This window comes from Pararhodonellum marinum, assembly GCF_015354735.1.
Taxonomy (GTDB): domain Bacteria; phylum Bacteroidota; class Bacteroidia; order Cytophagales; family Cyclobacteriaceae; genus Pararhodonellum; species Pararhodonellum marinum.
Genome location: NZ_JACEFJ010000009.1, coordinates 173015 through 230685, shown reverse-complemented (window position 1 = coordinate 230685; position 57671 = coordinate 173015). Strand labels below are relative to the sequence as shown.

43 protein-coding genes (2 of these 43 running past the window's edge) are annotated in these 57671 nt (G+C 42.9%); 21 read left to right on the top strand and 22 right to left on the bottom strand.

Annotated features, from left to right (window positions below):
- On the top strand, positions 1–899 hold the 3' portion of the coding sequence (locus H1A14_RS16650) for an endonuclease/exonuclease/phosphatase family protein (protein WP_194777410.1). It extends 148 nt beyond the left edge of the window; 899 of the gene's 1047 nt are visible here — the last part of the coding sequence; its start codon lies off the left edge, out of view; the stop codon is at positions 897–899.
- A gap of 1 nt (position 900) precedes the next feature.
- Here the strand turns inward: H1A14_RS16650 and H1A14_RS16645 are convergent, their stop codons facing one another.
- The 4 genes from H1A14_RS16645 to H1A14_RS16630 are packed head-to-tail and all read right to left on the bottom strand — an operon-like array spanning position 901 to position 3857.
- Entirely contained in the window at positions 901–1884 is a 984-nt protein-coding gene (locus H1A14_RS16645; protein WP_194777409.1) for an MlaD family protein, read from the bottom strand.
- Entirely contained in the window at positions 1881–2642 is a 762-nt protein-coding gene (locus H1A14_RS16640) for an ABC transporter ATP-binding protein (RefSeq protein WP_194777408.1), read from the bottom strand. The genes H1A14_RS16645 and H1A14_RS16640 overlap by 4 nt, the downstream gene beginning before the upstream one ends.
- Positions 2635–3432, bottom strand: a complete 798-nt coding sequence (locus tag H1A14_RS16635) for an MlaE family ABC transporter permease (RefSeq protein WP_194777407.1) — start codon at positions 3430–3432, stop codon at positions 2635–2637. The genes H1A14_RS16640 and H1A14_RS16635 overlap by 8 nt, the downstream gene beginning before the upstream one ends.
- 47 nt (positions 3433–3479) lie before the next feature.
- Positions 3480–3857 carry a response regulator gene (locus tag H1A14_RS16630; RefSeq protein ID WP_194777406.1) on the bottom strand — a complete coding sequence of 126 codons (378 nt, stop codon included), beginning with the start codon at positions 3855–3857 and terminating at the stop codon, positions 3480–3482.
- Positions 3858–4198: 341 nt separating this feature from the next.
- On the opposite strand from H1A14_RS16630, the gene H1A14_RS16625 reads away from it, so the two are divergent.
- The 4 genes from H1A14_RS16625 to H1A14_RS16610 all read left to right on the top strand — a co-directional run bounded on the left by H1A14_RS16625 (position 4199) and on the right by H1A14_RS16610 (position 9825).
- Positions 4199–5575 (top strand): TIGR00341 family protein, encoded by a 1377-nt coding sequence (locus H1A14_RS16625; protein WP_194777405.1) that lies wholly within the window; start codon positions 4199–4201, stop codon positions 5573–5575.
- A 10-nt stretch (positions 5576–5585) separates the two neighbouring features.
- On the top strand, positions 5586–6038 hold the full coding sequence (locus H1A14_RS16620) for a YciI family protein (protein ID WP_194777404.1): 453 nt from the start codon (positions 5586–5588) through the stop codon (positions 6036–6038).
- A 112-nt stretch (positions 6039–6150) separates the two neighbouring features.
- Positions 6151–8289: a glycoside hydrolase family 97 protein gene (locus H1A14_RS16615; protein ID WP_194777403.1), complete on the top strand. Its 2139-nt coding sequence runs from the start codon at positions 6151–6153 to the stop codon at positions 8287–8289.
- A 33-nt stretch (positions 8290–8322) separates the two neighbouring features.
- The gene (locus tag H1A14_RS16610) at positions 8323–9825 is read left to right on the top strand and encodes a glycoside hydrolase family 32 protein (protein ID WP_194777402.1); all 1503 of its coding nucleotides are present in this window, start codon (positions 8323–8325) and stop codon (positions 9823–9825) included.
- A 3-nt stretch (positions 9826–9828) separates the two neighbouring features.
- Here H1A14_RS16610 and H1A14_RS16605 read toward each other — a convergent pair whose 3' ends face one another.
- The 3 genes from H1A14_RS16605 to H1A14_RS16595 form a co-directional block, all read right to left on the bottom strand.
- Complete coding sequence (locus tag H1A14_RS16605; RefSeq protein ID WP_194777401.1) at positions 9829–12690, bottom strand: PD-(D/E)XK nuclease family protein; 2862 nt, start codon at positions 12688–12690, stop codon at positions 9829–9831.
- Between the two features lie 105 nt (positions 12691–12795).
- On the bottom strand, positions 12796–13428 hold the full coding sequence (locus tag H1A14_RS16600) for an ATP-binding protein (protein WP_194777400.1): 633 nt from the start codon (positions 13426–13428) through the stop codon (positions 12796–12798).
- Between the two features lie 61 nt (positions 13429–13489).
- Positions 13490–16717 carry a UvrD-helicase domain-containing protein gene (locus H1A14_RS16595; protein WP_194777399.1) on the bottom strand — a complete coding sequence of 1076 codons (3228 nt, stop codon included), beginning with the start codon at positions 16715–16717 and terminating at the stop codon, positions 13490–13492.
- A 178-nt stretch (positions 16718–16895) separates the two neighbouring features.
- Here H1A14_RS16595 and H1A14_RS16590 point away from each other — a divergent pair, with 178 nt between their 5' ends.
- Positions 16896–18614 carry a S8 family serine peptidase gene (locus H1A14_RS16590; RefSeq protein WP_228527823.1) on the top strand — a complete coding sequence of 573 codons (1719 nt, stop codon included), beginning with the start codon at positions 16896–16898 and terminating at the stop codon, positions 18612–18614.
- A gap of 220 nt (positions 18615–18834) precedes the next feature.
- Here the strand turns inward: H1A14_RS16590 and H1A14_RS16585 are convergent, their stop codons facing one another.
- Positions 18835–21783, bottom strand: a complete 2949-nt coding sequence (locus H1A14_RS16585; RefSeq protein WP_194777398.1) for an FAD-binding and (Fe-S)-binding domain-containing protein — start codon at positions 21781–21783, stop codon at positions 18835–18837.
- 196 nt (positions 21784–21979) lie between these two features.
- On the opposite strand from H1A14_RS16585, the gene H1A14_RS16580 reads away from it, so the two are divergent.
- Entirely contained in the window at positions 21980–22738 is a 759-nt protein-coding gene (locus tag H1A14_RS16580; RefSeq protein WP_194777397.1) for a YdcF family protein, read from the top strand.
- Positions 22739–22796: 58 nt separating this feature from the next.
- Here the strand turns inward: H1A14_RS16580 and H1A14_RS16575 are convergent, their stop codons facing one another.
- The 3 genes from H1A14_RS16575 to H1A14_RS16565 all read right to left on the bottom strand — a co-directional run bounded on the left by H1A14_RS16575 (position 22797) and on the right by H1A14_RS16565 (position 25122).
- Entirely contained in the window at positions 22797–23261 is a 465-nt protein-coding gene (locus H1A14_RS16575; RefSeq protein WP_194777396.1) for a CBS domain-containing protein, read from the bottom strand.
- Positions 23262–23381: 120 nt separating this feature from the next.
- Complete coding sequence (locus H1A14_RS16570; RefSeq protein ID WP_194777395.1) at positions 23382–24140, bottom strand: copper homeostasis protein CutC; 759 nt, start codon at positions 24138–24140, stop codon at positions 23382–23384.
- Between the two features lies 1 nt (position 24141).
- Positions 24142–25122 (bottom strand): isoaspartyl peptidase/L-asparaginase family protein, encoded by a 981-nt coding sequence (locus H1A14_RS16565; protein WP_194777426.1) that lies wholly within the window; start codon positions 25120–25122, stop codon positions 24142–24144.
- A gap of 149 nt (positions 25123–25271) precedes the next feature.
- On the opposite strand from H1A14_RS16565, the gene H1A14_RS16560 reads away from it, so the two are divergent.
- On the top strand, positions 25272–26033 hold the full coding sequence (locus H1A14_RS16560; protein ID WP_194777394.1) for a creatininase family protein: 762 nt from the start codon (positions 25272–25274) through the stop codon (positions 26031–26033).
- Between the two features lie 24 nt (positions 26034–26057).
- Here H1A14_RS16560 and H1A14_RS16555 read toward each other — a convergent pair whose 3' ends face one another.
- The 4 genes from H1A14_RS16555 to H1A14_RS16540 form a co-directional block, all read right to left on the bottom strand.
- Positions 26058–29624: a VCBS repeat-containing protein gene (locus tag H1A14_RS16555; protein WP_194777393.1), complete on the bottom strand. Its 3567-nt coding sequence runs from the start codon at positions 29622–29624 to the stop codon at positions 26058–26060.
- 149 nt (positions 29625–29773) lie between these two features.
- The gene (locus H1A14_RS16550; RefSeq protein WP_194777392.1) at positions 29774–31510 is read right to left on the bottom strand and encodes a RagB/SusD family nutrient uptake outer membrane protein; all 1737 of its coding nucleotides are present in this window, start codon (positions 31508–31510) and stop codon (positions 29774–29776) included.
- Positions 31511–31530: 20 nt separating this feature from the next.
- Entirely contained in the window at positions 31531–34743 is a 3213-nt protein-coding gene (locus tag H1A14_RS16545) for a SusC/RagA family TonB-linked outer membrane protein (RefSeq protein ID WP_194777391.1), read from the bottom strand.
- A gap of 692 nt (positions 34744–35435) precedes the next feature.
- Entirely contained in the window at positions 35436–37250 is a 1815-nt protein-coding gene (locus H1A14_RS16540) for a tetratricopeptide repeat protein (RefSeq protein ID WP_194777390.1), read from the bottom strand.
- An 80-nt stretch (positions 37251–37330) separates the two neighbouring features.
- On the opposite strand from H1A14_RS16540, the gene H1A14_RS16535 reads away from it, so the two are divergent.
- Positions 37331–37549, top strand: coding sequence for a PspC domain-containing protein (locus H1A14_RS16535; RefSeq protein WP_194777389.1), 219 nt, complete (start codon positions 37331–37333; stop codon positions 37547–37549).
- On the opposite strand, the gene H1A14_RS16530 is transcribed toward H1A14_RS16535, so the two are convergent.
- Both H1A14_RS16530 and H1A14_RS16525 read right to left on the bottom strand, forming a co-directional pair.
- Positions 37546–38553, bottom strand: a complete 1008-nt coding sequence (locus H1A14_RS16530; protein WP_194777388.1) for a glycosyltransferase family 2 protein — start codon at positions 38551–38553, stop codon at positions 37546–37548. The genes H1A14_RS16535 and H1A14_RS16530 overlap by 4 nt on opposite strands.
- A complete protein-coding gene (locus H1A14_RS16525) occupies positions 38553–38885 on the bottom strand; it encodes a YbaB/EbfC family nucleoid-associated protein (protein ID WP_194777387.1) in 333 nt (110 codons plus the stop codon). The genes H1A14_RS16530 and H1A14_RS16525 overlap by 1 nt, the downstream gene beginning before the upstream one ends.
- Positions 38886–39247: 362 nt before the next feature.
- On the opposite strand from H1A14_RS16525, the gene H1A14_RS16520 reads away from it, so the two are divergent.
- Complete coding sequence (locus tag H1A14_RS16520; RefSeq protein ID WP_194777386.1) at positions 39248–39529, top strand: hypothetical protein; 282 nt, start codon at positions 39248–39250, stop codon at positions 39527–39529.
- A gap of 232 nt (positions 39530–39761) precedes the next feature.
- Here the strand turns inward: H1A14_RS16520 and hisS are convergent, their stop codons facing one another.
- A complete protein-coding gene (hisS, locus tag H1A14_RS16515; protein ID WP_194777385.1) occupies positions 39762–41129 on the bottom strand; it encodes a histidine--tRNA ligase in 1368 nt (455 codons plus the stop codon).
- 209 nt (positions 41130–41338) lie between these two features.
- Between hisS and H1A14_RS16510 the strand changes: the two genes are divergently transcribed.
- Entirely contained in the window at positions 41339–41482 is a 144-nt protein-coding gene (locus tag H1A14_RS16510) for a hypothetical protein (protein WP_194777384.1), read from the top strand.
- A gap of 56 nt (positions 41483–41538) precedes the next feature.
- Here H1A14_RS16510 and H1A14_RS16505 read toward each other — a convergent pair whose 3' ends face one another.
- Positions 41539–42039 carry a metallophosphoesterase family protein gene (locus H1A14_RS16505; protein ID WP_194777383.1) on the bottom strand — a complete coding sequence of 167 codons (501 nt, stop codon included), beginning with the start codon at positions 42037–42039 and terminating at the stop codon, positions 41539–41541.
- Positions 42040–42310: 271 nt separating this feature from the next.
- Here H1A14_RS16505 and H1A14_RS16500 point away from each other — a divergent pair, with 271 nt between their 5' ends.
- Both H1A14_RS16500 and H1A14_RS16495 read left to right on the top strand, forming a co-directional pair.
- A complete protein-coding gene (locus H1A14_RS16500; protein ID WP_194777382.1) occupies positions 42311–43291 on the top strand; it encodes a pyruvate dehydrogenase complex E1 component subunit beta in 981 nt (326 codons plus the stop codon).
- 196 nt (positions 43292–43487) lie between these two features.
- Positions 43488–44015, top strand: a complete 528-nt coding sequence (locus tag H1A14_RS16495) for a hypothetical protein (protein ID WP_194777381.1) — start codon at positions 43488–43490, stop codon at positions 44013–44015.
- A 59-nt stretch (positions 44016–44074) separates the two neighbouring features.
- On the opposite strand, the gene H1A14_RS16490 is transcribed toward H1A14_RS16495, so the two are convergent.
- Together H1A14_RS16490 and H1A14_RS16485 are read right to left on the bottom strand one after the other, a co-directional pair.
- Positions 44075–44329, bottom strand: a complete 255-nt coding sequence (locus H1A14_RS16490) for a hypothetical protein (RefSeq protein ID WP_194777380.1) — start codon at positions 44327–44329, stop codon at positions 44075–44077.
- Between the two features lie 131 nt (positions 44330–44460).
- Positions 44461–46974 (bottom strand): TonB-dependent receptor domain-containing protein, encoded by a 2514-nt coding sequence (locus H1A14_RS16485; protein WP_194777379.1) that lies wholly within the window; start codon positions 46972–46974, stop codon positions 44461–44463.
- Between the two features lie 286 nt (positions 46975–47260).
- On the opposite strand from H1A14_RS16485, the gene H1A14_RS16480 reads away from it, so the two are divergent.
- The 4 genes from H1A14_RS16480 to H1A14_RS16465 all read left to right on the top strand — a co-directional run bounded on the left by H1A14_RS16480 (position 47261) and on the right by H1A14_RS16465 (position 50432).
- Positions 47261–48334, top strand: coding sequence for a sensor histidine kinase (locus tag H1A14_RS16480; protein ID WP_194777378.1), 1074 nt, complete (start codon positions 47261–47263; stop codon positions 48332–48334).
- Positions 48331–49065, top strand: a complete 735-nt coding sequence (locus H1A14_RS16475; RefSeq protein ID WP_194777377.1) for a LytR/AlgR family response regulator transcription factor — start codon at positions 48331–48333, stop codon at positions 49063–49065. The genes H1A14_RS16480 and H1A14_RS16475 overlap by 4 nt, the downstream gene beginning before the upstream one ends.
- 42 nt (positions 49066–49107) lie before the next feature.
- Positions 49108–49584 (top strand): nucleoside deaminase, encoded by a 477-nt coding sequence (locus H1A14_RS16470; RefSeq protein ID WP_194777376.1) that lies wholly within the window; start codon positions 49108–49110, stop codon positions 49582–49584.
- A 212-nt stretch (positions 49585–49796) separates the two neighbouring features.
- On the top strand, positions 49797–50432 hold the full coding sequence (locus H1A14_RS16465; protein WP_194777375.1) for a porin family protein: 636 nt from the start codon (positions 49797–49799) through the stop codon (positions 50430–50432).
- Positions 50433–50477: 45 nt separating this feature from the next.
- On the opposite strand, the gene ffh is transcribed toward H1A14_RS16465, so the two are convergent.
- Positions 50478–51815 (bottom strand): signal recognition particle protein, encoded by a 1338-nt coding sequence (gene ffh, locus H1A14_RS16460; protein ID WP_194777374.1) that lies wholly within the window; start codon positions 51813–51815, stop codon positions 50478–50480.
- A gap of 184 nt (positions 51816–51999) precedes the next feature.
- On the opposite strand from ffh, the gene H1A14_RS16455 reads away from it, so the two are divergent.
- The 4 genes from H1A14_RS16455 to H1A14_RS16440 form a co-directional block, all read left to right on the top strand.
- Entirely contained in the window at positions 52000–54444 is a 2445-nt protein-coding gene (locus H1A14_RS16455) for a YfhO family protein (protein ID WP_194777373.1), read from the top strand.
- Positions 54419–55135, top strand: coding sequence for a class I SAM-dependent methyltransferase (locus H1A14_RS16450; RefSeq protein WP_194777372.1), 717 nt, complete (start codon positions 54419–54421; stop codon positions 55133–55135). The genes H1A14_RS16455 and H1A14_RS16450 overlap by 26 nt, the downstream gene beginning before the upstream one ends.
- A gap of 11 nt (positions 55136–55146) precedes the next feature.
- Positions 55147–56187, top strand: coding sequence for a glycosyltransferase family 4 protein (locus H1A14_RS16445; protein WP_228527822.1), 1041 nt, complete (start codon positions 55147–55149; stop codon positions 56185–56187).
- Positions 56188–56293: 106 nt separating this feature from the next.
- Positions 56294–57671, top strand: the 5' portion of a protein-coding gene (locus H1A14_RS16440) for an oligosaccharide flippase family protein (protein ID WP_194777371.1). It continues 110 nt past the right edge of the window; the window shows 1378 of its 1488 coding nt (coding positions 1–1378); the start codon lies at positions 56294–56296; its stop codon lies beyond the right edge, outside the window.

Below are 57671 nucleotides of genomic sequence, written 5' to 3'. Positions count from 1 at the left end.
TGACATTCTTTTATAAAAGGTGGGAAACATTGGATTACATCGCTATGGGGGCCTTATTGATTCTGACAGGGTATTTGTGTTATCAGATTTTCCCGTTTTCGCCATTTAGTCAAAAAATGGTTCAAGAATCAAAAGGAAGCACTAACGCCGTTTTACATATTCTCGTGGCCAATGTCTACCAACCCAATGATGCCTTTGACAAAACCATCAACCTGATCCAAAAAGAGCAACCTGATTTGTTTGTCTTGGTCGAAACTGATCAAAAATGGGCTGACGCCATATCCGTTCTGAAGCATGACTATCCCCATCACATGGAAAAACCTCTAGACAATACTTATGGGATGTTGCTCTATTCAAAATTGCCTTTGCTCAAACAGGAAATCAATTATTTGATTGATGAGGAAATTCCTTCCTTTGAGGTGGATGTGCCATTGGAAGATGGACAAAAAGTACGCATCTATGCCATACACCCCACACCACCTGTTCCAGGCGAAAGTTTGGAGAGCACTGAAAGAGATGCAGAGATATTGATGGTGGGCCAAAAAGCCAAGGAATACGACAAGCCCTGTGTGGTAGTAGGTGACCTGAATGATGTAGGTTGGTCCTACACCAGTGAATTGTTTTTGAAAACGAGTGGATTGTTGGATCCAAGGAGGGGAAGAGGGATGTATAGTACATTCCATGCCAAATATCCCCTACTTCGATGGCCCTTGGACCACATTTTTGTGAGCAAACATTTTACTTTGGAATCCCTGAAAGTACACGGCCCAGTAAATTCAGACCACTTCCCGATCAGTGCCAAGCTGTGTTTAAATCCTACCAATGACAATGCACCCAAAACTGCTACATTGGACGAAAAAACAGAAGCCAAACAAAAGGTAAAAAACGGAAAAGTTTGAGTTAATTGTTTTCAGCTTCTTTTGCCTCCTGCTTTGCTTTTCTTTTGAAACCTCTCCTAAATGGCCAAGTGTATTCCAGCGCTTCCAAGCCACGGTTCAGGTTTGCAGCAGAGCTGTCTGCGTTGATCATGGTACTTTTTAAGGTTTCAGCAAATTCCTTGTCATTAAGTAAAAGGCCGATTGTATTGTCCTCATCATTCATCCTTTCGGTGAGGACAGTTAGGTTTTCAGTCATGGTCTTGGCATTATCTGCTGTGGACTGAAGGTCTGCAATAGAAGCTTTCATGCTTTGAAAAACTACTGTATCATTGGATAGGTCATGGAACAGCGTACCCTCTTTGTTGAGATTGGTGGTCATGCTGTTGATTTCATTGAGCAGGCGGTTGCTATTGACCGAAGCCCGCTCCAGATTAACCAGTATGGCACGGAAATTATCAGCCAACGTCGAATCAGTCATCACTGCTCCTACGATACCTTCTCCTCCGGCAATTTTTCCGGTCAGGACTTTAAGGTCACTGGTAATGGAAACCAGGTTTTCGTTATTGACCTGTAGCGTCTCCATCATCTGATCGGTATCAAGGGGCATCACTGCTTCCAGCCGGTCCCCGTTTTCAACGGGTCTGCTTTGAGAGGTGCCGCCATAAATCACGATGATCTTGTTGCCAATCAATCCATCCGAACTGATGGTCGCTTTGGAATCTTTCCGGATATAATCCCGGGAGGCAGTTTCCACATTCATTTCTATTTCTACCTGAGATTCCCCGTAGAAATGGATTTTCCTGACTGTACCAATTTTGACCCCGGAAAACCAAACGTTGTTTCCGGTTTGCAATCCTGCAACATCATCAAAAACCGCGTTTAGTCTAATGCTTTTCACAAACTTTTTCTGTTGGCCACCCAATGTCAGGATCCCTGCCACCAAGATGCCAATGCCGATCAAAACAAATATGCCGACCATTACGGCACTCTTATTTTCTTTTTTCATTTCCGAATGAAATTATAGTCATAAAATGATTTAACGCGTTCGTCTTCAGCGAGCTCAAAAACTTCTTCAAAGCTTCCTACCGCATCAAACTTTCCCTCCAATAGCAAGGCCATTCTGTCCCCGGTACTTTTCGCACAAGTCAGGTCATGGGTGATGACGATGGATGAGGTGTTGAATTCTTCCTTTACCTGATTGATGAGGTTATTGATGTCCCCACAGGTAATAGGGTCCAAGCCTGCTGTAGGCTCATCATACAGCATGATCTGAGGTTCCAGAATAAGGGTTCTCGCTATCCCAATCCGCTTTTTCTGCCCACCTGAAAGTTCAGAGGGCATTTGGTTGATCGTCTGAGGAAGACCCACAGAATCCAATAAACCTTCGATTCGCTTTGTAATTTCCCCTTTTGTAAGATTTTTGACATTCCTAACCAAGGGGAATTCCATATTTTCCCTTACAGTCATGCTGTCATACAAGGCACTGTTTTGAAATGAAAAACCAATTTCAAGTCTTAATTTATTCAATTCTCTGTAATTGAGCTTGATGATCTCATTTCCCAGCACTTTTAAAGATCCTGCATCTTGCTGCAGCAATCCAGCCAATATTTTGATCAAAACAGACTTTCCTGAGCCTGATTTACCCAAGACCACCAGATTTTCCCCTTTGTAGAGATCAAGATCCACACCCATCAGGACGTCCAAATCACCAAATGATTTGTACAATCCCCTTATTTCTACAACTTTTTCTTTTGTATCAAGCATTCCTGATGGCATTTACGATTTGTAAACTCAATAACTCCTCGATAAAAATCAAGAACATGGACATCACCACCGAAGCATTGGCTGCCTTTCCTACCCCTTCGGTACCTTTGGTGGAATTATACCCCTTATAACAGCCCACTATACCGATGGTAAAACCAAAGACCAAGGACTTCAGGATGGATGAAAAGACATCAAGAAACGAAATTGCTTCAAATACTTGCACAAAGAAAGTGGGCATGCTGACCAATTCATTTTGATTCACATTGATGAAAGAACCCATAAGGGCCAAGAAATCTGTATACATCACCAAAATGGGCAACATAAAGGTAGTCGCCAATACACGGGTCACCACCAGAAATTTAAAAGGGTTGGTAGCAGAGACTTCCATGGCATCGATCTGCTCAGTTACTTTCATAGAACCAATTTCCGCTCCTATACTGGAACCCACCTTTCCGGCTGCAATCAAGGCAGTTACCAAGGGGCCCATCGCCCTGACCACCGCAATGGATATCAAGGCTGGCAACCAGGATGCGGCCCCAAACTCTGAAAGGGAAGGGCGGGATTGGTTGGTAAAAACTATCCCCACAATAAATCCTGTCAAAGAGATCAAAGGAAGAGATTTATAACCAATCTCGTAACACTGCCTTATGACCTCTCTGAATTCATATGGAGGTACAAAAACTTCTTTGAAGAACCTGGCAACGAAAGCATAAGCATTGGCCAAACCCATAAAAAATTTATCCACTTTGGGTGTGATTACTGATTTTTTCTGATTTGAAACCTGAGCCATGTAAAGGAAATATGTATTTTTTGATTTAAATTTATAAAGCTTTTACCTCAAACCAAACCCAACATTTGATCAATGTCTGATTTTTGAATGGGTTTCAGCAAAAAACCGGTGATCAAGGGATAATCTTTACTTTTTTCTAAGTCTTTAGGGTCTATAGAGGAGGTCAACACTTTTACCTCCATTTCAATTCCTTTTTCCTGCATCTTCTCTACAAATTCCCAGCCTTTCATTTGCGGCATATTTACATCCAAAAGCAAAATGTCAGCCTCATGATCTTCTAGCCAACCAAGTGCGAGTAGGGGATTGTCAAAAAAAACCAGTTCTAATTCAGGGTCTATTCGGCCAATCACTTTACGGTTAATCATGTGTTGGACTTTGTCATCATCTACTAAAAGGATTTTATTTACTTTTCTGGCCTCACTCATAAAAATAAAATAGGTGTAAGTTTGATCAAAATTAATTAAAATAGTTGGAACTGCTTAAGAATAACGTAAGAGGTTTTATTTAGGTCAGCCTAAATAGTTTAGGTCAACCATATTTAGGTATGCCTAATTCTCTTTTAAATCACTATTTATCAATAACTTGACCAATTCTTTCTAATTGAATTTTTAGGGATCCAATTTTCTTGTAATTCAAAATTTCCCCAAAAATATTTTATTTAATATATGAATAATTACGCACAATCTGAAACACATGCTTTGCTATTTGTGCATTCCTTTCCTGATATAAAGTAATTTTTGTTAAACTTGTACCTTGCATAATTACCATGGAAAAAGCTAAGAAATCCGTCCGCTTGAGGAATAGAATCTTCCAGTTTCTCTTGTTTTTCAAGGAGAGGTTTGATCTTCATGAAGGAAAAGAAGATGAGTTGGAAACCATCGATTACATCAAAAAAAATGTTGAGTTTAAAGGTGCCAATCTTTGGATCCTGATCTTCGCCATATTTGTGGCATCAGTGGGTCTCAATGTCAATTCCACTGCAGTAATCATAGGCGCTATGTTAATTTCTCCTCTGATGGGTCCTATCATGGGGATCGGTATGGCTGCCGGCATCAATGATTTTGAGTTGCTTAAAACTTCCCTGAAAAACCTAGGGATCGCAGTCCTTATCAGTATATTGACCAGTACCATTTATTTTTCGTTTACTCCACTGAATGATGCCCAATCAGAGCTCCTTGCCAGAACAGAACCCAGTATCTGGGATGTGCTGATTGCCCTTTTTGGAGGATTGGCAGGTATCGTTGCCGGCTCCAGAAAAGAAAAGAGCAATGCCATCCCCGGTGTGGCCATCGCTACTGCCTTGATGCCGCCTTTGTGTACCGCCGGCTATGGTTTGGCCACCGGCAACCTTTATTATTTCTTCGGGGCTTTTTACCTGTTTTTTATCAACTCGGTATTCATCAGCCTTTCCACCTACCTAATAGTTCGCTTCATGAATTACCCCAAAAAGGAATTTATGGATCGGAAAAGAGAAAAAACGGTCCGGAATTATATTACTATCTTTACTTTATTGACCATCATTCCCAGTGTTTATTTGGCCTACAACATTGTAACGCGCACTTTTTGGGAAAAAAGTGCCAACGAGTTCCTAAAAACTGAAATGGACTTCCCCAGGACTCAGGTGATTGCCAGCAACTTGAATTATGATGCAGACAGCAGCGGCATAGAGGTTTCCCTGATCGGTGAACGGATCGATGAGGAGCAGATTGCCATCTTACAGCGGAAATTAGATGCCTTTAAGCTCAAAAAGACGCATTTAAAAATCAAGCAAAGCGGGGATACCGGAACTGATATGAATGTCCTGCGCTCCGATATCCTCAAAGATCTTTATGAAAGAAATGAGGTCCTTATCCAAAATAAAGACAGAAGGATCGCCTTACTGGAAAGGGAAATTGCTGAATACGATCAAACCAGTAGACAGGTAATGAATATCGCCAGAGAAGCCAAGATAAACCATAAAAACCTTGAGTCATTCTCGATCAACCGCACCATTGTGGCACAGCTCTCCGATCAAAAACAGGACACCCTGCTGATGGCTTATGCTAAGTTTAAAGTTCGGCCCAATAGGGAAGAAACACAACGCCTTACCCAATGGCTGAAATTACGTACCAATTCAGATTCTGTAGCAGTAATCATCAATTAACCCCCAAACCATGAAAGCCTTCCTCCTACTTCTCCTAACCATGATTGTGTCCTTTGCTACAATAGCTCAGGATAACCAATACGATCCTGAGCTCGCCAAAAAACTTGAGGCTGATGAATACGGCATGCGGAAATTTGTGGTCGCTTTCCTGTACAGAGGCCCCAAGGTAGCTGACTACAGCCCTGAAGAAAGATTGGAGTACCAACAAGGCCATATGGCCAATATCCAAAGGCTTGCAGAAATGGGCAAACTTGTCCTTGCAGGACCTTTTTTTGGAAATGAGGACCTGAGAGGTCTTTTCCTGTTTGATGTGCCAAGCCTGGAAGAAGCCGAAGCATTGACTGAAACAGATCCCTCAATCCAAGCTGGCATTCTAAGGATGGAGCTCAAAGAATGGTATGGATCAGCCGCCTTAATGATGTTGCCGGAGTGGCATAAAAAGATTCAGAAGACAGATTTTTAGTCAAAACCAATCAATGAATACCCAACAATTCCAAGGCCACTTTCAAAAGGTGGCCTGTTTTCTTTCATTTTGTGTTAAATTGCTTTTTCTATTTCAACTACACGATTCTCCCATGAAAAAAGCCCTATTCCTATTTCTGTTCCTGCCAGTCTGGAATTTTGCCATTCATTCCCAGACCCTTGACTCTCCCAATGGGGAACTCAGCCTGAATTTTGAAGTCAAACAAGGTAAACCCTACTACGAACTCCAATACAAAAACAAAGCGGTCATCCTGCCCAGTGGGCTAGGCCTGGAACTCAAATCCGGTTCATCGTTATTGGAGGGTTTTTCCATATCGGAAGTGGATTATAATCAAGTTGACGAAACCTGGGAACCGGTATGGGGAGAGGAAAAAGAAATCCGGAACCAATATAAAGAAATGCTGGTCACGCTGGAGCAAAAAGAGGAGGATCGAACCTTGAAGATCAGGTTCAGAATTTTTGACGACGGATTGGGTTTCCGCTATGAATTCCCTTCCCAACCCAACCTTGCCCATTTTGTACTGAAGGAAGAAAGAACCCAATTTGCAATGGCAGGTGACCATACCGCATTCTGGATTCCCGGAGATTACAAGACACAGGAATACGATTTTGTGGAATCCAAGCTATCTGAAATCCGTGGATTGATGGAAAAAGCCGTTACTGAAAACCTGTCCCAGTTTTCCTTTTCCAATACAGGGGTACAGACATCTTTGATGATGAAATCAGAAGATGGACTTTATATCAACCTACATGAAGCTGCTTTGGTGAATTATGCCGCCATGCACCTCAACCTGGATGATGAAAACTTCGTGTTTGAATCCTGGCTTACTCCGGATGCCATGGGGGACAAAGGTTATTTGCAGTCTCCGGGACATACTCCATGGAGGACCATCATTGTCAGCGATGATGCCAGAGACATCTTGGCATCCAGGATCACCCTTAACCTCAATGAACCCAATAAAATCGAAGACACCTCATGGATCCGGCCCATCAAGTATGTTGGCGTTTGGTGGGAAATGATCACCGGCAAGAGCTCCTGGGCTTACACAGATGAACTTCCTGCAGTGGATCTGGACCATACAGACTACACTAAAGTAAACCCAAATGGACGGCATGGTGCCAATACAGACAATGTCAAACGTTACATTGACTTCGCATCGGAACATGGTTTTGACGGGGTTTTGGTGGAAGGCTGGAACATAGGCTGGGAAGACTGGTTTGGCAATTCCAAAGACTATGTATTTGACTTTGTCACCCCCTACCCTGATTTTGACCTGGAAGGGATCAGGGATTATGCCAAAAGCAAGGGTGTGGAAATGATCATGCACCATGAAACCTCCGCTTCGGTCAGGAACTATGAGCGGCATATGTACAAAGCTTATCAGTTTATGAAAGACAATGGATACCACTCGGTCAAAAGCGGCTATGTGGGTGATATACTGCCAAGGGGAGAAAACCATTACAGCCAATGGATCGTCAACCACTTCCAGTATGCCATCGAAAAGGCAGCAGAGTATCAAATCATGGTCAATGCCCACGAAGCCGTAAGGCCTACCGGCATCAGCCGTACCTACCCCAACCTAATTGCCAATGAATCCGCAAGAGGCACGGAGTATCAAGCCTTCGGGGGCAACAAACCCAACCACGTCACAGTTTTGCCCTTTAACCGCCTGATCGGAGGCCCCATGGACTACACGCCCGGGATTTTTGAAATGGACATCAGCAAGCTGAACCCGGACAACAATTCCTGGGTCAACAGTACCCTGGCCAATCAATTGGCTTTGTATGTGACCATGTACAGCCCCTTGCAAATGGCTGCTGATCTTCCTGAACATTATGAAAAATTCATGGATGCCTTCCAGTTTATCAAGGATGTGGCCGTGGACTGGGAAAAAAGTGTATACCTGGAAGCTGAACCCGGTCAGTTCCTGACCATCGCACGCAAAGAAAAAGATGGTCCCAACTGGTTCATTGGCAATGTAAATGGCGTAAATCCCCGAACTTCTGAAATCTCTTTTGAATTTTTGGACCCTAACAAAAATTATGTGGCCTCCATTTATTCGGATGCCAAGGATGCCCACTTCAAGGACAATCCTCAAGCCTATGAAATCAGGAAGGCAGTGGTTACCTCCAAGTCCAAACTCAAACAACTCAGTGCTCCGGGAGGCGGCTTTGCCATCAGCATCATGGAGGGGACCAAGGAAAATTTGAAAGGCCTGAAAAAACTTTAATGCATATTCAACCACACCTTTGACATCCTGAAAATGAAAAAAGCTACTATTCTGTTTCTTCCCGTTTTACTGCTCTTGATTTTTGCCTGTAGCGAAACACAACCGGTGGATCCTGTAAGCTCACCGCTTTATGGGGAGAAGTTCCGCCCACAATTTCACTTTAGCCCGCCTGCCAACTGGATGAATGACCCAAATGGGATGGTGTATTTAGATGGGGAATATCATTTGTTTTACCAATACTACCCCGACAGTACCGTTTGGGGTCCTATGCATTGGGGCCATGCGGTATCGAGAGACCTTGTCCATTGGGAAAATTTACCCATTGCCCTTTATCCGGATAAGAACGGCTGGATATTTTCGGGTTCGGCGGTGATAGATCACCGCAATTCAAGTGGTTTGGGTTCAGATACAAATCCTGCCATGATCGCCATATTTACCTATCATGACCCTGTTGGCGAAAAAGAAGGAAGGAATGATTTCCAGACACAAGGCATTGCCTACAGTCTGGACAAAGGAAGGTCTTGGACTGTATACGAAGAAAACCCTGTATTGGACAACCCTGGCATCAAGGATTTTCGGGATCCAAAAGTGATGTGGTATGATGATGGAAACGGAAATGGAAAATGGATCATGTCTCTAGCGGTTCTGGACAAGATTGACTTTTATTCTTCCCAAAATCTTTTGGACTGGACCTTTGAAAGTGATTTCAATCCGGATTGGGCTGCTTACGGAGGAGTATGGGAATGTCCTGATCTTTTTCCTTTGACAGCGGAAGACGGCACTGAAAAGTGGATCCTGTTTGTCAGTATCGAACCCGGAGGACCACAGGGTGGTTCTGCCACGCAGTATTTTGTCGGAAATTTCGATGGTAAAACCTTCACTTCTGAAAGCACCGAAACCTTATGGCTTGATTACGGTGCAGACAACTACGCCGGCGTCACATGGGCAAATGTCCCCGAATCCGATGGCAGAAGACTTTTTATCGGCTGGATGAGCAATTGGCAATATGCACAGATCGTCCCAACTGATCCCTGGCGTTCGGCCATGACCCTTCCAAGAACACTAGATCTGGTTAAAGTTGATGACGGTTATCTGGTCGCATCTCGGCCTATCCGGGAAATTGAAGAGTTACGAATGGAATCAAATACACTTTCGGAATCCTCGAAGGAATTTCAAAATGAGTTGATCGAGGCCATTCTATATCCAGATCAACAAAATTTCAAAATCCGTATTTCCAATGACAATGGCGAAACTGTCAGTATTGAAAAATCAGGGGAAGAATTGACATTTGACAGAAGGCAATCGGGCAGGATCGATTTCAGTCCTGAATTCCCTGCTGATCATCATGCACCATTAAATGGGATTGAGGTTGAAAGTGTAAGAATATTTATAGACCGGTCTTCTATCGAAATATTTGTCAATGAAGGTGAACTGGTCATGACGGAATTGGTTTTTCCAAATTCCCCATTCACCAAAATAAGTTTAGAAGGTTTCGGTGAAAGCAATACGCTGCATTACCTGAAAAGTATTTGGTAACCCTCACCTTCCACAAATTTCTTTGTAAGCACAATACTTACATTTATCCCAATTCTCAGTCTGGGTGAAGGGTATTTCAGGGTCAAACATATCCTCCAATAAAACTTTCAATCCATTTTCATACAAAAGGGCATATGCTCTGTAGTCTTCAATTTCAACAGCTTTTCCTTTTAGTTCTCTTTGTTGGAGATAGGGATTAAAATCCTCTTGAAATATTTCTTTGAAATTAAACAGTGCCGGTTTAAGCGGTTTGTGGTTTTCTGGATGTGTGGATTGATACAACAATCCATAATACATGGTCTGCATGGCTGCTTTATTCCTCTTTTTGTCTTCACGATCAAAAAGTGATTCGATGTTGGTAAAAATTTTTTTATCACCGCCGGATTTGTAATCAATCAGCCTGATGGTACCCTGCTGTTCGTCTACTCTATCAATATATCCTTCCAAACCGACTTTAATGGTTTCTTCCCCAGCCTTAATTTGCAATTTCGACTGATAGGCTTTTTCCATGGATAGGATTTGAAAGGGGGCCGCTTCCTCATCTATTTCCAATAACCTTCGGATATATTTCTGAAGCACATCCCTGACGATGGCCATTTGACCGCTGAGCTTGGTATCGGCATTTTCATCCAAATGATAAAATTTCCTCACTCCTTTTTCTATGGCCGGAAAAACCCAGCTTTTCTTTAAATCATGAAAATCGCCCTTTTCCAAAAATGAACGTCTTTTTCTTTCCTGAAATCCCTGATAAAGAAACTCCATGCTGTAATGGGCTAGGTTACCGAATACAGAGGCATCTATTTCCTCCTTTACTTCCTCTTTTTCTTTGATCCCAGCCAGGTACCTGAGGTAAAATTTAAATCGACAATCCAGAAAAACACTTAGTGCGGAAGGTGAAAACTTAGCCCTGGATTGACCATCCGGACCTACCACATACTTTTGAAGCAATTGGAGTACTTCTTCATCTTTTTTAATGACAATCGAATCAGTCCCTTTGAGGTCCACAGGCACATAGACGACTTCCTCTTTTATTTTTAATCCCATTTCAACATCCATTTGCTGGATGTATCTGCTTTTTTCGCCGGCTTTCCCTTGGTCAGCAGCAGTGGTATAAATCATATGTACTTCTTCTGCACTTTGAAATAGGCGATAGAAGGTATAGGCATATATGGCATCATTCTGTTCCTGTACAGGCAAGCCAAAAGCCCTACGGATGTTGTATGGAATCAAGGAATTGAGGTTACCAGCAGGAGGAAAACTGCTTTCGTTCATGTTACAGATGATGACTCGACGAAAATCCAGATTTCTGGATTCCAATACCCCCATGATCTGCAATCCCTGCAAAGGTTCCCCTTCAAAGGGCAATTTCACTTCTCTAAAAACCTGACGAAACAAACGGATAAAAAATTCCCTGTCTAGGGTGAGCCCCTCCTGTTTTTCGAAATTTTCCCTTAGCCTGTTCAATTGCTTGAAGCATTGATAAAGGTATGATCGCTGCAGAGGTTCATCCCCCAATCGTTGGGCCAATTCCTCCATCAAAGTAGAGAGATAAGGAAACAGCTGTTCGCTACTCAGCGGCTGGAAAATCAATTCAAAAAAAGCTCCGCCCTCATGCAACTTTTTTTGTGGGATGTAGATTTGATTTTGTTCTTTCATCTCCTTCATGAGATCCGCTACAAAAGTTGGATTGACCGATTGGAGGTAGATGGATGAAAGCAGGTTTTTAAGGGGCTGATGGTAAAAAACCGGCCATCCATCCTCCCCCGGTTTAATGTACCGTTGCATTTCCAGCACTGCCTCCAAAAAGGCATAAACAGGCGTATTTTTGACTGGGTAGCCCATGGTGACATTGACCTTATCAAGATTATCAGGCAAGGTGTGTAATACCGGAAACAGCAACTGTTCATCCGGCAAAATGATGACCGTCTGCTCCCAGTTCTCCTCTGAAGGAATTTTTTCTAATAAAGACCCCACTAAATTGGCCTGATTGGTTTTAAGGGGAGTGGCATAGGTATGGATGGATACATTCCGGGTTGCGATTTGATCGGGGATTTCTTTGGGAAAAGTGGGTCCAAAAATAGGGTCTCTTTGGTATTCCCTAAAAAACAAACCTGCCTCCTGATTCCTGTCTTCCAAATAATAGGCGTCTATATCCCAATAAATGCTGGCATTGAATTCCGAAATGAAATACTTGATCAGTTTTTCTTCAGCTGTGGTAAAAGCATTGAAGCCTATGAATGCATATTGCTTTTCGGGTGGGGCAATCTCATCCAACTTCTCGGCGACATTCCTGTACAACATCCCCGAGTAGGCCATCCCGGAAACATTCAGAGAAGCTTTGAAAGCATCATACAAAGGATAAAGCACCTGCCAGAATTTGAGGAATTTGTCCTGATGTCCCCTTCCCTGATTTTTGAATGAATCCCAAAACTGCCGGATTAGAGCGATTTGTTGCTCGGTTAAAAAACTTAAGTCGGATTCGATTTCTTTGATTTCATACAGATACAGATAGAGTTTTTTTGCCTCAGCCATGAACTGATCCACATCGTTAAAATCCTTTAGGATCATTTCCCCCCAGAAATAAAAGCGATCAAAAGTTTCGGATTCGGGAAGAAGGGTTTGAAAGACTTTATACAGCTCAAATATCAAGCTGAGCTCATCGTTGGGTCTTTGTCCGGCGTATTGGTAAAAAATATCCTCAATGGTTTTGATTTCAGGCATCCAAGTAGGCTTATCAATCAAAGTCCCCAAGTGCTTGGTGAAAAAAAGCCCTGCCCGCCTGTTTGGAAGGACCACAACCAGGTTTTGTAATTCCGGATAGGTTTTGATGATTTCCTGGGCGGTATTTCTTAAAAAACTGTGCATTTCCTCAAATTTTCTCAATAAACAAAACAAAGCTTTTTATGGCAGGTAAAAAAGTGATTGACAGAGGATGTCTGAATAAAATTTTTATTATTGGGATAATTCTAGTTAATACAGAAAACCAAAAAGCCAAAGAGGGATTTTTGAACTTTGACCGGATTTGATATCATCTGCTGCTATATATGATGAAGGAATGCCTTTGATTTGTTGCGCTGTTTTTCCGGCACCTCCAATTTCAAATAAATATTGATCATCCAACAAAAAATCCCCGTATTTGGGAAAGGTGACTTCATGTTTGACTTTAGTTTGGGAAAAGAAAAATGTTTCTCTCAAATTACCTTTGTCAGGAAGCCCGCTTGACATAGCAAAACTTAAATTCGGATTATTTAGATATATTTTTTCAGGTTTTTGTAAAAAACTAACCCCTTTGTTATCCTGTTTCAATAAATTTAATACCTCGGCTTTTTCCAACAAATCCAAAATTTTTAGAATCTGATTGCTGGAGGCTCCCAATTTCTCAGATAACTTGCTGATATTCGGAATAAAAGGTACAGATTGGCTGATGATATACAATAGCTTGTGCATATTCCGAACAGTCAATAAGGTGGTTTTACCAGTTCCCCTTGGCCCCAGAATCAGGATTAATTTCAAGTTCCAGTCTATTTCATCAACAAGAAACCGATTGAAGGTCGCTTTTTGGTCTTTGACTTTTCTTTTTGAAATCTCTATTAATCGATCCATATTGTTTTTTATAAACAGCATTTTTACTATTTGCCTATTATAAACAACAGTACTGAAAAGCTTATACCACCTCTACAACTCTCCCATCTTCCAAATAGCACAAATAACCTTTCGTATTCTTTTGACTCAAGGATGCCACCAAGTCCATATATTCCCTGACCTGTAATTGGTGCCCTTTGAATGCAGCCCCGGTCTTGAAATCTACAACAATTGCTTCATGGTCTTTGAGAATGATTCTGTCCGGCCGCTTTTGGGAGCCATCGGGTAGTAGAATGCCCTGCTCGGCCATCAGCTGCCCCTCCCCTTCAAACCACGCTGCAAAGACCGGGTTGGCAAACAGTTGGTCCAATTGCTTGCTCACTTCAATTTTCTCCGCTTCATCCAATCTTCCTTCAAAATAAAAAGCATCTAAATTCATGCTGATATCAGTTTGGGTTCGGGATTTTTCCAAGAGCTCATGCACCAACAAACCAAAATCCCGCTTTTGCCTCTGATCCAATCCTTCTTTGGAAAAGTCAACAGCATATTGTTTGACCTCAAGCAACTCGGTCCAGTTCTGATAGGTCCAGCGAAGTGGTGGAGTTTCATAAGCTGCTACTGGCATTTTCCCTACTTTTGGCCAATCCCCAAAGTCGAATGTTTTCGATTCTGTATCATAATATTCTGAAAGGGAGAGTTCTCCAGGTGCATCCATGGAAGTACTGAGTAACTGTTGCAGGTGAATTTCCAAATAGTTCAAAGAGGTCTCCTTTTTGAATTCCTGTTTGAAGGGGGAAAGGCCCCAAATCACCTCTTCAGCTCTAGTAAAGGCCACATAAATCATGTTCAAACTGTCCAAATAAGCCAAGATGGCCTCTTCTCCATAAGTATCCTTAAAATCCGACTTGGAAAGCCTTGAATTTAAGTTCAAAGGAATGATGACATTCAGCCCTTTTTCCCTATCCTCAAAAGGGGACCAGATTACATTGCTTTTATTGGTGTCAAAAATGGTCCATTTCAGAAAGGGCATCAGAACTGCCTTGAACTGCAAACCTTTGGATTTATGGATGGTAAGGATCCGCATGGCATCGTGCCCTTCGGGGATTTTGACCGTACGTTTGGTTTGATTTTCCTCCCACCAGGTCAAAAAACCAGGCAGGTCAGCCCGGTTGTTCGCCGTAAATTCAAAAACCGCCTCTTTGAAACCGGACAAATAAGCCTTTTCCATACCTGATTCCTGCAGATCAAGTTGGTTTATCAATTCCTCCAAAGCTTCCATCAAAGGCAATTGCAACAACGCTTTTTCTTTTTCCTGAAAGGCTTTAATTTTTTCAATCAAATGGACAGGGGATTGATCCAAGGCAAATAGCTCATGACCTATAGGTTCATTCCGCAACACAGACCGATAATACCACATGGTCTTGAACTGCACCTTGTCTTCAGGATCATTCAGGTATTTAAGCCCCGCAACTAGTGCTTTGACCGAGGCGGATTTTTGAAGGTACATGGATTCATCGGATAGTACATCAAAGCGGTATTCCAAATCAGGATTTTCTGAGCTAAACGCCATCAAAGCATCTGCTATGGCCTCCCCCTCCGATTTTCGTCTCACCAAAAAAGCAATGTCTTTCAAACCATAGCCTTTGTCCTGCAATTCCATCACCATGTGGGGCAATCTATTTATGACCTGTTCATCAAACTTGCCTTCTTCTTCCTCACTTTCCTTCACATCGATAAAATCAAACCTGACTTTGCCTTTGTAATCAGCATTCGCTTTATAGGGAGAAACATGTTGAAATACATCCTGATAGGCTTTTGAAATGATACTTGCATCTTCTACCTGACAAGATTGTTTCACTACATTTTCGAAGGATTGGGGCAACTTCTTGAATAGAGCATTGTTGAAAGCGATGATATTCGGCAAACTCCTATAATTGGTGTCCAGATTTCTTTTGTCAATATACTCGTTGCCTATTTCGCTTTCCACCTGCTCCAAAAGCAATTTCATCTCCCCTCCCCGCCAACGGTAAATGGATTGCTTGACATCGCCTACAAGGAGGTTGGTATGGCCTTGGGAAAGCGAATTTTCCAATAAAGGCTTGAAACTTGCCCACTGAAAGCCTGAGGTATCCTGAAATTCATCAATTAGGTAATTTTTATATTGGTTTCCCACTTTTTCATAGATGAATGGTGCATCATTTTCCCGGGTGATCTCTTTGAGAAATTCATTGGCATCCGAGATAAGCAACATATTTTCCTCATCCTTGACCTGAATGAGTTCCTCCAATAAATTCCTGAATATCCCATAAACAAAGATATTTTTAGACATCGCTTCGAGGGTGTTCCATTTGAAGAGCAAGGGTTCAAATTGACCAAGAATATTACCCAGGCCCTGATGATAGGCAGATGCAATGGCATCAATTTGCTTGCAGCTTTTGGAAAACCAGCCTACTTCAGAATAGGGTAAATTGACCTGTGTTGGACTCAACTCTGCAACAGGTTGTTTTTGATTCCCCAGTTTATCGAATTTAAGCGCAAAAGACCTGGATCCTCCTGAAAAATCCGTCCATTGCAATCCATTGGCTTCCCGGATTCGGTTGGCTTCCTCTTTCAGTTGCAAAGTGATGGACACAAGCTCTTTTTTCTTATCCCTGAGGTAGGATTGAAGCTGATTGAGATTTTCTTTCTCCTTCAAAAACTCCTTGATTTCCAACCCATATTTTTTAAAATTTTCCTGAAAAATTTGACTGCCAAGCATTTTAATGTTTCTTCGGATGTCCCAAGACCTACCGTTTTGGATCTCCTCGGCTGCATAATCCACCAGCCATTTATGCAGAAATTTATCCTCCATCACATTGCCGACCACTCTGTCTACCACTCTGTCCAACACATCATCCTGATCCATTTCCACCTCAAACTTGGCATTGAGGTCCATTTCACGGGCAAAAGCCCTGACCACTTTCTGAAAAAAACTATCTATGGTACTGACTGAAAACCGGCCATAATCATGAAGAATGGCAGTAAGGGAATGGGCAGCACGGACTTTCAGTTGCTCCTCACTGATATCCAAAGCCTTGAGGATTTCAGTATCCATTTTTTCATTGGGTCTGACCTCTGTTTTTAGGCGCTTTAATTCCTTTAGTATCCGCTCCTTCATCTCCTGAGTGGCTTTATTGGTAAATGTCACCGCCAAAATAGATCTGAAACTTTCCGGGGATATCAATGCCAGCTTGAGGTACTCTGTGGTCAAGGTGTATGTCTTACCCGATCCTGCAGAGGATTTGTAAATGATAAAAGGTCTGTTTTTCATGTTCAAAAATCAATTTAGACAAATCAATGTGATTTCAACGGGATTATAAAGGAATTGACAGTAGTTGGCAGGATAATTTCACTTAAAAAAGAAAACCAAAAAGTACTTTGGTACAAAATTAGATTCAGCTACCGGATTCCTTTCAAATAAAACAAGCGTGAATATTTAGTTTTACAAAATGGAAAAGCTATTTTTGAAAGGCCGATTTTTCTATCCCAACGAATTTATATCTATGTATTCCCTTCCAATTCAAATTTCATCTTCACGAAAGTCTGTAATCAGAGCCTTCGCATTAATTTTTATCTTGGGTGTTTCTGCCTGCAGCGCCCTTAAGCCTGTATCTGAACCCTTAAGCATCCCCAACAACTTGCCTTCCAAAAATGCTGAGTTGAGCACACAAGAAGCCCAAAATTGGTGGCACCTGGATTTGATCAAGGATACTATTCCGGGCATGAGTATCAACAGGGCTTATAGCGAGATCATCCGCAAAAAGAAAGGTGATCCCGTCATCGTCGCCGTATTAGATGCCGGTATTGACCTTACCCATGAGGACTTGAAAGGGGTTTTATGGACCAATCCTGGAGAAATTGCAGGAAATGGACAAGATAATGACAACAATGGCTATGTGGATGATGTCCATGGATACAATTTCCTTGGAGATGCATACAATGAGCAATTGGAAATGACCCGGATTTTGAATTTAAAATTAGGTGATGCTGCCCTTCGTAGTCAAGCCAAAGCAAAGTTTGAAACAGAATATGCAGAAGCCACGCAAGGAAAACAGCAATCACAACAATTGATCAATATGGTCGATCAGGCAGATCAGGCGATACAGAAGGTTCTTGGTAAAGAAGTCTATGACGAAGATGACCTGGATAACCTTCAATCGGATGACCCTGCCATCCAACAACATGTAGGGTTTTTGATGCAGATGTTGGGTTTTGCAGAAAGCATAGAGGAACTCAAAGACATTTTTTCCCAAAGCCTGACTTATTTTGACGAAAAAGTCAACTATCACCTCAATCTGGAATTTGATGGCAGAGAAGTCGTGGGTGATGATCCTTATGATTTTGAGGACCGAGGCTATGGCAATGGAAACCCTCAAATTTTGGTACCGGATGAAAGCCATGGAACCCATGTGGCCGGCATCATTGCAGCCGACCGCAAAAATAAACTTGGAATCAAAGGGGTGGCCAACAATGTAGCCATCATGAGTGTCAGGGCCGTTCCCAATGGGGATGAATATGACAAGGACATCGCCTTGGGGATTCGATATGCTGTGGACAATGGAGCCAAAATCATCAATGCCAGTTTTGGAAAGGGATTTTCTCCCAATGCCGAGTGGGTATATGAAGCCTTACAATACGCGGCTTCCAAAGATGTACTGGTAGTTCTTTCCGCAGGCAATGAAGGTATGGACTTGGACTTACCTGAAAATGCAAATTACCCCAACGACCATCAATATAACAATGGAGAAGAATTTGTAGACAATGTCCTCACAGTGGGTGCCATCACTGAGCAATACGGTCCAAATCTCCTTGCCCCTTTTTCGAATTTCGGTGCCAAAAACGTGGATATATTTGCCCCTGGATCTCAAATTTACTCCACCATGCCCGAAAACGAATATGAACTCCAAAGCGGCACGTCCATGGCTGCTCCTGCAGTATCAGGATTGGCCGCATTGATCAGGTCTTATTACCCTGAACTTACTGCAGCTCAAGTCAAAAAAATCATCATGGAATCGGGTTTGCACACCTCCATAAAAGTAACTGTCGGGAATGAGATGGGAGGAGAAAACCGCACTTTGTCGGAAATTTCCAGAAGCGGGAAAATCGCGAATGTTTACAATGCCTTGATCCTGGCTAGAAAAGTGGCCAAAGGAGAGGTTGACCTCTGAAGTTTCAAATGAGGTCGAAGATTAAATGCCACAAAGTCTCTAAGGCACTAAGGGATCTGGTTATTAAGTTATCCGGCTATCTTGACGGTCCGGGAGCCCAAAAAAGTTAACCCATAAAAATTAGTGCCCATTCATGCATTCGTGGCAAAAAAAACTCAAAAGTCAGGTTATTCAGCTGCTCAACCACAGTAGGTAGAAAACCTTCGAGGTCCCGAAGACCTCAAAGGTTGAGGGCTTCAAAGAGAATCTCGACTGGGTGCTTGGCTTTTTTTCCGGTACCGTCGGCGATTTGATGGCGACAGGAAGTGCCTGGTGCTGCTATCTGTGTGGCCGCATCTGAATCCCTTACCGCCGGAAACAAGACCATCTCACCAATTTGCATACTCAGGGCATAATGTTCAGCTTCATAACCGAATGAACCGGCCATACCACAACAGCCGGATGGAATGACCTCCACCTGATAATTTCTGGGAAGTTCCAGTAGCTTCTTGGTCCAGCTGAGTGAAGAAAGTGCTTTTTGATGACAATGGCCATGCAGTTTGATGGTCCGTTTGGCATTGGTAAAACTATTTGCTGAAATGTTGCCGGATGCAATTTCTCTACCGATAAACTCATCGATCAGGAGGGTATGAAACTTCAATTTTTTGGCTCCTTCTACAAATTCCTTTCTGACTAATCTAGGATATTCATCCCTGAAGCTCAATATCGCAGATGGCTCTATGCCCACCAAAGGAACATCCCCATCCACCAGATCCTGGAAAGCAACCACATTGGCTTCGGCATGCTTTCTAGCTTTTTCCAGCAAGCCTTTTGAAAGGGCTGACCGTCCGCTTTCTTCATGAGCGATTACTTTGATGTCATAGCCCAACTTTTTGAGCAATTTGATCGCAGGGATGCCGATATGGGTATCGTTGTGATTGGTGAATTCATCGATAAATAAATAAAAAGACTTGATTGCGGGGGATTTACCCGGTAGGGAAGCATAATTCCTTTTGTACCATTTCCTTAAACTTAATTTACTGACCTGAGGTAGGTTTCTTTTTGGGGCAACGCCCAAAACCGATTTCATCAGGCCGCCTGTTAGGCCATTTGATAGGGAAAAATTAGCTAATCCGGGCATAATAGAAGCCAAACCATTCAATTCATTGATATGGGCAAAAGCTTTTGAACGCAAAGGGATACCATGGGTTTTTTGATATTGGTAAAGGAATTCCGCTTTCATGGAAGCCATGTCCACATTGGATGGGCATTCGGAAGTGCAGCCTTTACAGGAAAGACAAAGGTCAAGCGCTTCTTTGATTTCAGGATGGTCAAAGGGATTGGACTGTTTGTCCAAGGTCAAAAATTCTCTGAGGGTATTGGCCCTGCCTCTTGTTGTTTCCTTTTCATTTCTTGTCGCCTGATAGCTGGGGCACATGGTTCCACCAGAACCCGGCAACTTCCTACAATCCCCGGAGCCATTGCATTTTTCAGCCAAACGGAGAAATCCTCCAACATGGCTGAAATCCATCAGCGTATGCTGCTCGGGAGTAACCATGTCAGGGGTATAGCGAAGCGAAGTATTCATTGGAGCGGTATCCACTATCTTCCCGGGATTAAAAATATTGTCCGGATCCCAGGTGTATTTAATCCTTCTAAAAAGCTGATAATTTTCCTCCCCAACCATCAATGGGATAAAAGGAGCCCTAACTCGACCGTCCCCATGTTCCCCGCTCAAAGACCCACGGTATTTTTTGACCAGTTTGGCTACATCAAGTGAAATATTGTAGAACTCCTCTTGATCAGCTTTCTTTTTGAGGTCCAGTATGGGTCTGAGGTGAATTTCTCCCGCACCCGCATGGGCATAGTGGACAGGTTCCTGCCCATAGGCAACCATCATTTGGTCAAATTCCTCAATGTAATCTGCCAAATCATCAATGTCAACGGCTGTATCTTCAATGCAGGCCACCGCTTTCCTGTCCCCCGGTATGTTGGCCAGCAAACCTAAACCTGCGCTTCTGAGGGCCCAGGCAGACTTGGTCAGATCTGGACCGATAACCGGATAGGCATAGCCTAAATCTGCCGCTTGAAGGTCTTCGATGAGTTTTTCCCCTTTGGCCCTTGCCTCCTCTTCTGTCTTGCCTGTAAATTCGATCATCAGCAAAGCCATAGGGTCTCCTTCTACGAAATACCGATTTTTACCGTATTCCAAGCTTTCCTTAGTACAATCCAAGATGATTTTATCCATCAGTTCCACCGCAGTGGCAGGATGTTTCATGGCCACTTGGGCCGCTTTCATGCTCTGGTTTATACTGGTAAAATGTGCTGCCACCACTATTTCGACAGGCTCAGGCAATGGATCGAGCTTGATTTTTACCTCTGTCGTAAATGCCAGCGTACCTTCCGAACCTGCCAGCAGTTGGCAAAAGTTGAAGGCCTCTCCACCTTCGGTAAATAGATTCGAGTCCAAAAGTGCATCTACAGCATATCCGGTATTCCTTCGGTGAATGGATTTTTTTGGGAAATGGTCTCTTATATTTTTTTGAATACCGGGCTGGGATAGGGTTTCCCTGACCTGCCTGTAGAGGGATCCTTCCAAGCCATCCATGACACATTTTTTCTCAAACTCAGTTATGGAAATCGGACCGAAAACCGCCTGACTTCCATCACTCAGCATCGTCTTTAGCTCCATTACTTTGTCCCGGGTGGTCCCATAGACGATGGAAGTGGTACCTGAAGAATTGTTACCCACCATACCACCGATCATGGCCCTGTTGGCGGTAGAGGTGATGGGGCTGAAAAATAGCCCGTGTGGTTTCAAAAAGCGGTTGAGCTCATCCCTGACCACCCCCGGCTGCACCCTTACCCATTTTTCTACGGCATTGAATTCCAATATTTCAGTGAAATGTTTGGAAACGTCCACTACAATCCCGTTGCCTACACATTGCCCTGCAAGGGAGGTACCTGCAGTTCGAGGGATCAATGAAGTTTTATGGGCCTTGGCAAATTGGATCAGCTTTTGAATGTCTGCTTCGGATTTGGGAAAAGCAACTGCCAAAGGGATTTCTCTGTAGACAGATGCATCGGTGGCGTAAAGGGTTTTGGTAAGGGTATCATACTTAAGCTCACCTTCCAAACGGGTGGCCAAATCCTCCAACATGGGGGACAAGTTTGGGTAATCTGATGTCATAGCTCAAAAATAAGGAATTGGCCAATAGCAAAAGAAAAATGATCAGAAAATAACCTTCAGAATAATATAAAATTGGCTGTTTTTTTACCTAAACTTCTAAAACCATTTCCCTCAGGAGATCAAAAAAATCAAAGCCATTTTTGGACCGCTAATTTCTGGAATTTTACAATTCTTGATTATCTTTCGGTAAAAAAACATGTTCTTTTATCTCTCCCAGCTTTTGGGTTTTCTAGTTATGCCATTTACCATTGCCATCCTTTTGACTTTGGTAGGTGTGATATGGAAAAACAGGAAGGTTCTTTGGTTGGGAATTATTCTCCTGCTGTTTTTTTCCAATCCGTTTATCGCCAATGAAAGCATGAGAATCTGGGAACCGGATTTTGTGGACTTTGATGACCTTCCGGATTATGAAATCGGAATCGTTCTCACAGGAGTGACCAACCTAAATAAAACCAGCCCAGACAGGACCTTTTTTAACAAAGGGGCGGACCGGGCTACCCATGCCCTTCAATTGTATAAGCTTGGTAAAATAAAAAAAATCCTCATTACAGGTGGGCAGGGATTCAACCCAACCAATGAGCAGACCGAAGCCCAACTGTTGGCTGATTTTATGGTCATGGCGGGAGTACCTATTGAAAATATTTTGATAGAAAATGAGGCGGTGAATACAAGAGAAAATGCTTCCTTTTCCAAAGATTTTTTAAAAAAAGAAAAGTTTGACCTAGATCAAACTTTTCTCTTGATCACCTCTGCATTTCACATGAAAAGAGCCAAAGCCTGCTTTGACAAAGTCGGTTTGAAAACCGATACTTTTCCGGTGGATTATTATGCCCATGACACTAAATTTGATCTTCCCTCACTATTATACCCTAATCCAAATGCCTTGTCTTTGTGGCACAAATTGGTTAAGGAATGGATGGGAATCCTGATTTACTTGACAGCAGGATATATCTAACAGGTATTATCCACTAAATTGTAAACTTGCTGAAACGAGAAAATCAAGCGCCATTATTTCAATGCCAGTTGGTGTCTTTTAGTTTTGGAAAAGCCCTTATGATATCGCTAAGGCTGATTTGCCCCACCAGTCTATCATCCCTCATCACAGGAAATCTCCGGATTTTAAGTTCCAGAAATTTGCCGGCCGCATCAAATAGGGTGACATCAGGTGAAAGGGTAATGACATCTTTGGTCATGTGTTCACTGACCTTTCCTGGGAACGCAGGCGTATTGGTGTATTTTCCTTTGATGATTTCCTTGAGGCAGTCAACTTCAGAAATGATACCGACCAATTTGTTGTTTCTATCCACAACGGGAGCACCTGATATTTTCTTTTGGGTGAGGACATGAAGGACGTGATCAATGGTGTCGTCCGGGAAGAAAGTGATCAAATTGGTACTCATGTGATCACTCACCAATATGGCTGGATCTACTTTGTGTTTGGGTTCAACAACTCTGACCCCTTGGAAACTTTTTACCATGGTTATTTTTGATTATTTGAGCCCAATAATATAATAAATATTAACGTCAACTCAAAACCTTAAATGCAAGCTAATGCATCTCATATTCAAAAATCAGCCTACAAACCACGATTAACCATATTAAATTCTTTCGTTTTTTTGATCCATTACAGCTCTGAAAGCAGCTACTTTGTCGGGGTCAATGGTGAGAATCTGCTTGTAGCTGTTGGGATCTGTGGAAAGTTTAAGGTCTTTGGGATAAAACCTATTCTTGGAGGGCCTAAACATTTTGCAGCTGGCATGTAATTCCTTAAGGTAGCCTGTGGACTCAAAATAAGGAACATGCTCAGGGGAAGTACCTCCTCCCGGCAAGATGACAATGCGGTCAGCAGCCCTGACCATCAATTTTTTGACCATTTCTTTTCCGGCCTCCACTGTGTTACTTCCACCAGAAGTCAAGACCCGCCGGAAACCACATTCTATGATGGCTTCCAAAGATTTTTCCAAAGAAGGGGTGGCATCGATGGCTCTATGAAAAGTACAGGGCAACCCATCTGTGAGCTGGATCAAATCTTCGCATGCCCCTATGTTGACTTTGCCATCAGCTTTCAATACTCCGAAAACAAACCCATCAGCCCCCAGTGTTTTGAGCATTTGAAGGTCGATTTTCATGATCTCCAATTCTTCATCGGAGTAAACAAAATCTCCCCCTCTAGGTCGGATCATGACAAATATCGGAATGCTAATTTTCTTTTTCAGATAAATCAAGGTTCCGATACTTGGGGTAGTTCCCCCTTCGCCGAAGTCAGCGCAAAGCTCAATGCGATCTACACCGAACTCGGCTGCTTTGATGGCTGCTTCTATGGTAAATACCGGGGCTTCAAGGAGCATTCGCATCATGTCAAAACTTGCTTTTTGCATCCAATAAATTCCCTCCTTTTTGGTGGTGACAGGCAAAATTGAATCCTGGTTGAACTGAATAGGCACCGTATGCCCCTTCTTTGTTGAAAGCCAAAAAACCGGCCTGAATGTCTGAAATATTTTTGTTTTTGGAGATAAGCCTTCTTACGGCCTCCTCACAGGCCTCCTGGGGTGTGCGACCCTGCCGCATCAATTCCACTATTAAAAAACTCCCATTGATCCTGATGATGGATTCTCCCAAGCCAGTGGCGGTAGCTGCTCCCACCTCATCATCTACATAGAGGCCTGCTCCGATGATCGGGCTGTCACCCACTCGGCCATGCATCTTGTAAGCCAAGCCGCTCGTGGTACAGGAGCCTGCCATTTTCCCATCCTCACCCAAAGCAATCATGCCAATGGTATCATGGTTTTCAATGTTGATGATGGGTTTGTATGTGGCTGTTTTTTTCCATTCCTGATACATCATTTCAGCTTTTGGACTTAGGGCTTCCTTTTCCATCGGAAAACCCTGAGCTATGGCAAATTGCCTGGCCCCTTCTCCTGCCAACAGCACATGTGGCGTTTCTTCCATAACCTTTCGTGCTAGAGAGATGGGATGCTTCACCTGCCTTACAAAGGCCACAGCCCCACAAGAACCGTCGCCCATCATGATAGAAGCATCCAAAGTGGGGATGCCCTCACGATCAGGCAAACCCTGTAAGCCTACCGATAGGTTATCCATATCCAGTTCCGTCACTTTCACCCCTTCTTCTACCGCATCCACCACATTACCTGACTCCTTAAGCACCTCCCAAGCCCGTTCATTTGCTGGCATGCCATGCTCCCAGGTAGATAGAATCAAAGGTTTATATGCATCCGAAGCCCCATTCGATTTGATCAGGCTTATGGCCTTACCTGAGAAAGGCAGGATTATAGCGGTGGACAAAATCGAATGTTTTAGAAATTTCCTCCTGTCCGGCATGGCTATCATGGTTTAAGATTTAAAGTAGAAAATTAGATAAAAAGCCCAAGAATAAATACTTTTAAAGGGAAAATTTATAAATTAATAGGTTAATAAATTGAAGTTTTCCTATTTTTTTTAAAAAGTACTGATAACCAAAATACAACTCGATGAGACCCTATCTTTTAAAAGAAAATAACTGGAAAAATCTCAAGTCCGCAGAAATCGAATTGGTGGTTTTGCCATGGGGTGCCACAGAAGCCCACAATTTCCATATGCCCTATGGCACAGATATTTACGAGGCTGATGCCATTGGAGAGGCAGCGGGAAAGCTGGCCTATGATGCTGGAGCCAAGGTGATGGTTTTACCCACCATACCTTTTGGAGTCAATACAGGGCAGGCTGATATTTTTCTGGACATCAACATGAATCCCAGTACCCAGATGGCCATCATCAGGGATATCCTGACAGTGCTGGACCGGCAAGGGATCCATAAATTCCTGATTCTCAACAGCCACGGAGGCAATGATTTCAAAACCATCTTAAGAGAACTGGGACTGCAATTTCCCAAAATGCTCCTCACTTCCTGTAATTGGTTTCAGGCCTTGGACAAATCCCTTTATTTTGAAGAAGAAGGAGACCATGCAGATGAAATGGAAAGCAGCCTGATCATGTACCTGCATCCCCATCTGGTTCTGCCACTGAAAGAGGCCGGTGAGGGTAAAGAAAAAAAATCCACAATTCCCGGACTGAGGGAAAAATGGGCCTGGGCAGAAAGACGCTGGTCTCAGGTGACTGAGGATACCGGTATCGGCAACCCTAAAAAAGCAAGTGCCGAGAAAGGAAAGAAATACTTTGAAGCCGTTAGCCAAAAAGTATCCCAATTGATGGTTGATCTTTGTAAGGCTAATTTGGGACGGTTGTATGAATGAACATCTTCAATCCCTTCCCTATCCTTATGGCCGACCCGTAAAAACACCTTTTCTACTTGATAAGGTCCCCCCGTCATACCCCACCATTTCAATTTCAGTCACCCCTTCCGGGATACGCACTTTTCTACTGGATTGGGAAAGAAAACCTGAACCGTGGTACAGCTCGACCTTTCTTTCATTTCCGTCTTCAAAGCGTATTCTGAGATAATGGGCCAGTTGATGGGGTTGAAAGTATTGTGCCTGATCCTGGTGCCCAATCCTTTGAAAGGGCTTTAAAGGGCCACGATTTTGGGTAGCCAAATACATTGGTTTACCCCCGGGGGATATCAACCGCACCAAAGCTTTGGCATCTCCAGGCACCAAAAACCCACTGTCAAAAGAACGGACCGGCTCAAAATTACCCTTCCCATCACCCAATAAAACCAATCCGGTAGCGGCATCATACCTGCCCGAAAATACCTCATTGCCATAATCATTGCCAATCAGAAGCACATCCAAATGCCCGTCTCCATCAACATCATCCACTACCATGCCATTGATCGGGGCAATTTGAGCAGCAATGGGCAAGGGATGGATTTTAAACTGCCCATTTCCTAAGTTTTCAAGGTAGCTGCTTTCCATGTAGTTGGCTGATAAAGTAAGTGCTCCCTCAAGGTCATCCCCTCGGAAGAAACCCTCCTCTGTAGACAAGGCATATTGTTTGTAACGGCTGAATTTTTTCCTGAATATGGGACTTTGTCCACTCAGGTCATCCCAATAATGCAGGGGAAAGGACTGATAAACGCCTTCATCATTTTTATAATGGGTGAACAATACCGCATCTATGCTGCCATTGTTGTCAAAATCCTTGGCGATCACTTTAAGAGGACGGTCTTCACTTGCATGGTAATAATTGTTGAGCCCGAGGTTCCCCACTACATAATCCACATCCCCATCCCCGTCAAAGTCCCCTGCCACTATGCTGTTCCACCAGCCAAATTTTCCCTTCAAACCCTCAGGAACCGTTTTTTCAATTTTCCTACCGGTATTTTTAAAAAACGTTACTTCCATAAACTCCCCCACCACCATCAAGTCAACGAGTCCATCACCATCAAAGTCCGTCCAGAGGGCATCTGTAACCATTCCTACCTGGCGAAGTTCAGGTGCCAATTCATCCGTCACATCCCTCAATTCCCCATTTTCATTCTTCAGGAGATAACTGTTTTCCGGATAGGGATATTGGGCGATTGGGGTTCTGCCTCCTACAAACAGGTCCAGAAAACCATCCCTGTCAAAGTCCGCTGCCCGAACGGTTGTTCCACTGCCTTTGATCCCGGTTAGCATGTTTTTGTCCTCTGTAAAGTTCCCTTGGCCATCATTGATGAACAGCTGATCCTGGTATTCCGGAGCATCCGGCAAAAACTCTATGCTGCCATTGACCACATACAGGTCGAGGTCACCATCATTGTCAAGGTCAAAAAGCAGCATGCCTTGATTTTCAGGATTGAAATTGACAGCTTCTGTAAACAAATCATGTTCTGAAAAACGACCATCCTCTTGTTGAAGATAGGCGACCATAGGCTCCTTGGCAGAACCACCTATGATAAAGTCTTCCAGACCATCCCCATTGAGGTCACCCACCGTAATGCCTGGCCCAAATTGTGTCAGTTTGTGAGGCAAGGTCCTTTGTACATTGAAATCTATTTTATCTTCTTCTACGTGGGTATAGTCAATTCCCAATGTTGAACCCAGGTCCTTCAGCAGTACATTTTGGGGCTTTTTCAGGAAAGGAAAAGGAAGTGGATCGGAAGTGGAAGTGATTGAGGCATCAAAGTCTACTTCCAGGACTTCATTGAGACGGGGATTTTTGATTTCCATCAAAGCCCCATTGGGCCAAAGGATCCTGAGCATCTCTACTTCCATTCCCTGCTCCACTCCAAAATGCACCAAAGGATCCACGGAAGACATGTAGCCCCTAGCCAATTGATGTTCGTGGAATTGAATGCTTCCATCAATGTGGTACATGGCGATTTTAGTCCCCAGTCCATAGGGGTTTTGAACAGGGCCGTTTAGCTTGATCCTTAAAAATTGTGTCTCCAACTCTTTTTTCGTCGGATGGTATAGGGTATTTTCAAATACAAAAGCCTCATCATTGATATTGTTGACCACATAATCGAGGTCGCCATCCCCATCGAGATCCACGAAAACTGCCCCATTGGAAAATGACGGGATGTTGAGTCCCCAAGTCTTACTTTGATCTGTAAAGGTCAAATCTCCATTGTTCTGGAATCCATAATTGGGAATTTTGACAATGGGTATGGAATCGAGCAGGATAGGCACACTGGCTACATTGCCCACATCCTGTCTGTAATTGGCAAAATCCTTGTCCGTGATGTCCCTGGGAAAGCCATTGGTGACCAAAAGGTCTTTCAATCCGTTGTTGTTCACGTCTACAAACAAAGGGGACCAGCTCCAATCAGTCTGGTAAACCCCAGCCATTTGGCCGATTTCACTGAAGGGGATCCCTGGTCCATTGTTCACTTGCAGCATGTTCCTGACATGCTGGTATTCAAAACCATACAACTCATTGTTGACATAGGTTTGGTACAGGTTTTTGGAGATGGTGGTTTTTTTTCTGTAGTTGGTTTCAGCCAACATGTCCAGCGTAATCAGGTCGAGACTGCCGTCATTGTTGAAGTCTCCGGCATCTACTCCCATAGAAAATAAACTTTGGTGACGGATCATTTCACCTATTTGGTTGGTAAATGTGCCATTCTGATTATTGATATAAAGCAGGTCGTTGGCCAGATAATCATTGCCTATGTAGATATCAGGCCAGCCATCCTCATTGAAATCTCCGATCGCAATTCCCAATCCAAAACCTTCAATGGTTATTCCTGCCTCCACCGTCACATCTGAAAAAGTCCCATCTCCATTGTTGTGGTACAATTTATCATTGTTGACAGCAGTACCATCCGTCACTTTTTCCCTGTAGGTACCCGGTACCGTGTTACTTTGCTCGTTGTTGAGCACATACAGATCCAAAAAACCATCTTTGTCATAATCAAAAAAAGCAGCGCCCATGCTGTTTCCCAATTCCGCAATACCGTAGCTTTCGGCCATTTCTTCAAATACAGGGTTGCCATCCTCATCAAGGCCCTGGTGGACAAACAATAAATTGGCCCTTCTGCCCTTCTCCTTATACATGGCGGCACAAACATAGATATCCGGCCAGCCATCCGCATTGATATCCACTATCGCCACCCCTGTACTCCAAGTATCCAAAGCTTCGATGCCAGCTGATTGGGACACATCCTTGAATGTAAGGTTTCCTTGGTTGAGGTATAATTTATTGCCTACCTGACTTCCCGTAAAAAAAAGATCTGGACTGCCATCTCCGTCAAAATCAGCCACGGCAACCCCGCCTCCATTGAAGATATATTCATCCGTTAAAATATTGAAAGAATCTGATTCGGTGATCCGGTTGTTGAAGGTAATCCCGGTGTGATCGGAATCAAGCAGCACAAACAGGGTGTCAGCCTTTTTTTGGCAAGAAAGCAAAAAGACAATTAGGACTAGTGGCCTACACAAAGTATATAGGTAATGCTTCATTGAATTGAGCTGGAAATTGGCTCGTGGGAAGAACCAACTTGGGTGAATATAGGAATTGCTGGACAAGTAATCAAATGTCCAAAAAAGAACCTAATAAAAAGGCTTCCTGAGGAAGCCTTTTTATTAGGTATTAATTATCTGGAAACCAATCAATATCCAGGATTTTGGGTCAAAGTTCCCCTGCTGATATCCAGTTGAATCAGCGGAATAGGGTAGACCTCTTTATTGGCATTGAAATTCGGCCCAGCATAAAGTTGGGTCCTGATGGCAGATTCAAATGTAATAAAGGCATTGATGGTTTCAGTGGCAATACCCCATCTGACCAAATCAAAAAACAAGTGTCCTTCCATACCCAATTCCAGCTTTCTTTCCATGCGCATGGCTACCCTTGCATTGGCTTGGCTGCTAAAGGCTGAATGACCTGCTGGGTAAGGCTCAATTCGGTAGTTGGCAGCAGGTGTACCGTTTGGCAAGGTCACCCATTCGCCGGTTTTAGCCCTGTCTCTCACTTGATTGATATAATTTCTCGCATTGTCAAGACTACCAACTTCAATTTCAATTTCAGCCGCCCAAAGCAAGACTTCCGCAAAACGGATGTACTGGTAATTGTTGGCTGTCCAGCCACTCGTCCAGTTACCCACCTCAGTCAGCGTACCTACCTGATCACTCCTAATCCCGTTTTTCTTCGGGGAAAAAGGTCCGGCATAATTTTGATCTCTGACCCAGCTTCTACCTACATGGATTCCCCAATCTAAATAAGGGATGCCCCTTCTACCCATGGTATGGTCTATTCTTGGATCCAATAAGCCTGCATCAGGGGTAAAAGGGTCTGTTGAAGCCAATCCATCATCATTTCTGACCTGATTGGCCGGTAAGTTATAAGAACCATCCAATAATGGGAGTCCATCTGCTCCAACCCGGAAGGAATTGACAAACTCATGGGTAGGCTGGTGAAAGCCACAGCATCCTACCGGAGCGGAAGCGCCATGGGTGAAGTTCAATACTTCTCCATAACCAGCATTCCATCCCTGTGAACCGTCGTTGACGGAATACTGCCAGGCAAAAACAGATTCAGCTGCATTCCCAAAATCCGCATCAAATGCATCCCCATAATTGGGCAACATGGCAAAGGCTACCCCATTGGGCTTTCTGCCATTGGCAATAATGGCTTCCACTATAGGTTTTGCTTCTGTCCATTTTTGCTGATACATCAGGGCCTTGGCCAACATCGCTCCAGCTACCCACTTGTTGATTCGACCTACCTCGCCCATGGTTTCAGGTAAGTTATCATAGGCAAATCTCAGATCTGCTTCTATATCCGGCCAGATTTCTCTATCATTGGGCACATAGAAGTCCGTGGTTTCCTCATCGAGATAAGGCACCCTTCCAAATACCCTTCTTGCTTCAAAATGGTAGTGGCCTCTTAAGGCTGTTGCTTCTCCTCTGATCCTGTTGATCACATTGGGATCTCCATCCGGAATATTAGGCAGAACCCGAAGAGTAGCATTTGCCCTGGAAATACCGTCATATAAAATCCTCCATTTGGCATTGAAATAAGGATTGGCAGCATCTGCATTATAACTTTGAATGGGGTTAATGGCAGGCTGATCCCCGGCATCTGATCCTTTATTGGCATCTCCGCCGGCGATACTTCCAAATACCCAATTGGAACCTGCACCTTCCCATCCGGTAACCGCTGCGGAAGTTCCATCAATATTGGAATAGGCCCCAATCAACAAGGTTTCAGCACCACCGACTGTTGTCAACACATTTTCATCAAGTGCTCCGACTGGATTCACCCGCAGAAAATCCTCTTTACAAGCAAAGAGTGCAATGCCCATCAAGGCAATGACCCATGCTGATTTAAATTTTATTGTACTTTTCATATAACTAATTAGTTTAGTTCTTAAAATCCGATATTTACTCCAAAGATGAATTGCTTCACAGGTGGATAATTCCCATAATCAATTCCCAAAGAAAGATCAAAAGTGGAATTATCTCCAACACCCTGTAATTCCGGATCCAATCCTGAATAGCCCGTTATTGTGAATAGGTTAACAGCCTGAACATACACCCTCAATCTGCTCAATCCCAATTTTTCAACTGCCTGAGGTGTTAAGGTATAACCCAGTTGCATTTGTCTTGCTCTCAAATAGGACCCATCCTCTATGTAATAGGAAGTAGATTGCGTATTGGTACTGAAATTACTGACATTTTCAGCAATTGGCGTCGTGGCATTGGGTCTGGATGGCAACCAACTGTTATTGAGTGCATCTATGCTTTTTCCACCTTGGAAAGAAGGCCAGAAATCCGTCCACCATTTGGTATAATTATAAATATCATTACCCACTGAGGCAAACAGGAAGGTACTGAAATCCCAGTTCTTATAACCAAAAGAAAGGTTTAAACCGGCAGTGAAATCCGGAATAGGACTTCCCAAAATCACCCTGTCAGCAGGACTGATATCGCCGTCTCCATTCGCATCCACATATCGGAACCTGCCTGGGGCAGCATCTTCCTGCGTGGCTGCGCCATTGATTTCTTCCTGTGATTGAAAAAGCCCCTGTACCTGATAGCCAAAGAAGGATCCCACAGACTCCCCTATTCTATTGATGGTAAGCGTACCAAAACGGGAACCTCCTCCTCGGAAAAATTCATTTTGTCCTTCTGCAATTTCCAGAATTTCATTGTTGAATGTAGTAAAGGTCAAGTTTCCTTCAAACCTCCAATCCCTTGCAAACTGAGTCCTGTAAATCACCTGTGCATCTACCCCTGTATTTCTCATCCTGGCAATGTTGACAAATGGCACAGCAGCAGCACCTGCAGTTCCTGGCAATGGAGGATCAAAGAGTAAATCTACATTTTCTCTATTATACCAATCCAGGAAAAATTCGAATTTACCATCCCAGAAAGCTCCATCCAAACCAATATTGGTATTGACTGATCTTTCCCATCTTGCATCAGGGTTACCGATCCGGGTTGGCCTGAAACCTTGAGCAGAACTGGTATTGGTCCCTGCTATGTCATAAAAAGAGGCATTTTGCGCACCTGCAAAAAGAAAAAACTGATTTTGTGGGGAAAGTGCCTGCTGATTTCCCATGGTACCATATCCCCCTCTTAATTTCAGATCTGTAATGAAACTGGAGCCTGCCAGAAAATTCTCTCCAGATAACCTCCAACCTGCTGTAACAGATGGGAAAACACCGAATTGATCCCTGAACCGGGAAGAACCATCTCTTCTGACCGTAGCACTTAGGAAATACCTGTCATCATAGCCATAATCCGCTCTTAAAAACTGAGATACCAAGGTGGTGGGGGTATTGGCTCCTGAAGTAGCCTGAATGATACTTGCACCATTCGCTAGCGTCCAGAAATTTGGATCAAGGGAAAAATAGTTTCCTCTAATTCCAAGATTATTTCTTCCCATGTCAAACTTTAAAGACTCATATCCTCCTACAGCAGTTATTCGGTGCTTGTCAAATTGCTTCTGATAAGTCAAGGTATTGGTCCATATCCAATCAGAATTGAAAAAACCGCCTTCATTAAGCGAATTAGTAGCTACGTTTTCTGACCTTTCATAAGTCTGATAATTGAAATTGTAGAAATAGCCATTTTGCAAAGAACCACCCATACTGGTCCTGAAAGTAAGGTCAGGGGTTAGATCAGCCTCTAAATAAACGTTACCCAATATTCTGGTATCAAAGGCGTCATTGTCTCTGGTTCGCTCCTGATTGGCTACCGGGTTTTGACCATTTCCTGTTGTTTCCGCTCGAGTACCGGCATAATTCCCCATAATATCCCTTACTGGAATAATAGGCTGTATCCGGTAGACCATGGAAATCGCATTGCCTTCACTTTGGTTGCCTCCAGTGATTCCCCGGTTTTGTCGGTAACTGACCTGCAGGTTCTCCCCTACTCTTACTCTTTTTGCTTTTCCCACATCAAACTCTGAGTTTAAACGGACAGAATATCTTTTGGAAAAAGTTTCGAGTATAATCCCCTGTTGCTCAAAGTAGTTCAATCCTGCAAGGAATCGGGAATTTTCACCCCCACCTGCAAAAGTAAAATCATGGTTTTGAATCGGTGCCTGACGGGTTACTTCATCAAACCAATTGGTACCCACTTGGTTTGCCCTTACAATTTGATTGGTAGCACCTAAGTTATTTAAATCCAGGAAGTAATTGTCTGGATTAACCCGGGGATCTCCTTCCATGGCACCTGCCGGAACAATATAGTCGGGAATCCTTGGTCCCGGACCTCCACGGGTCCATGTCCCGTATTGAGCATGGTTCTCTGTATCAGATGGACCATTGGCAAATACCAACCATTGAAGGTCTGCCATGCCTTGGGTATCCAAAAGATTGGTAAAGCCTCTTCCGGGATCCTGAACCCCATAAAATCCATTGTAATCAATCCTTACTGCTCCTTTTTGACCTTTTTTCGTAGTCACCAGAATTACCCCATTGGCAGCCCTCGATCCATAAATGGAAGCAGCACCTGCATCTTTCAATACCGTGATGTTTTCAACATCATTGGGATTCAGGGTAGAGATATCAAAGGTCTGTACTCCATCCACTACATAAAGGGGTGCATTGTTACTAAATGATCCAAAACCCCTGATCCTGACTTGGGAACCCTGTCCAGGCTGACCTGAACTGACCACATTCACCCCTGCCAACCGGCCTTGAAGCTGATTTTCTACTGTCGCGGAAGGTACCGCCATTAGATCTTCTGACTTGACTGTCGCTACTGCACCGGTAATGTCCTTTCTCTCCTGCACGGCATAACCAGTGACCACCATTTCGGATAGGGTCTGAACATCCGGATTCATAGCCACACTGACTATGGTCCGGTTTCCCACGACTTCTTCTTTATTGAGATAGCCAACAAAGGAGAAGACCAATATGCTTTCATTGCTGGGTACATTGAGGGAATAATTGCCTTCAATGTCAGTTGCGGTACCGGTAGTGGTACCTTTCAACAATACCGTAACGCCAGGCAGGCCTTCACCGAATTCATCGGTAATCTGGCCGGTTACGGTTCTCTGTGCCAAAACCATGGCACTGGAAAACAGCAAGAGTACTAAAAGCACACTTAGCTTTTTGTAAAATTCTTTCATAGAACTCTGATTAAATTGGGTATTTGTTTGATTTTAAACAGGCTTCAAACACAATGCAAACGATTGAAACCATTTTCTAAGAAAAAAGCCCTTAGGCTTACCGATCACAATACTATTCATCAATAGGTTTTTTTAGTTTTTCTTTACATAGTGCTATTTTTTAAGGTTTGACATTTTGTTTTTAATTTTTCACTATAAAAAAATCATACAATTGACACAAAATTAAATTTTGACTATCAATTATTTTTAAGTGTAAATTATACATTTATTGAGGGTTTTTTCAATAACGTTTTGTCAAAAACAATTATACAAAAATTTTTCCTCTAATACCTAATCTAAAAACAATAAATAATGCACAAATACCTTTTTCTAAAAAATTAAGGAAGATCAATCCTTTGAACAAAAAATTAAATTTTGTAAATAAAGTCAATTCCATCCATTGTCCACACGCAATTTCTGTAGAAGAATGTTCAATTTGAATGCAAGAAAAAAACCGAAATGAAAAAATTCATTTTCTGATGTTAAATCGGTAAACTACCAGTTTACCTTTAAACGGCCAAAAAATAAAATATTGGGGACTTTATGGAGTAATATCCCAATATCTTAACATCCACCCAGTATTTATCAATATCGCCTTCAGGCAGATTCTATAATATTGGGCGCAAATTTCCATAAATTCAGCATAAAAACCCTTACCGAATCGCCTCCCGAAAACCTTCTTTTCCGAAATAAGGCCTGAATTCCAGATCCTGAGCAGCTCTTTGTTTTAGGATGGTGCTGTATTTGACAGCCTTGGGCAAAAACTCATAAAGAGCTTCTTCATTCCCGCTCCTGGCAGCAATCAGAGAAAGTCCATAAAAGGAATACCCATATTCCCGGTCCCTCATCGCACTCTCCTCAAAGGCAATGGAGGCGTTGAGGTAATCTTTGTCCAGAAAATAAGCCAAACCTTGATTAAAAAGATTCATGTCCGTATCAGGCGCTTCCTTCAGCCTTTGGGCGGCAAGCCTGTAATCCCCATTCCAGATGTCCAAAGCCCCGCGGAGGGATTCGTTTACCCCGAAAAAATAATCCCTGTCGGAAAGGGCAGCTGCCTTAGAAAGGGCCAAATAGGCACTCTGAAAATCCCCAAGCAAGACAAAAGCCTGTCCGAGGTTATGGGTCACTTCTGCAATGCCCCCATCGGTGGCCTCATTCGCCTTTTCAAATGCGCGGATCGCCTGATTGACCAACCTGTACCGCTCCGCCAGTTCAAAGGTTCTATTAGCCCGGTTGAGGTAAACCCAGCCCAGGTTATTGAAAGCCATATCGGAAGGGTAATACTGGGTCAACAGCAGATAAATGGCCTCCCTTTCATCCAAATCAGGTGTCAGGGTAGCCGCATAGGCCATTTCCTCAGAGGATAGCCCAGTGGCTACCTCCTGCCCTTTAAGCAAGCGCCGCATTCTGACCGCTATTTCAGGATCTGATTTTTTCTCCTTGTCTATGACAAATTCCAGTTTGGCCGAGCGCATTTTTGGAAATACTTCCTGTTGTACTTTTTGAAAGCCCCGTTGTCGCTGTAGTGTGGCCAATTGCTCCCGGTAGGTTTCTGGTTCATACACCGCATTGAAATAGGCATCTTTCTGTTCCAAGGTAAGTCCATCATAATACCGTAGGACTTCTCGGAACCTGGCCCATTCATCCTCACCGCGGATGCTGCTGATGGCCATTTGCCCCAGGCCTTCCTGAAAACTGTATTCTTTGACTTGATCTTTAAAATAGTTTTCCAAAGCCTTGGCTCTTCTGGTTGAAAGGTTTGGCTGTGCCCTTTCTTCTCCCTCGGGAGATAGATAGCCTTTCACCGCAATCTCTTTGATGGTATGGGGTGCCGCCAAAAAGGACTCTAACGATAAAACACCAGGTGTCATAGACCTGACCTGAATCAGAGAATCCGTTCCCAGTCCAAATAGGGCATCAAAACTGACGCTGCCTTCTTCTGCATAATCATCATAATCTGGTGCCATCAACACCCCTATTCTGGATACTGGCTCATCTATCTCAAATTGCCCCAATCGAACCAAACGCTGTGTGTTGATCACCCCTATGGCTCTGGGTTCGGTAAGTCCATGCAAAATTTTCCCTTTTTTCTTGTCTGTCAAAGTTGCCCTGAATCGGATTTCCCCTTTTTCATGCAAATCCTCAAAGGGGAATTTATAATTTCCTCGCATGGTGACACTGCTTTCCATATCTATGGTATCCGCATCCACTTTCATGCTGCCTTCCAACCGGTCAAAACGGCCTTTGAAGTGGTATTCGGGAGTCAGTTCATACACGCTCCCTTTTGGTAAACTGTACCTGGGAATGACGGCTTCCACCTGAAATCTGACCGTATCTCTATAAACTTCCAAGATGTCCGGGGTGACTGATATCTGTTGCTTGGGCATTCTCTCCATCAAATCTTTGGAGGCACATGAAGCCAGAAGAGCAAGAAAAAAGAAGGAAGTGACTTTCAATAACTGATTCATAAAGAATTACAAGTATTTTTGAATATTAGATTATTCAAGTTATTTTATTTATTTTTATCCGTTACCAAACCAACTGTTTGATGGAAAAACTGAAAATATTCTTTGAAGAGAGGGCTTTCGGTGTCTGCTCCAAATTGGGGGAAAAACTTAATTTTCCCATTGACAGCATCAGGCTTTTTTTCATTTACACTTCCTTTCTTACCCTCGGGTCTCCATTGGTTGTTTATGTCATTTTAGCCATGACAATGAAAATAAGGACCTATTTTAGAAAGATGAACAATCCTGTACTTTTTGATTAAAGTTGGGAGAACACTTTCTTGCCCTTCAGATAATAGGCCAATATAATGGAATTTACAGGTTTTCCATAGGGCGCAATTGGCAATTTTGATGCCAAAGGCCTATGCTTTTGAATCTGCTCTTGCTCTTTCCTAAAATCAGCATATGCCTTAACAATGGCCTGAGCATGTTTCCATTTGCCCTGCATCAGAAAGTGAAAATAAGCCAAGGCATCATATCTTTTGCGTGTCCGATAGATGTCAATCCAAGCCCGTGGTTCCAGGTTTTTATACAACATCCATAGGCTGTTCCTGAAATTCAAATAGGTTTTGTAGGGATTAGAAGCGGCTAAGGTGGCGCCACCTACATGTTTGATGCTGACAAGCCCGTTGCAATACACTTTATAGCCGCGTTTGGCAAATCTCCAGCAAAGATCAATTTCTTCCATATGGGCAAAAAAACCGTCATCAAAGCCATTTTCCTCATGCCATGCCTTAGCTCTTACCACAAAACAGGCTCCTGTCGCCCAATTGATAGGGATTACATCATCATATTGCCCCTGGTCTTTTTCATAGGTTGTCAAAATCCTACCCCGGCAATAAGGATATCCTAATGCATCCCAAAACCCTCCTGCTGCCCCGGCATGGTCAAAGTAAGGGTCATTAGGATACGAAATGACTTTAGGTTGGGAAGCTGCCGCCTCGGGATGCTGGTCCATCCATTCCAGTAGCTTCTTGTCCCAGCCCGTGGGCACTTCGACATCTGAATTGAGCAAAATGTAATATTCGAATTGGCCTTTAAGGCGCTTAAGGGCTTCATTGTATCCCTTGCTAAAACCGAAATTCTGATCCAGAAGAATCAGGGGAAGATCTGGAAATTGTTTTTTTAAAAAATTAATGGAGCCATCCGTACTTGCATTGTCTGCCACATAGATCTGGTAATAAGAGTGTTCTAGGGCAACAGGGAGAAACTTTTCCAGCATTTTCTTCCCGTTGAAATTGAGTATGACAATCGCTGCTTTTTGCATCAAAACATACTTCCCAAATCCATTCCGGGGATATTGGGCATCATGCCCTCTGTAGCTCGCTTCATTTCCTCTTTGATGTTTATCTCAATGGCCTCTAAGGCTTTGTTGGTCGCTGCCACGATCAGATCCTGAAGCATGTCCTTGTCGTCAGGTGTGATCAAGGAATCATCTAAATCAATTTTTAAAACTTGTCGGTGACCGTTGACAGTCACTTTCACCAGTCCGGCGCCAGATTCACCTTCAGCCGTGAGGTGAACCAAGCTGGCTTGCTTTTCCTTGATTTTAGCCTGGGCTTCCTTCACCTTATTCATGATAGACATGATATCGAACATAATCTTTCCTGTATTTAATTGAATGGCAAATATAACTATTTACCCCATTATGTCTCAGGATTTTTGCTCGGACTTTGGATAGAAATCAAATCTGAAAGTAAAACGATGGACAATTTCAAAACTGAATTGGAATTAAATTTGGACATATCCATAAATAAAAAATTATAGATTGGATAAAAAAAATTTATAGAAATTTTTACCATAGATACGAAACCTTTACCATATTTTATCGATTAATCATATAATCATTAGGTGGATTTCCCTTCATTTTTTCATAGATAAACTATCCGAGTTGTGGTTCACCTGTTATGAGAGATGCCTAACCAATAAATTAAGTTACAATTTAAATTAATGGATAACCTATGAAAACCATCACAGCAATTGAAAAAGAGGCCATCAGAGATTTAAAGTTCTGCAAGAGAGAAGTGCTATTTAATCCAGAAGACCGAAAAAAACGCTACGCTAACCTAATGCGTGGCCAAGCTTTGGGCAATTTGGTCAGAAGTAAGGTCAAGATCACTTTTGAAACTGCTGATGAAAATTTGTATCAGGTTGACACCACTATCTGGGCTACAGGCCAGGAATTTGTTGCCTTAAAATGCGGCATCAACATCCCCATCAATGCCATCCATGAAGTTTCATAAAGAAAATGTTTATTTGAATTAAATGGTTATCCCTTCTTTCCCAGTAACCTAATATTCTTCTTCAAACGGGTCGGAAGTCCGAAGTCGGAATCCCCCTTCTTTTCGACAGGCAGGGATGTGGCAGACATTTTAGTTTTCTGTCGAGAATTATGTTGAATTACCATTTTACTGGCATCATTGTGTACATGCGTGTTGAATTATATTAAGGAGTTCAAGTTTGGTCTCCTTTTTTTTAGCTGAGCAAAGCAATCAGTTCATCAAGCCGCATCAATTGTTGCTCACCACTTGTCATGTTTTTCAGGGTTAGTTTTCTCTGTTGCAATTCATCACTCCCCAAAACCACGACATAGGGCACGGCTTTTTTGTCGGCATAATTGAATTGCTTTTTGATTTTGGCCAGGTCGGGGTAGATTTCGGCCGAAATCCCACGGTCTCTCAAAGCAGAGAGGATTTCCAAACCAAATTTTTGACCCGCCTCATCAAAATAGCAGATCATCACTTTCGTGCCGGTCAACTGAGTTTTGGGAAACAAATCCAGCTCCTCCAGAACATCATAAAGCCGATCAACTCCAAAAGAAAACCCAACTCCCGATACCCCTTCCAAACCGAAGACCCCGGTAAGGTTATCATATCTACCTCCTCCGCTGACAGAACCAATGCTCACGTTATGCACTTTAACTTCAAAAATAGCTCCGGTGTAATAAGATAATCCTCTTGCCAACAACACATCCACATCCACTTGATTTTCATCCGCACCAAGCGCATGGAGAAAGCCCAAAACTGTTTCCAGTTCATCGATTCCTTTTAATCCAATTTCACTTGGATTCAGAAATTGCCTGAGTTGATTTAACTTTTCACTGTTAGACCCTAGAATGGCAGTAACAGGAGTCAGCTTTTCCTGGGATTCTGAAGAAAAGCCTTTCTCTTCCAATTCCGCTTTCACTTTTTCCCAACCTATCTTATCCAGTTTGTCGATCGCAACACATAGTTCCCCTTCCTTGCCCGTAGCGCCTATCACTTCTGCAATACCTGTCAGGATTTTGCGGTTGTTGACCTTGATGGAATAATCGCTCAGCTTAAGTTGTGCAAATACCTTTTTGATCATCAGGATGATTTCGGCCTCACAGATCAGACTGTCTGTACCGACGACGTCTGCATCGCATTGGTAAAACTCCCGGTACCTTCCCCGCTGAGGACGGTCTGCACGCCATACGGGTTGGATCTGGAATCTTTTGAAAGGAAAATTCAACTCATTGCGATTCATGACCACAAACCGGGCAAAAGGAACGGTCAAATCGTACCTGAGACCTTTTTCAGCTATTTTTGATAAAACCGCTGGACTTCCTGCCAGAACATCTGCCTCTTCCACTTTCTTCATAAAATCCCCGCTGTTGAGTATTTTAAAAAGCAATTGATCCCCTTCATCGCCATATTTGCCTGTCAGTGTAGAAAGGTTTTCCATGGCTGGGGTTTCCAGTTGCTCGTAGCCAAAAAGCTGAAAGGTAGCCTTGATCGTGTCCAAAATGTAGTTTCTTCTGACCATCTGTAAAGGGCCAAAATCCCTGGTTCCTTTGGGCAATGTGGGTTTCGGAATGCTCATGAATGTTAAATTTTGGCCAAAGTTATGAAAAATGGGCCACAATTGACGCAAGGATGGCAGAAGTGATGGCTGGACAAATGATTCGATTTGACCCAGGCAAGAAAAAAAACACCATTTGCCTTAAATATTTGGATAGACACTCCTTCATTTTCAAAAAAAAATCACTACATTTGCCCCTCATTTGGAATCAAAATAAAACTGAAAATACAATGGCGGTTACTACTTTAAAAAGGAAATTGAAGCGAAAAAGGCAAAAGCAGACCACTAGGGTGATCAAAATCAAGCAATTGAATGCCAAGCCGGTCATCAAGAATGTGGACGTGGAAGAATTGAAAAAAGATTTTTCCAAATAAATCTTTGACCCAAAGCGATACAAAATAGGGCAACAGGTAAAACCTGTTGCTTTTTTTTATTTGGCCCTAGGCCCCAATTCCACTACCCTTAAGTTTTTGGCCTGACCCTCAGTGATTTCAAATTTCAAAAGGGTTCTTACCTGATGAAAACCGTGCCTGCCTACCGCACCCGGGTTCATGTAAAGGCAATGTAGTTTGGGATCAAATTCCACCTGACAGATATGGGAATGGCCACAAACAAAGATTTCTGCTTGCTCTCTTAGGATCTTTTCTTTGATTCCTTTGGCATATCGCGGGGGTTTGCCCCCTATGTGAATCATCATAATTTTCATGCCTTCCACCTCAAAAACAAGTTCTTCAGGGCAGATCGACCGAATGTCCTGATCATCTATGTTCCCAGAAACAATCCTTTTGGTTTTATTTTCCGGTAACCTATCCAGGAGTTTTGCAGAACCCACATCCCCGGCGTGCCAGATTTCATCCGAATCCACCAGATGTTGAATGATGGCTTCATCCAGATAGCCATGGGAATCAGATAAAAGCGCAATTTTTTTCATTGGGTTTTAAGGTTTTGAATGGACCTAAAAGTTTTTGATCCGGTGGTGGTTCCTTAAACAGGTAAGCTTCCAAAGAAAACACAACCCATGCAAAGCTAATGAAGAATCCATTAAAAAATTTCACCGATTACTTCTCAACCTATTTGGAGTAGGAGAATCACGGCCTCATTTCAAGCCTACCACCTATATTTTTCTCCTTCATATCATGAGCTAAACTTGGTAATTGGGCAATTACTTTCTATTTTTACGACCGTTAAAATACGATGTATAGATGAGCGTAATACAATTTAGAGATGCTATAAGGGATGCCATGTCCGAGGAAATGAGAAGAGATAAAAATGTCTTTCTTATGGGTGAAGAAGTGGCTGAATACAATGGGGCTTACAAAGCTTCACAGGGGATGTTGGATGAGTTTGGTCCTGAAAGGGTCTATGACACGCCAATTTCTGAATTGGGATTTTCAGGCCTAGGTGTCGGAGCCGCCATAAATGGCCTTCGTCCTATCATTGAATACATGACCTTCAATTTCTCTTTGGTGGCCATTGATCAGATCATCAACTCTGCCGCCAAGATGTACGCCATGTCTGCCGGACAGTACAATGTGCCCATCGTTTTTAGAGGTCCTACAGGCAATGCAGGTCAATTGGGAGCACAACATTCCTCCAATTTTGAAAACTGGTTTGCCAATACCCCTGGTCTAAAGGTAGTCGTCCCTTCCAATCCTTACGATGCCAAAGGGCTATTGAAAGCCTCCATCAGAGATGATGATCCTGTGATTTTTATGGAGTCCGAATTGATGTATGGGGACAAAATGGAGGTACCTGACAGTGAATACCTGCTTCCTATCGGTGTAGCGGAAATTAAGAAAAAAGGAAAGGATGTCACTTTGATCTCCTTCGGAAAAATGATGAAAGTGGCCTTGGAAGCTGCTGAAGAAGCTGCCAAAGATGACATAGATGTGGAGGTGATTGATCTGAGAACGGTAAGGCCCATCGATTATGCCACAGTGATTGAGTCAGTTAAAAAGACCAACAGATGCGTCATTGTGGAAGAGGCCAATCCCTTAGCTGCCATCTCTTCAGATCTTGCCTTCAATATCCAAAGACATGCTTTTGATTATTTGGACGCTCCTGTTTTGAGGGTGAATTCGATGGACATTCCACTCAGCTATGCCCCTACTTACATTGAAGCAACGCTTCCCAATGTAAAAAGGACCATGGAGGCCATCAAAAAAGTCACCTATAAATCCTAACTTGTCCGTAAAGCTTGAATTCAAGCCGTGCCATATAAAAGTTTGTTTATTGAGCCGTCCATTCAGGTCGGCTTTTTTTATTTTGTACTTAATGCAGTTTCTTATCCATTTTACTGCATTGATCCCTTCTTATTTTTTCCGTTTTTTTAATTTTCGTATCTTTCCAATTCAGAAACTAAAAACTAACTAAATCAACATGAAAAATTGCATTTTATTTGGACTCAGCATCCTGCTTTTTGTGGGATGTAATACAAAAACAGAAAACCGGTACATCGTCACAGAAGAAGGTCGTGTAATGGATATTGTCACTGGTGATGAATATTCAATGGACAAGTTTGACACCCTTACGGTGGTCCATGTTGATGGAACCACAGAGGAAATTTCCGTGGAAGCCAGCCCCATAGCAGACGATACAGCAGTGATGGAATTCATAAGAAAAAGAGAAGCCGAACTTGCAGATAGAAAGGAGCGCATGATGCTGGAGCAAAAGAACAACATCATTGCTGCAAGAAAAGAGCGCTATAAAGAGTATTCAGATGAAGAATTGATTGCTCATTTCAATAAAATCCATAAGGAAAGCGCCCCAAGTGAACAACAAATGGATGTGATCTTAGAATTGATCGAAAGAGATGCCATCAATCAGGATGATGCCACAGGCATGATGGAGGTCGATGTCCTTGACATTGATTTCAGCAGAGATTACGTCCCAACTGAAAGGGATTAAGGTACAGCCCATAGATTGAACCTGATCAAATCTCTAATTTAAAGCCCAAAAGCTATCCTTCAATTTGGATAGCTTTTTTTGTCCCTATTTGCTCCTATAATGACTTTTCTGTTTGGATGAAAGCTTACAACCTCATCTTTGCTCTCTCTCACTGTTTTCAACTCCTGTTGTTGAGGTATTGTTTCTTTAATTGTTTCCAATGGAGATGAAAAAAAATCAATAATCAATAAATGAATTGAAATCTTTTTCCAACATTTGTGAATAGCTGTTAAAAAAAAAGAAGGCCAAAAGCCTTCTCTTTTCAGTCGGTTCAAATAGAACCTTTTATTAGACCCAATTTAATCTGTCTTTAATTTCTTTTTCAGGACGATTTAATTCTCAGAGGTGTTTTAAATCTTCCTGATTTTTTTATGCCTAACCATACCTTTTGAGGCTATTCTTAGGATCAATTCTCAGCTCCCATTGCGCCACTGTTACCTGACCCACCTTCTTTAAGATCTTGGTTGTCAATTGTTTTTCTCTTTTTTGGAGGCTTCATGGACAATTTTCCAATTCTATAATTGAAATTGATTTTGAAGTTCATATTACGGAGACCTGTTACGCTCTGTTGCATGATTGTAGGGGTACTCAATTCATTTCTGATCCTCAATTCTGCGGCAAAGAAGTTTTCCGCCCCAAATCCAATGCTTCCTCTGCTCTCATTAAACTGCTTGTTGATGTTAAGACCGTAGAATCCAAATCCACCCTGCGTTCCCTGAAGTTGCACCTGTCGACCTCTTGCAAAAGTAAAGGCCTGAACCTGCCAGTTTTTAGGTAGTGTATAGTTACCAAACAAACGACCGCTTACTACGAAGCCTTCATTTTGGGCAGCATACATGGGGTCTTCCAATCCATTGTCCAGCATGGCATAAAAGGTATCTATACTTCCATTCAAAGAGAATTTTCCAGAAACATTGATGTTGGTAAATACACTCAATCCTACCGCTTTTTCCAAACCGATGTTATCGAAAGTAGTGAAAATCACCCCATCATCCTGAATGGTCCTTATGGGTTGGATAGATCCGGTGGTATTTCTGTAAAATCCGGTGAAATTGAGTGAAGAACCCTTTACATAAGTCGAATACGCCACTTCGTAATTGTCAGTGAATTCAGGATCCAACAATGGATTACCTTGGGAAATTTGAAGCGGGTTTGAAGCCTGAATGTTAGGGTTTAAGAAGTTCAAGGAAGGTCTCTGGATTCTTCTGTTATAAGCGGCTTTGATCATGTTGCCATTGGTCAGTTTCCTGCTTAGGTTAAGACTAGGAACCCAGGTACCATAGGAAGGAATATCAACAGGTGCCTCAGAATTTCTGAAATCTGCATCAATAGTGGTGTATTCATACCTTACTCCACTTTTTAGTGTATAATTTTCCCAAAAAGCCAAGGTATAAGAAACATAACCGGCAGTCACATTTTGATCATAGCTGAACTTGTTGGTAAGGTCTGTGTTAGGCAATTCCTGATAAGGTCCATCAGGTCCATCAGCCACAAAGAAAGCGAAATCACTGGTTGCTTTTCTAAGGATATTTTTGGCGCCATATTCCAATATTTGGTTATCACCTGACCCCATTGGAGTTACATAATCCAACTGTAAAGTAAATTCCTCATTTACTCCCAAGTTTTCATTTCTGATCCGACTGGCAATGTCAAGGAAATTTGGATCATAGATGCTGTTTGTGAAATCATTGATTTGGTTATTTTTACTGTATAAACCCAGTATGCTGAATTCTTTTTGAGGCTTATCAAAGCTTTTTACATAACTTAAATTGACATCAACGTTGTTGGATAGGTTGTCTACAGAAACACCTCTTAGGATAGCACTCTCCAATTCATTTTCAATGAATTCCTCTGTCAACAGATTATCCTGTCTGTTTCTCATGTTTCTTACACCTATGCTGGCAGAAGCTGAAAGCCAATTGTATTGGTTGATTTCATAATCCCAGCCCAGGTTATATCTTCCAAAAAGCATGTTGTTTCGGGTATCAGCAGCTTGCTGAATATTAACCTGAGAACCGTCAGGATTGGTTATGATTTGATTGTTTTCGAAAGAACCCAAAATATTGTAGCCGGCTCTTCCAAAACCACCAAGTGTCCAGGCCATTTTCTCTTTTTTCAAGTTGGCATTCACACCTAGGTTAGATCCCCTCAAACCCGCACTGGAGTTGATGCTCATGTTGGCACCTTGAAGGTTGTTCTTTTTGGTAACGATGTTAATTACTCCACCGGTACCTTCGGCATCATACTTGGCGGAGGGTGAAGTGATCACTTCTACAGATTTGATCTCCTCAGCTGGAATCTGCTTCAAGGCATCCGCTATGTTGGTGGCCACGATGGCCGATTGTTTGTTGTTGATCAAAACCAAGATATTGGAACTACCCCGCATGGATACATTGCCATCCAAATCAACAGAAAGCATTGGGACCCTTCGGAGGACATCCGTGGCATCACCACCGATGGTGGTTTTGTCAAATTCCGCATTATAGATGGTTCGGTCTACTTTTTCTTCAATCAGGTTTCGCTGTCCCACAACAGTCACTTCTTCCAATCCAATGGATTCCTCTTCGGCAAACAAGCTTCCCAAATTCACTTGCGTCTTGTCGCTGGTGATTTCTATGTTTTCCACCTCCAAAGGCTGGTAGCCCATAAAGCTCATCTGTACCTTATATATACCCTCCTTGAATCCAGTGATGAAAAATTCACCGTCTCCGTCTGCCACCGCACCAGCTATATTTTTCTCAGAAACGGCATCCAACAAGAGTACGGTCGCATAGGCCACCGGGTCACCGGATGTCTTGTCGATTACCTTGCCTGATATGCGGTAAGCAGCCTTGTCTGAATTACCATTGGCTGTTTGGGCTATGGTAGCCATTGGCACCGACAGTATCAATAAAAAGAAGGCCAACATTAAATTTTTCATCGTTTTCATCAAATTGAAGTTAAATTGTGATTGGTAACCTGGACTTGGGACAGATTACGGAAACAAAGGAAGTGTGAATTAAAATGGAATAAAAACGGAATAGATTAGAGGGCCATTTGTCTCGACGAAACCCTATTTTTGAAGGATAAAGCAATTTTAGGGGCATAATGTTTGATTAAACAGGAATGTTTCACCATTCGTCGTGATGATTGGGGATTTGGTAGATTAAATTTTATGATCTGACATAATTTGGTTTAGTTTACATTGTTAATCAACCATTTACCTCATGCAAAAGCTCACTTCCAAGACAAATTTCAACACCATCATACATGTTTTGGTATGGGTTCTGATGGGAATGGTTTTGTTTATCATTTCCCCTCTGTCCTGGAAAGTGGAATTACCTTCGGAGTTCTGGGTTCGACAGGGCATTATATTTAGCCTGTTGATTGCCATCTTTTATTTTAACATCAATTTTTTGGTCCCAAAGTATTTGTTCACAGGCAAAATTTGGACATTCCTATTCATCGTCATCTTGACTTCAATAGGTTTATTGTGGGGGGTTCAACGGTTTGAAATTATGGTTAATATGCAAAAATTGATGCATTATGCTTTTCGACCGGAAATTGAGTATGTTCCCAAACCAAGAAATATTGCAGCTGATATTTTCACCCTGATGGTTTTCTTTCTTTCCTATGGGGTCAGTACCAGTGTGGCCACGGTGCAGAAATGGCGACAGGATGAAAAAACCAGGGAAGAACTAGACCAGGCCAGGATCAGTTCAGAGCTCTCCTACCTCAAGGCGCAGATCAATCCCCATTTCTTTTTCAATACACTCAATAACATTTATTCTCTCACCAACATCGATGTGGATAAGGCCCAAAAAGCCCTTTTGAAACTCTCCCGCATGATGCGGTATGTCTTGTATGAGACTGAGAATGAAAAGACACTTTTGAAAAAAGAGTTGGATTTTGTGAAGGATTACATAGAATTGATGAAATTGAGGTTGTCAGATAAGGTGGATGTGAAATTGGATCTTCAAGAGCATATTCCAGACCAGGTAGTGGCACCCATGCTTCTGTTGCCTTTTATCGAAAACTGCTTCAAGCATGGCATCAGTTCCCAGACGGCCAGCAAGGTTTACATTGGCATATCCGTAAACCAGCAACAACTAAAACTTCAGACGGTGAATTACTTATTTCCCAATAACAAAAACACGCCTGAATCCCAGTCCAGCGGCATTGGCTTGACCAATACCAAGAGACGGCTTTCCATTTTATACCCTGGCAAACATCAGATTAATGTTGATGATAACAATGAAGCAAACGAGTATAGGGTAGAGCTGACTTTGAACCTATCATGAAAATTCGATGTATAGCGGTAGACGACGAGCCTTTGGCATTGGACTTGGTCTGCAAGTTCATCGATCAGACGGCTTTTCTCAGTTTGGAAGGACGCTTTGAAAGTGCCATAGAAGCGTTGGGTTACCTCCACCAACATGAAGTGGACCTGGTTTTTCTAGACATTCAGATGCCTGACCTCTCCGGAATGGATCTGGCAAGAGTCCTAGAGGGAAAGGCCAATGCCAAAAAGCCAAAGATTATTTTTACTACGGCCTACAATCAGTTTGCGATAGAGAGCTATAAAGTAGATGCCTTGGACTATCTCCTAAAACCATTTGGATATGATGAATTTCTGCGTGCAGCCAATAAAGCTTATCAACTTTACCAGCAGCAAAATTCCGAACCAAGTGCCAAAGAAAGTGAAAAACAATCCTATATTTTTTTAAAAGTCGAATACCAACTGGTTAAGGTCATGCTTCAGGATATCCTTTATGTCGAAGGGTATAAAGACTATGTGAAGGTACATCTCTTGGGAAAACCAAACCCTTTGCTATCCCTTTCCAGCATGAAAAACATGGAGGATCTTTTGCCCGATCAGCAGTTTATGCGCATCCATCGCTCTTTTATCATCAATCTGGACCATATTGATTCTGTTTCCAGAAACATGGTGAACATTGGCAATACACAGATCACCGTAAGTGACAATTACAAAGAAACCTTTCTGGAATTCATCAATAAGTGGATGGGATAAGGTTTTGCTTCTTAGTCCCAAGCTTTTCCCTTAAATTGCCTGATGACTGAAGCGCAGCAAAACTTTATGAAAAAAGCCATTGCCCTGGCCCGGGAGGGTATGGTGGCCGGAAAAGGCGGGCCCTTTGGTTGCGTCATTGTAAAGGATGGGGTCATCGTCGGAGAAGGCAGCAACAGTGTTTTGGATCAGACGGACCCCACTGCACATGCCGAGGTGGTGGCCATCCGAAACGCCTGCAAAAACCTGGGTGATTTTCAGCTGGATGGTTGTGAACTTTACACCTCATGTGAACCCTGCCCCATGTGTTTGGGTGCCATATATTGGGCCAGGCCAACCAAAGTTTTTTTTGCCTGCAACAAGGATGACGCAGCTGAGGCGGGCTTCGATGATGATTTTATCTACAAAGAACTGGATTTGCCCCATGCTAAAAGAAAAATCCCCATGGAACAACTTTTGAGGAGTGAAAGCCAGGAGGTCTTTAAGCTATGGGTTGATAAAAATGACAAGACGGTGTATTGAATTTGGTTTTGGTAAAATAGGATCAAATTTTTAAATGATTTTTTTATTCAATTGGTTGTAAGATCAACTAACCCTTCTATCCTAAATCTCAATTTTTTAATCTTACAATTACATTATTAATAGGCAGTTAATCCACAGAAAAGTTCGCATTTATACAATTTTTTGATTTGCCTATGTCTTATTTTTTTGGATATTTTTAATCAATCTTAAACATGAAAAAATCAGCTTTACTTTGGTTGGCTATGGCCATGTTTTCTATCGGGCAAGCAAATGCCCAATTTGGCATACAGGCTGGTCCTGTGGGTATATTGGGAGAAGCTTTCCCCACCGCTGACGGACTGGATAAGCTTGGCGGAGCGTTGGGTTTTACGGCTGGATTGCTGTACAACTATCCTTTGAATGAAAAAATCAACCTACAACCAGCTTTGAACTTTGTCAAGAAAAGCTGGCGGGATGAATTGGAAAACCTCAGTACAGGGGACTTGGAAAAAACAAGTGTCAACATCAACTACCTGGAAATCCCGGTTCAACTCGTTTTTCACGGAGGGAATGAAAAAGGCTTTTTCGTAGGAATTGGACCTTCCTTTAATTTTGGATTATCCGGAAAAAGAAAGGTGGAATTCAACGGTTCCTCCACCACCTCTGACTATGCTTTTGGCTCTGGAGTAGGTGAAGAAGCACCTTTTACGCTAGCCATCAATGCTATGGTGGGTTATTCCTTCGGCAATTTTAACATCAATCTCAATTTCAACCAAGGTCTGACCAACCAACCCAGCGACAATCAGGATCAGGGTAACGTCAATCACTTGGCTTTAAGGCTAGCCTACCTATTTGGTACCGGAAACTAAAAAAGGAGCCAAAAAGCTCCTTTCTATTTTATCTACATGTAAAATCTATCTTCTCCCCATCCCTGGCATCATCGATCCCAAGGCTTTCTGGGCACCGCCCATTTTGTTCATCTGCTTCATCAGTTTACGCATGTCATTGAACTGTTTCATCAGGTTATTGACCTCAGTGATGGTTCTTCCTGATCCGCTGGCCAGTCTTTTTCTTCGGCTACCGTCGATGATGTCCGGATTCTCCCGCTCTTTGGGGGTCATGCTGCGTATGATGGCTTCGATGGGCTTGAAGGACTCATCGTCAATATCCAAATCTTTGATGGCTTTTCCCATTCCGGGAATCATCCCCATCAGGTCTTTGAGGTTTCCCATCTTTTTGATCTGCTCCAATTGGGAAATAAAATCATCAAAATTAAACTGATTTTTTCTGATTTTGGCATTGATCCGCTTGGCCTCATCCTCATCGAAGGTCTGCTGAGCCCGTTCTACCAGGGAAATGACATCTCCCATGCCCAAGATTCTTTGGGCCATCCGGTCAGGGTGGAAAACATCGATGTTTTCCATTTTCTCACCTGTAGAGATGAATTTGATGGGCTTGTTGACCACGTGTCTGATGGAAATCGCTGCACCGCCCCGGGTATCACCATCGAGTTTGGTGAGCACCACGCCGTCAAAATTCAGCCGCTCATCAAAGGTCCTTGCGGTATTTACCGCATCTTGACCCGTCATGGAATCGACTACAAATAAGGTTTCTGATGGATTGAGGGCAGCTTTCAAGGCTTCAATTTCCTTCATCATCACCTCGTCTACCGCCAAACGACCAGCCGTATCCACGATGACGGTTTTCTTGCCGGTCTTTTTGGCATAGGCTATGGCATTGTTGGCTATTTCGATGGCATTTTTATTCTCTGGTTCAGCATAAACCTCTACACCTACCTGTTCGCCCAAAACCTTGAGCTGATCGATCGCCGCCGGGCGGTAAATGTCACAGGCTACCAACAGTACCTGCCTGCCTTGTTTTTTAAGAAAACTGGCGAATTTTCCTGAAAAAGTGGTTTTTCCAGAACCCTGAAGTCCTGATATCAACACCACAGAAGGATCTCCTTTCAGGCTGATGTCAACTTTGGAACCGCCCATCAGTTTGGTCAGTTCCTCCTGGGTGATTTTTACCAACAACTGACCCGGGGAAACAGAGATCAGAACATCTCTACCCAAAGCTTCTTCTTTGATCTTATCTGTGACTTCTTTGGCCACTTTATAATTCACATCAGCATCGATCAGCGCCCTTCGGATTTCTTTGACCGTGGTGGCCACATTGATTTCAGTGATGGTTCCGGTACCTTTCAGGGTTTTAAATGCCCTGTCTAATTTTATACTGAGATTATCAAACATGTTACGCAGATTCTATTTTATGCAAAAATAGAAATTTTATTCGGTAAAGGAGAAAGACAATAAGGTTATTCATAAAGCAGGAAAAATTAATCTTTTTGGTGGTTAAAAATCCTGAGCATGCCATCAACGATAAGATTTTTTTTAATTTGCACCCGCAACAAGCAATTAAAAACACATAGCCTCCATGCCAGCACTATTCCGCAAAGACATCATTCCCCATTTGATCGGGATCGCCATTTTTTATCTTTTGGTTGTATTTTACTTTTCCCCGATGGTTTTTGATGGAAAAGTGCTCTTCCAAAATGACATCCTACAGTGGGAAGGATCAGCCAAAGAGGTGTTGGATTACCGGGCTGAAACCGGAGAACAGGCACTTTGGACCAATCGGATGTTTGGCGGAATGCCTACTTACCTGATCAGCATGGAATTCCCCGGGGACATCACCAATGTCCTGATCAAAATCCTGACTTTGGGACTTCCACACCCGATCAACAGCCTCTTTTTCGGCATGGTCGGGATGTATATCCTTTTGCTTTCCTTTAAGGTGAGACCGGAAATAGCGGTCTTGGCAGCAGTTGCTTTTGCCTTCAATACTTTTCATATCCTCAGCCTGGAAGCGGGTCACAATGCAAAAATCTGGGCAATATGCCTCATCCCGCTGATTTTTGCCGGAATTCATCTGGCTTTTAGCGGTAAAAAAATATTGGGTTTGGCGCTATTTACCTTGGCTTTGATGCTTCAACTGAAGTTCAATCACCTCCAAATAACCTATTATACGGTTTTGATGGTAGGCATATATGGCCTCACCCAATTGATTCAGTATTATCAAAACAAGCGTCTGGTGACATTTGGAAGGATTTTCGGTGTGCTGTTGATCGGTTTGGTGTTGACCATAGCCGCCAATCTGGGAAGGCTGGCCACCGTCTATGAGTATGGGGCCTATTCCATCCGGGGGGCTTCAAATCTGCCTGAACTATCCCAAAAAGGCTCAGGGCTTGATAAAGACTATGCCTTTGCCTGGTCCAATGGTGTTTTGGAAACCATGACCCTTTTGGTGCCGGATTTTTATGGCGGAGGCAGTAGAGAAAGCCTGCCTAAAAACTCTGCTTCGGAGGCTGCCTTGAGGGCCAACGGTGTCGAAGCTGCGCAAATCAGGGGTTTTGTGGATGGGGCACCCACGTATTGGGGCAATCAGCCTTTTACCGGAGGGCCCATCTATGGGGGTGCTGTGATGGTTTTTCTCTTTGTGCTGGGTGTGCTGTTTGCACCTAAGCCGTACCGGTGGGCCTTCTTGGCCATCACAATTTTATCTTTGATGCTTTCTTGGGGAAAAAACATGGCCTGGTTCAATTACATGCTTTTTGATATCCTCCCGGGTTACAACAAATTCAGGGCTGTTTCCATGGCGCTGTGCATGGCCCTTTTTGCCATTCCGGTTTTGGGTGCCTTGGGCTTGGAAAATTTCTTTACCCGTATCGCCAATTCTGAAGCAAAAAAATCCCTTTTGATTGCTTTTGGAGTTGCAGGTGGACTGGCATTGCTGTTGTTTCTATTCGGTGGGGTATTTGGATTCAGGGGTGCCGCCGATTCCAACTTGCCGGATTGGCTTGTAGATGCCCTTAGAGATGACCGAAAAAGCATGCTGAAAAGCAGCGCCATCCGAAGCTTTATTTTCATCTTACTCGGTGCTTCCTTGCTTTTTGCTGTCCTCAAAAACAAAGTAAGTGCTCAACTGGCCAGCTTGGGCCTGCTGCTTTTGATCGGGATTGACCTTTGGAGTTTTAATAAACGGTACCTGTATGCCGACAAATTCTCCTTCAGTCCGGCTCAGGAATATTTCAGACCTACCCCGGCAGACGAAAAAGTCCTACGAGACCGAAACCACTTCAGGGTCTTTAATCTGGAAAACCCATTCAATGAAGCAAGGACCAGTTACCGCTTTAACAGCATTGGCGGTTACCATGGTGCCAAAATGGGCCGATATCAGGAATTGATAGATGAAGTCATGAGTCAGGAAATCAACGATTTTATCCAAAAAGCCCAGGAAGGGAATTTCGATTTTCAAAGTCTCAGAACCCTGAACATGCTGAACACAAAATATATTTTGGCAGGAAAAACTGAAAATGCAGTTTTGGAAAACCCCATGGCCAATGGACCTGCATGGTTTCCTTTTAAAATCATAGAAGTAGCCTCCAATGAAGAGGAAATCCGCAAATTGCCTGAAATCAATAGCCAAATGGAAGCCACCGTCAATACCCTTGAATTTGGGGATGTCAATCCAGGAGAGGGAGACATTGTTTTATCAGAATATCTTCCGGACCGGTTAAATTATACCGTAAATGCCAGCAAAGCCGGTTTGGCAGTTTTCTCGGAAATATACTACCCCAAAGGTTGGAAAGCTTTTGTGAATGGAAATGAAACTGAAATTATAAGGGTCAATTATTTGTTAAGAGGTGTAAATCTACCAGAAGGTAATTCGGTGGTTGAATTCAGGTTTGAACCCAGTAGCTATTACAACACCAAAAACATCATGGTCTTTTCACAATACCTGATTTTGGGCCTTTTGATTTTCGGCACTTGGTACAGCATCAAAAAACAAGCTCATGGAGGAGAAAGAAAAGATCGTTAGTTATTATGACCAGTTTTCAGACAAACAGGAGAAAACCATGGTCAACTCCCGCCATCTCCATATTTTGGATAAACTGGTTCAGGCTGGACTTAATTCCCATCATCGTGTTTTGGAAGTGGGCTGTGGTATTGGAACAGTAAGCCAACTGATTGCCAAAAAAGTCAAAAACGGGCAAGTGCTGGCTTTGGACATCAGCCCAAGAAGCATAGAAAAAGCCAAAGCCCTGTGGAATTCCCAAGGCAACCTACAGTTTGAGGTCAGCGACATGCAGGATTTCAGCAAAGAAGGTGTCAAATATGATTTCTTTGTTTTTCCGGATGTACTGGAACACATTCCCGTGGACCAACATTTCCGCTTGTTTGAAACCGTAAAGCGACATGCCCATCAGGATTCCGTCATTTTTATCCATATTCCTGCACCAAGGTTTTTGGCCTATATGATCGAAAATGAGCCTGAGAAACTTCAGGTAATCGATCAGGCTTTAGATTCTGGCGAGCTGACCAAGACCATCACGGCAAATGGTTTTTACCTCGAAAAAATGGAAACCTATCCTGTTTTTTTCGAAGAAAAAGATTACCAATATTTCGTTTTCAAGTCTCAAAATCGATTGGAAAAAACTACTCCCAGAAACAAGTGGGTGGTTTTTAAAGAAAGGCTTACTATCCGGTTTAAACATGGCCTTGTTTCCTGAAATCTTCTGACATGAAGGACAAACCTTCACTGATCCTCTATATTTATCCGGTGCGGACGGCATTCACAGACCGGGACATCGAGATGCTTCGGCTCAAACATGAAGTCCAGCCCCTCCCTTTTACCCAGTCACCTGTGCAGCTGCCCTGGTATTTCGTCAAGCAGTTTTTTCAATTGTTGTACTATCTGCCGAAAACGAGCCATTTTCTAAGCTTTTTCGGAGGTTACCACACGGTGTGGCCTACCATGCTGGGAAAATTATTCGGAAAAAAAGTCTATATCCAATCCGGTGGCACCGATGCCATGAATCTTCCTGCCATAAATTACGGAAATTACAGGAAGTTCACCTTGAGCTGGGCTACCCAATTCAGTTTCCGAAATTGCGACCTGATTCTTCCCGTGGCAGCCTCTCTGGTCCAATCTGAATATCTTTATGCAGAAGGAATTCCCCAAAAACAGGGTCTTCTAAATCTAATCCCTAACCTCAATACGCCCATACAGGTCATTCCTAATGGGTTTGATACTACTTTTTGGAGAGATTTGGATTTACCCAGACAGCAATTTTCATTCATCAGTATTGCAACAGGCATTTCTAAAAGTAGCCGAGCCAGGGTGAAAGGCATTGATCTGATTGAATATCTCGCTGGAAAATTTCCTGAGTACCATTTTACCTTGGTTGGTGATAATCAATACCAAAGCCCAAATCCAAATGTGAAAGTCATTGGAAAAATGGAGCCTGAGCCTTTGATGGAAATGCTGAATACACACCAATTTTATCTTCAGTTGTCCATGTCAGAAGGCTTTCCAAATGCTCTTGCGGAAGCCATGCTTTGCGGCTGCATTCCCATTGGTTCTGCCGTTGGGGCCATCCCTGAAATCATCGGTGACCACGGACTGATTCTGGAAAAAAAAGATCCGGTATTATTGGAAAAACTGATCCTTGGTCTTCCTAAGAAAAATTTGCAACAGCTCAGGAAATCTGCCTCAGAAAGTGTTCGATTTCGCTTCCCTTATGAGAAAAGGCAAAAAGCATTGCTGGAATTATTTGATTGACGTGAAATCAGGGAAGTGGTTGATTTGCCTAAATTAGAGCCTTACTTTGGGATTTATTGCAGCATTCCAATTATCTTTCGCCACTAAAGCAATATTTTTATCCCCCATGGGCAAAATCGCCAGCCAAAGTGTATGGACTACCGTTTCCTCCTATGTCGGAGTTTTGATAGGGTATTTCAACTTGCTTTGGCTGATGCCTTACGCACTGGAGCCCAATCAGATCGGGACCTTCCGGACCATTCAGGACATGGCCCTTTTGCTGGTCCCTTTTGCCCAATTGGGAGTGGGGCATGGCATTACCCGTTTCTATCCCCGGATTCAATCCCACATCAATGCTTTCTTCACTTATAGTCTTCTGATCACCTTGGTAGGTTTTTTATTGGTAGCCGGTCTATTTCTTGTGTTCAAGCAACAAATTGTAGATGCCTACGCGGTCAACTCACCAGAAGTGGTGGATTTTTTGGGTGTGGTGTTGTTCATCACTTTTTTTGCTGTACTCAATACGATTCTCGACTCCATCTGCCGCTCTTTCTTAAAAGTGGCCATACCTGCCTTAATTAGGGAGGTTTTGCTTCGTCTGATGCTGGCTTTGCTGGTCAGCGCCTATCTTTTTGATTGGATAGGTTTTGACCAGTTGATGTGGGGCTTGGCCATTGCCTACCTTGTTGCATTGCTGGGTCTAGCCATCTATATGAATCAAACGAGGATCTTTAGCCTGGATTTCACCGGCTTCACTTTTCCCCAAGGGTTTCGGACAGAATTTATCAGATTCAGCCTGATTACATTCTTGGGAACAGCGGGGGCTATTCTGATCATGAAAATTGACAGCTTGATGGTTTCTTCCATGATCGGTCTCGATGCCAATGCCATTTATACCATTGGCTTTTCCATTGCTGTAGTAATAGAGATCCCTCGTAGAGCCATCTCTCAGGTGGTGATGCCCGTGATTGCCGAGCACTTTGCCAAACAAGAAATGGCTCCGATACAAAGCCTTTACCAAAAAGTAGCCACCTACCAACTTTTGATCTGTCTCCTACTCTTCTTAGGCATCTGGGCCAACGTGGACAATGTCTACCACTTTGTGCCCAAAAGGGAAATCTATGAGGCTGGAAAATGGATTGTCCTGCTTATTGGTTTGGGCAAGCTCTCAGACATGGTCTTTTCGGTCAATGGGGAAATCATCGTTTTCTCCAGGTTCTATCTGTTCAACATCACTGCCACCCTGATCATGTGCGTGGCTGTGGTCTGTTTCAATTTGATTTTTATTCCGATAATGGGATTGGAAGGGGCAGCATTGGCCTCTTTGATGGCCATGTTTTTATACAATTTGATCAAATACATCTATGTCAAAATCCGCCTGGGTTTTGATCCATTCAGTTGGGACATTGCCAAACTGGTGGTCTTGGGATTATTGATTTGGGCTTTACAGCATTTCTTTTTGCCACGGTTGGAACCTGTGATTCTTGATATCGTAATCCGATCAC

What these genes read in the sequence shown, in the direction of transcription:
- H1A14_RS16590 (WP_228527823.1), top strand. Translation starts at nt 16,896, where the DNA reads ATGGAAAAGCTATTTTTGAAAGGCCGATTTTTCTATCCCAACGAATTT.
- H1A14_RS16620 (WP_194777404.1), top strand. Translation starts at nt 5,586, where the DNA reads ATGAAAGCCTTCCTCCTACTTCTCCTAACCATGATTGTGTCCTTTGCT.
- H1A14_RS16575 (WP_194777396.1), bottom strand. Translation starts at nt 23,261, where the DNA reads ATGGTAAAAAGTTTCCAAGGGGTCAGAGTTGTTGAACCCAAACACAAA.
- H1A14_RS16505 (WP_194777383.1), bottom strand. Translation starts at nt 42,039, where the DNA reads ATGAAAAAAATTGCGCTTTTATCTGATTCCCATGGCTATCTGGATGAA.
- H1A14_RS16475 (WP_194777377.1), top strand. Translation starts at nt 48,331, where the DNA reads ATGAAAATTCGATGTATAGCGGTAGACGACGAGCCTTTGGCATTGGAC.
- H1A14_RS16595 (WP_194777399.1), bottom strand. Translation starts at nt 16,717, where the DNA reads ATGAAAAACAGACCTTTTATCATTTACAAATCCTCTGCAGGATCGGGT.
- H1A14_RS16625 (WP_194777405.1), top strand. Translation starts at nt 4,199, where the DNA reads ATGGAAAAAGCTAAGAAATCCGTCCGCTTGAGGAATAGAATCTTCCAG.
- hisS (WP_194777385.1), bottom strand. Translation starts at nt 41,129, where the DNA reads ATGAGCATTCCGAAACCCACATTGCCCAAAGGAACCAGGGATTTTGGC.
- H1A14_RS16455 (WP_194777373.1), top strand. Translation starts at nt 52,000, where the DNA reads ATGCCAGCACTATTCCGCAAAGACATCATTCCCCATTTGATCGGGATC.
- ffh (WP_194777374.1), bottom strand. Translation starts at nt 51,815, where the DNA reads ATGTTTGATAATCTCAGTATAAAATTAGACAGGGCATTTAAAACCCTG.
- H1A14_RS16640 (WP_194777408.1), bottom strand. Translation starts at nt 2,642, where the DNA reads ATGCTTGATACAAAAGAAAAAGTTGTAGAAATAAGGGGATTGTACAAA.
- H1A14_RS16495 (WP_194777381.1), top strand. Translation starts at nt 43,488, where the DNA reads ATGAAAAATTGCATTTTATTTGGACTCAGCATCCTGCTTTTTGTGGGA.
- H1A14_RS16450 (WP_194777372.1), top strand. Translation starts at nt 54,419, where the DNA reads ATGGAGGAGAAAGAAAAGATCGTTAGTTATTATGACCAGTTTTCAGAC.
- H1A14_RS16545 (WP_194777391.1), bottom strand. Translation starts at nt 34,743, where the DNA reads ATGAAAGAATTTTACAAAAAGCTAAGTGTGCTTTTAGTACTCTTGCTG.
- H1A14_RS16520 (WP_194777386.1), top strand. Translation starts at nt 39,248, where the DNA reads ATGAAAACCATCACAGCAATTGAAAAAGAGGCCATCAGAGATTTAAAG.
- H1A14_RS16585 (WP_194777398.1), bottom strand. Translation starts at nt 21,783, where the DNA reads ATGACATCAGATTACCCAAACTTGTCCCCCATGTTGGAGGATTTGGCC.
- H1A14_RS16510 (WP_194777384.1), top strand. Translation starts at nt 41,339, where the DNA reads ATGGCGGTTACTACTTTAAAAAGGAAATTGAAGCGAAAAAGGCAAAAG.
- H1A14_RS16525 (WP_194777387.1), bottom strand. Translation starts at nt 38,885, where the DNA reads ATGTTCGATATCATGTCTATCATGAATAAGGTGAAGGAAGCCCAGGCT.
- H1A14_RS16445 (WP_228527822.1), top strand. Translation starts at nt 55,147, where the DNA reads ATGAAGGACAAACCTTCACTGATCCTCTATATTTATCCGGTGCGGACG.
- H1A14_RS16550 (WP_194777392.1), bottom strand. Translation starts at nt 31,510, where the DNA reads ATGAAAAGTACAATAAAATTTAAATCAGCATGGGTCATTGCCTTGATG.
- H1A14_RS16615 (WP_194777403.1), top strand. Translation starts at nt 6,151, where the DNA reads ATGAAAAAAGCCCTATTCCTATTTCTGTTCCTGCCAGTCTGGAATTTT.
- H1A14_RS16465 (WP_194777375.1), top strand. Translation starts at nt 49,797, where the DNA reads ATGAAAAAATCAGCTTTACTTTGGTTGGCTATGGCCATGTTTTCTATC.
- H1A14_RS16605 (WP_194777401.1), bottom strand. Translation starts at nt 12,690, where the DNA reads ATGCACAGTTTTTTAAGAAATACCGCCCAGGAAATCATCAAAACCTAT.
- H1A14_RS16565 (WP_194777426.1), bottom strand. Translation starts at nt 25,122, where the DNA reads ATGCCGGACAGGAGGAAATTTCTAAAACATTCGATTTTGTCCACCGCT.
- H1A14_RS16580 (WP_194777397.1), top strand. Translation starts at nt 21,980, where the DNA reads ATGTTCTTTTATCTCTCCCAGCTTTTGGGTTTTCTAGTTATGCCATTT.
- H1A14_RS16555 (WP_194777393.1), bottom strand. Translation starts at nt 29,624, where the DNA reads ATGAAGCATTACCTATATACTTTGTGTAGGCCACTAGTCCTAATTGTC.
- H1A14_RS16530 (WP_194777388.1), bottom strand. Translation starts at nt 38,553, where the DNA reads ATGCAAAAAGCAGCGATTGTCATACTCAATTTCAACGGGAAGAAAATG.
- H1A14_RS16645 (WP_194777409.1), bottom strand. Translation starts at nt 1,884, where the DNA reads ATGAAAAAAGAAAATAAGAGTGCCGTAATGGTCGGCATATTTGTTTTG.
- H1A14_RS16535 (WP_194777389.1), top strand. Translation starts at nt 37,331, where the DNA reads ATGGAAAAACTGAAAATATTCTTTGAAGAGAGGGCTTTCGGTGTCTGC.
- H1A14_RS16485 (WP_194777379.1), bottom strand. Translation starts at nt 46,974, where the DNA reads ATGAAAAATTTAATGTTGGCCTTCTTTTTATTGATACTGTCGGTGCCA.
- H1A14_RS16540 (WP_194777390.1), bottom strand. Translation starts at nt 37,250, where the DNA reads ATGAATCAGTTATTGAAAGTCACTTCCTTCTTTTTTCTTGCTCTTCTG.
- H1A14_RS16600 (WP_194777400.1), bottom strand. Translation starts at nt 13,428, where the DNA reads ATGGATCGATTAATAGAGATTTCAAAAAGAAAAGTCAAAGACCAAAAA.
- H1A14_RS16500 (WP_194777382.1), top strand. Translation starts at nt 42,311, where the DNA reads ATGAGCGTAATACAATTTAGAGATGCTATAAGGGATGCCATGTCCGAG.
- H1A14_RS16610 (WP_194777402.1), top strand. Translation starts at nt 8,323, where the DNA reads ATGAAAAAAGCTACTATTCTGTTTCTTCCCGTTTTACTGCTCTTGATT.
- H1A14_RS16470 (WP_194777376.1), top strand. Translation starts at nt 49,108, where the DNA reads ATGACTGAAGCGCAGCAAAACTTTATGAAAAAAGCCATTGCCCTGGCC.
- H1A14_RS16560 (WP_194777394.1), top strand. Translation starts at nt 25,272, where the DNA reads ATGAGACCCTATCTTTTAAAAGAAAATAACTGGAAAAATCTCAAGTCC.
- H1A14_RS16480 (WP_194777378.1), top strand. Translation starts at nt 47,261, where the DNA reads ATGCAAAAGCTCACTTCCAAGACAAATTTCAACACCATCATACATGTT.
- H1A14_RS16630 (WP_194777406.1), bottom strand. Translation starts at nt 3,857, where the DNA reads ATGAGTGAGGCCAGAAAAGTAAATAAAATCCTTTTAGTAGATGATGAC.
- H1A14_RS16570 (WP_194777395.1), bottom strand. Translation starts at nt 24,140, where the DNA reads ATGATGCGAATGCTCCTTGAAGCCCCGGTATTTACCATAGAAGCAGCC.
- H1A14_RS16635 (WP_194777407.1), bottom strand. Translation starts at nt 3,432, where the DNA reads ATGGCTCAGGTTTCAAATCAGAAAAAATCAGTAATCACACCCAAAGTG.